The following is a 57,532-nucleotide window of genomic DNA, read 5'->3' on the forward strand; positions in this document are numbered from 1 at the left end:
ACTGAAAACTTTTTATTCATTCCTAATACTGAAAACTGCGACTGCGACTGAAAACTTTTTATTCATTCCTAATACTGAAAACCGCGACTGCGACTGAAAACTTTTTATTCATTCCTAATACTGAAAACTGCGACTGCGACTGAAAACTTTTTATTCATTCCTAATACTGAAAACCGCGACTGCGACTGAAAACTTTTTATTCATTCCTACGCTGAAAACCGCGACTGCGACTGAAAACTTTTTTATTCATTCCTAATACTGAAAACTGCGACTGCGACTGAAAACTTTTTATTCATTCCTAATACTGAAAACTGAGACTGCGACTGAAAACTTTTTATTCATTCCTAATACTGAAAACCGCGACTGCGACTGAAAACTTTTTATTCATTCCTAATACTGAAAACTGAGACTGCGACTGAAAACTTTTTTATTCATTCCTACGCTGAAAACTGAGACTGCGACTGAAAACTTTTTTATTCATTCCTACGCTGAAAACTGCGACTGCGACTGAAAACTTTTTATTCATTCCTAATACTGAAAACCGCGACTGCGACTGAAAACTTTTTATTCATTCCTACGCTGAAAACCGCGACTGCGACTGAAAACTTTTTATTCATTCCTAATACTGAAAACTGCGACTGCGACTGAAAACTTTTTATTCATTCCTAATACTGAAAACTGCGACTGCGACTGAAAACTTTTTTATTCATTCCTAATACTGAAAACTGCGACTGCGACTGAAAACTTTTTTATTCATTCCTACGCTGAAAACTGCGACTGAAAACTGAAAACTACTCCTCCAGTAAATCCGGTCTTCTATTCTTAGTATGTTCATACGCCATATCTTCTCTCCATTTATCTATTTTGGCAAAATTTCCACTGGTCAAAACATCAGGAACTTTCCATCCTTTGTAATCTGCGGGGCGCGTGTAAATAGGTCCTGACAATAATCCATCCTGAAAACTATCCGTTAATGCTGAAGTTTCATCACTTAAAACACCCGGAATCAATCGGATTAAAGCATCCGATAATACCAAAGCGCCCAGTTCACCCCCAGACAATACATAATCACCAATAGAAATTTCCTTCGTGATAAAATTGTCGCGCACGCGTTGATCCACACCTTTATAATGCCCGCACAAAATGATAATATTTTCATACATCGACATCGTGTTCGCCATTTTCTGGTTCAGGGTTTCCCCGTCCGGTGACATATAAATGATTTCGTCGTACGTTCTTTCGCTTTTCAAATGCGTAATACAAGCATCAATAGGCTGCACCGTCATCACCATTCCGGCACCACCGCCATAAGGATAATCATCTACACTTTTTTGTCTGTTGGTCGTATAATCCCGTAAATTATGAATGTGGACTTCCACCAATCCTTTGTCGATGGCACGTTTCATAATCGAAGCCTCAAACGGACTTCGCAATAATTCTGGAAGAACGGTAACAATATCAATGCGCATAATTTCTTTTCTAAGTTTCAAAGTGCAAAGGTACAAAGTTTTTCTATGCTGAACTTGTTTCAGTATCAGGAGCTATTTCCAGCTTTTCATTCTATCTTTCCTTGCTTAAAGGAAGCAAGGAAAGGATGCCGTTTCAATCTGGGCTAGGGTTTTTTGGAATTAGGAGGTTTTAAAGAAGTTATTAAGTTTGAAATATTTTCTAAATTGCATTCCTGTTTAATCCGCAAACTTTCAAATAACCAAATCAACGAATCCCCAATTCCCTTTTTAAAATTAATTTCGTAAATTTGCCTTTCAATAAAAATTAAACAAAAATGGAAAACGGAATATATGCTAAATTCAACACCACAAGAGGTGCTATTTTAGTAAAACTAACACACGATTTGACTCCAGGAACAGTTGGGAACTTCGTAGGATTGGCCGAAGGAAACTTAGAAAATAAAGTAAAACCACAAGGGGTTAAATTTTATGACGGATTAAAATTCCACAGAGTAATTCCTGACTTCATGATTCAAGGTGGTTGTCCACAAGGAACAGGAACCGGAGATCCGGGGTATAAATTTGATGATGAATTTCACCCAAGTTTGAAACACAACCGTCCGGGAGTTTTGGCAATGGCTAATTCAGGACCTGGAACAAACGGTTCTCAGTTTTATATTACACACATTCCAACTGAATGGTTGGATAACAAACATACTGTTTTTGGTCATGTTGTAGAAGGTCAGGATGTTGTCGATGCTGTACAGCAAGGTGATGTTTTGGAATCATTAGAAATTGTCAGAGTAGGAGATGAAGCTAAAAATTGGAATGCAATTGAAGCTTTTATCACTTTCAAAGGTTCACGTAACAAACGTGATGCAGCTTTAAAAGCAGAGGCTGAAGCAGCTATGGAAAAACTAGCTGCTGGTTTCGAAAAAACAGAAAGTGGTTTGCGTTACCAATTCATCCAAAGAGGTGAAGGTAAAAAAGCAGAAAACGGAAAAATTGTTTCGGTACATTACACAGGACAACTTCCTGACGGAAAAGTTTTTGACAGTTCATATCCTCGTAAAAAACCAATCGAATTTCCATTAGGAAAAGGAAACGTTATTGAAGGTTGGGATGAAGGAATTGCCTTGTTGCGCGTAGGTGACAAAGCACGTTTCGTGATTCCGGCTCATTTAGGGTACGGATCTCGTGGTGCTGGGGGAGCAATTCCACCAAACGCCACATTGATTTTTGACGTAGAATTAATGGACGTTAAATAGTCTACAGTATTCAGATAGCAGATTCCAGTTATCAGATAAAATTAAAAAATCCCAAAACTTTCGTTTTGGGATTTTTTTTATGTAATAAATGGACTTGTTGCTATTTTTGAATTCGAGTGATTTCAAATCTATGAATTTAAAAATTCAATCAAATCCTTGTTTAATTTATCTTTTTCAATATAAAATAAACCATGTGGCGCTCCTTCATAAACAATAAATTTATTGTCCGGTATTAATTTTGTCGCTATTTCAGAGGTGATTTCAATAGGAACGGTTTTGTCCTCATCTCCATGAATGATTAATGTAGGCACATTTACCGAAGCCATTTCTTTACGAAAATCGGTTGAGGAAAATGACTTGGCACACTCTAAAGTCGCTCGCGGTGACGCAAAAGAACACAGCATTCTATAATAATCCAATAAAGGCGTACTTATAGGTTTACTGATAAAACTCACTCCGAAAAATGTTTTTCCAAAACTATCCAGAAAACCAATTCGCTCTTCTTTAATTTGTTCCGCCATACCATCGTATTTTTCTTGTGGAACGCCATCTGGATTAGAATCCGTTTTTAGTTGAAATGGCGTTACAGAAGCGATAAGTACCGCTTTTGAAACTCCTTTTCCGCCATGACGACTGAAATAACGGACTACTTCACCACCTCCCATAGAAAATCCAACAAGCGTAGCTTCCTTTAAATCCAAATGGTCAATAATAGTTTTTAAATCATCGGACAAAGTATCATAATCGTATCCATTCCATGGTTGTGATGATTTTCCAAAACCACGACGGTCATAGGTAATAACTCTAAAATTATTTTGAACCAGAGCATCAATTTGGTATTCCCACATTTCATTAGATAGTGGCCAGCCATGAATAAGAATTACAGGTTTTCCTTCGCCATAATCTTTTACATACAGTTTTACCCCCGGTGCTGTCTCAATATATTTATCTAATCCTATTTTAGATCCAGAAAAATGGTCTCCACTTAGTGATTCGCTTCTGTTAATTTGATTCGTTTCCATAACATTTACTGTTTACAAGATGAATTTAGTATTCCTCTTTAGGGTAAAATTAGATGTTTTTGAAAAAAATAGTATTACAGAATTAGTATAAATAGTTGCAACTTTTTTTGTTTTCGAACATAAAAAGAAAGCATTCTGTTGAAAGTCAGAATGCTTTTTTTATAATTGGATTTATTTCCACTTTATATTGCAACCAATACTTGGTTTTTGATTGGGATTAATTATTCGATTGTAAATCACGCTGTCAATCGCACCACGTAAATCGTTGCCACTAAGCGGAATTCCATTTCCCGGTCGGCTATCGTCCAACTGACCGCGATACACTAATTCGTTTTGGTTGTCAAACAAGAAAAAATCAGGCGTACAAGCCGCATCGTATGCTTTGGCGACTTCTTGGGTTTCATCATAAAGATAAGGAAACTCAAAATTATTTTCAAAAGCGAATTCCGTCATCAATTCAGGTGCATCTTGAGGAAATTTTATCACATCATTACTTGAAATGGCAATGATTCCAATGCCTTGTACATGATAATCATTGGCAATCATCAAAATTTCTTCTAGAACATGATGCACAAAGGGACAGTGATTGCAAATAAACATCACCAAAGTTCCTTTTTCGCCTTTTAAATCCACAAAAGAAAACCATTCGTTGGAAGTGGTGTCTTTCAAATAAAATTCGGGAGCAATAGTTCCAAGCGGAACCATCTTTGAAGCAGTTTTTGACATTGAAGTTTTTCTAGTTTAAAGTTTCAGGTTTAAAGTTAAGAAAAAAGGATTGTGTTTTAGATTTAAAATACTAATTTTAGTCTGTGAAGCGTTTGATTTACAACTTTAAACTTAAATAAAAATTATGCTATCTTGGTCTGAATTCGAAAAAGTAGAAATGCGTGTGGGAACTATCCTGGAGGTTAATGATTTTCCCGAAGCCCGAAAACCGGCTTATCAGTTAACAATAGATTTTGGTTCAGAAATCGGAATCAGAAAAACATCGGCACAAATCACCCAACGCTATCAGAAAGAAGAATTGCTAAACCGACAAATTGTTGCGGTGGTCAATTTCCCTAAAAAGCAAATAGGAAAATTCATGAGTGAATGTTTGGTGTTAGGTGCAGTAGGTTCAGCAGGCGATGTGATTCTATTGGCTCCTGATTTCAAAATAGAAAATGGGTTGCAGATTGGGTAGCTGCCGTATTTTGTTCTAAAAAGCGTTCAGTTTTTTGATTTATTGTCTTGTGCCGTAGACTTGCTAAGAATGCTATAGGATATAATGCGAAGTTTTCTTCAGGTATATGTTTTGAAAATGTTTGTCTGATAGTTTTATGTCAATTTGCAATTTGATATCATTTTTTCAATAACTCAATATTCGCAATCAATGCTACTTCCTCGCTTACCATAGTGCCCCCAGCTTCTATTGTGTCATTCCAAAGCAATCCAAAGTCTTTACGATTTATTTTTCCCTTTAACTCAAAACCTGCTTTTACATTCCCCCAAGGGTCTGTAGCCATGCCTCCATATTCTACATTCAGGACAACAGGTTTTGTAACATCTTTAATGGTAAGATTACCGGTCAATTCAAATTTAGTATCGGCGGTTTTTGTGAACCTCGTTGAGGTAAATGAAAGTTTAGGAAACTTTTCCGCTTCAAAGAAATCAGCACTTTTTAGGTGCGTGTCTCTATGCTCATCATTAGTGTTGATGGAATTGACATTGGCACTAAATGAAAACTTTGCGTTTTCAAAATTGTCACTTGCCTCCACAGTGCCTGTTATTTCATCGAATCTTCCCGTTAAAGTAGCAATCATAAGATGTTTGACTTTGAACTGTACCGCTGAATGCGCTGGGTCTATTACCCAATTTATATTTTCCATGGCGTGTTTTTGTTTGGATGTTAATTTTAATTACAAATAATATATAAAGTTACGAGTTATTGAGTTTGATTGTTGTTGATTATTAAGTAAATATATTTTTTTAAGGTAGGTTTAGTCCTCCGTCAAATTGTTGCGGTGGTCAATTTTCCTAAAAAGCAAATTGGGAAATTCAGGAGCGAATGTCTGATATTAGGTGCTGTAGGTTCAGCAGGCGATGTGATTTTGCTTTCACCTGATTTCAAAATTGAAAATGGATTGCGAATTGGGTAACTTCAAAAATAGTTGTAAAATAGCTGAATTAACAATAAAAATTTCAGTTATAAAAATGTTAATAACTTGTAATACAGGATATTGAATGAAAAAATAATGTAAATTTACTTCGCACTTAATTAAGCGTCCATTCGATTCGCTTCAAATAACTTTGTCGTTTGATTAGTGCTAATCCTTTAAATGATTTAAGAGAAATCCAATTATTAGTGGAATCTTCTAAAAGTTAGGGAAACACAACACTGTAAAAAAAATTAGGGCCACTCAGCCCATTGATTTAAAACAAGATTATAAATTAAATACACATTGAAGATGGAAAAGCAAAAAATGATTGACGTATTGCATTTTTGTGCAGCACAGTGCACACATTGTTATGATGCATGCCATTTGGAAAAACAAATGGATATGTCCTGTTGTATGATGAACGATCAGGATTGTGCTGATATATGTCGTTTAACAGCACAATTATTAGAGCGAAACTCTGAAAATGCAGCTGTCTTTTTAAACTTATGTTTAGAAATGTGCGAAAGATGTGCCACCGAATGTGAAAAATATCCGCAAATGGAACATTGCAAAAAATGTGCTGAAGCATGCCGTAAATGCGCCGCAATGTGTAATGAACAACAATTGACACATTAGGAAAAAGGCTATCGTTATTTCATAATATTCACAATAACGATAGCTATTATTATGTTTCAAAACAAAACGATTAAATAGAATGTCATGCCTTGGACAAGAACAGATTATCCAAATTCTCTAAAGAATCTTCCCCAAGTGGTTCGCAATAAAGCCATTGAAATTGCCAATGCATTGTTCAAAAAAGGCAATATGGAGGAGGGGAGAATTATTGCCACAGCAATAAGTCATGCAAAAACGTGGGCAAACAATCGCGGATTAATAACTAAAATGTTTCCAAAAAAATTAAAAAACAAAAAATGACTTAAAATAATTCCATTTAATAAGCCCAATTATGAACCTTATTATACTATATATCATGTCGACAATAATAAGTACCACCTTGACAATAAAAAGTCCTGCTTTTAAGAACAATGAATTTATCCCTTCAAAATATACTTGTGATGGGTTAAATATAAACCCGGAACTCATAATAGAGGATATTCCTGTAAATACTAAAAGTCTGGCCATCATAGTAGATGATCCGGATGCTCCAAATGGAACATTTTGCCATTGGCTACTGTGGGACATTCCACCAAAAACTACTATAAAAGAAGATAGTAGACCCGGAACCCAGGGTAGAAACAGCATCCATGAGAATAAGTATTTTGGGCCATGTCCTCCAAGTGGCACGCACCATTATCATTTTAAAGTGTATGCTTTAGACGCTAAACTTAATTTACCACCAAATACTGGCGAAAAAGAACTCTTAAATACTATGAGAGGACATATTATTTCCTCGGGGGATTTAGTAGGTTTGTATAAAAGGTAGCGTATTGGATACTATTACGACCTATTAATTTTATCAATCAATTGTTGCAATATCAATTGTCCTTCTTCCCAAAATTCAAGATTTGATTCGGAGTTGACATGTCCTTTTTGACCAATATTTATAAAATCACTACCCCACATTTCAGCAAAATATTCTGCTCTTTGTGATGATATATATGGATCATTTTCACTGGTAACTACTATGGAAGGAAAGTGCAATTTTGACAACGGTATTGGCGAAAAGTTCCAAATGCTCTCTGGCGTATGCTCAGGAGAATCAACATCCGCTGGAGCAACCAGTAAAGCACCTATTATATTAGGATTGCTGTTTACAGAAGCCCAATGCATTACTAAGGAAACCGCAAGACTGTGAGCCACCAAAATTGTTGGATTATCTAATTTTAGGATCGCCTCATTCAGTCTGTCGAGCCACTTCTCTAGTTGAGGTTCGTTCCAATTGTCCTGAATTACCTTAGTGGCATTTTTATATTTTTTGAGCCAGTAGCTTTGCCAATGGTTTTCTCCGGAATCACCCAGTCCTGGGATAATTAATAATTTTATTTCCATTCTAATACATAATAATATAGGTTTATCTAAAAAAATCTAAAGTGTTTAGAGAATTTTTTGGAATAAAAATATACAATTTTATCGAAATAGAAATCCTTTTTTAGTAATAAAAATGAAGAACGATTGCCCCTAATAGTTACATTTTAGGCGGATATAAAAAAAGTCCAAAAATCAACTGATTTTTGGACTTTTCGTTTTGTAAGTAGGCAACGAAACATTAAATATCATCAAATTCTATATCGGTAAAAGTTGATGTTTGCGGTATGATTTCATCATCATCTGTTTTCTCAGCTGCATATTCTTTTTTGAAATCTTTTTGGTGTCTCTCAGAGATTACTTCTTCCCCTTTGTGGTTCAAAACATAAGAAGTCATTTCTCCTAGAATTTCTGCGAAGGCAGCAAAGTCCTCTTTGTATAAATAAATCTTGTGTTTCTTAAAATGGAACGATCCGTCTTCTTCGGTAAATTTTTTGCTCTCGGTAATCGTTATGTAATAATCATCAGCTTTAGTAGCTCTTACATCAAAGAAATAGGTTCTTCTTCCAGCACGTAAAACTTTAGAAAATATCTCTTCTTTTTCTAACATGTCATTTTCTCTCATAATCCTTTCTGTCAATTTTTTATTTAATAGCAATCAAAAATCATAAAAATTTATTTATTATACAACAATTATAGTAATTCTTTTTCTGAAAGTTGTTTTAAATACAAGGATGCATAATACCCTTCTTGATTTATCAATTGATTATGAGAACCTTGTTGGATAATTTTTCCTTCTTCAAGAATGATAATATTGTCTGCATTTTTTGCCGATGAAACCCTATGACTAACAATAATGGTCGTTTTATCCTTGCAAATCTCAAATAAGTTATTCAAAATCGCTTCTTCGGTTTCTGTATCCACGGCTGATAAACAATCATCAAAAAGTAAAATAGCCGGGTTTTTAATAATTGCTCGGGCTATAGAAACACGTTGTTTTTGTCCACCCGAAAGAGTGATTCCTCTTTCTCCCAGAATAGTATCGTACTGTTTGTTAAAGCCAATGACATTGTCATGCACTACGGCATTTTTTGCAGCAGCTTCCACTTCCTCATCAGTCGCATTTTCTTTGCCGAATTTAATGTTGTTTTTGATACTATCCGAAAACAAAAAGGCATCTTGTGGAACAATTCCGATGTTGTTTCTTAAATCATATAGATTCAAAGTGCTTATTTCGTTTCCATCAACAGTTATTCTTCCATCTGTTACTTCATACAAGCGGGAGATTAAAGAAGAAATAGTTGATTTTCCAGATCCTGTTTTTCCAAGAATCGCCAGCGTTTCTCCTTTTTTTACTTTAAAGGAAATATTTTTTAATGCTTCTATATTCGTGTCTTCATAGGTATAGCTCACATTTTCGAATGAGATAGTACCCTCAATAATAGATTTATTTGGGTTTTTATTTTTTATTTCCGGTTCGATTTTCAGGAATTCATTAAGGCGCTTTTGCGAAGCTTCGGCCTCTTGAACCATTGACGAAACCCATCCTAATGAAGCAACCGGCCAAGTAAGCATGTTGACATACAAGATAAATTCAGCGATGGTTCCAATGCTTTTTATGGTTCCATTGATATACATTAGACCACCAAAATAAATCACAACCAAGTTGCTTATTCCTATCAGCGCCAGCATTAACGGACCAAACAATGATTGTACTTTTGCCAAATTCAAACTCTTGCTTTTGCTTTCATTCGCTAAGTCCACCATATTGTTTTGATGTTGGTCTTCTAATGAATAGGCTTTTATCACTCGGATTCCAGAAAATATTTCTTGCGAAAAACTCGATACTTTGGACAAATACTGCTGGAAAATAGTGCTTCTTTTATTGATTTCAGAACTTAATTTGAAAATGCAATACGATAATACAGGTAAAGGAAGAATGGTGTACAATGTTAATCGTGGCGATACATTGTACATGTAACCGATTACAATTGCAAAACGTATAAAAGTGTTAATCGTATACATTACTGCGGGTCCCACGTACATTCTTACTTTTGAAACATCTTCACTGATACGGTTCATCAAATCACCTGTACGGTTTTGCTTATAGAAGTTTTGTGATAGGTTTTCATATTGACGAAACACTTCGTTTTTTAAATCGAACTCAATGTGTCTCGACATAACTATCAGGGTTTGTCTCATCAAAAAAGTAAGAAAACCAGCTATAATGGTAGTCGCAATAATCAGTAAAATGTTTGAAATTAATTGCTGTTGAATGACATCCGCAGTAATGGTTTTATCCTTAGAAAATGATTCAATTACCATGAATGACTTGCTAATCAATTTTGGAGTAAACAAAGAAAATATTTGTGCGATAATTGTAAATAAAATACCAAGAGAAAAACTGTATTTATATTTGATAAAATATTTATTTAAATAACGTAATTCTTTCATTTTTTTAAGATATTCTGTGTTGAAAAAGTTTTATTTATTGATTAACAATCAATTTTTGATAATGTTTAAAATTGATTTATTTTTGCAATAATTACGAAATTAATAATTTTAAACTAAAATATTAGGATATGTGTATTTTTTATGTAAATTTGATTTGTCTTTTTAACGAATTCATAATTTATCACTATAAAAATTAATACTATGAATGCAGCTTTCACAACTGGAAAGGAACTTCAAAAAATGGATCCCGTTTTTGGCCAATTATCATTTGATGATCACGAACAAATTGTATTTTGCAACGACAAAGATACAGGTTTAAAAGCAATTATTGGTATTCATAATTCGGTTATGGGTCCCGCTTTAGGTGGTACGCGTATGTATAATTATGCCAATGAATGGGAAGCGCTAAACGATGTATTGCGACTTTCTCGTGGTATGACTTATAAAGCTGCCATTACAGGATTGAACATTGGTGGAGGTAAAGCGGTTATTATTGGCGATGCCAAAACTCAAAAAACACCTGAGTTGATGCGTAAGTTTGGTGAATTTGTGCATTCTTTAAGCGGAAGATACATTACTGCCGAAGATGTAGGTATGGAGACTAAAGACATGGACATAGTAAGAGATGTAACACCTTATGTTACTGGAATTTCTGAAGAAAGAGGTGGTTCTGGAAATCCATCACCTGTAACTGCTTACGGAGTATATTTAGGTATGAAAGCAGCTGCAAAGCATCAATTTGGTTCTGATGTTTTGGGGGGTAAAAAAGTATTGGTTCAAGGAATTGGTCATGTTGGAGAAACTTTAGTTGATTATTTGACAAAAGAAGGAGCAATAGTAACGATTACTGATATTAATGAAGAAAGATTGTATGAAGTAGGAGCTAAGTACAACGCTAAAATATTCTCAGGCGAAGATTTATATAGTGCGGATGTTGATATTTATGCGCCTTGTGCCATGGGAGCAACTATAAATGATGCAACCGTGCATAAAATTAAAGCAAAAGTAATTGCTGGTGCGGCTAATAACCAATTGGCAAATGAGAATATCCACGGAGCAATTTTGCAGGAACGAGGAATTCTTTATGCGCCAGATTTCTTAATTAATGCGGGTGGTATCATCAATGTTTATGCGGAATTGGCTCATTATGACAAAGCTGAAATCATGCGTAAAACAGAGAATATTTACAATACTACGCTGGAAATAATTGATTTTGCCATTGCAAACAAGATGACTACACATCATGCGGCTTTGACGATTGCTCAAAATAGAATTGATCAAAGAAAGATAGAAAACAGTAAGAAGTAGTTTTCAGTGTTCAGTATTCAGTGTCCAATTATTGCCGTTCACTGAATACTGATCACTGAATACTTTTAAAATAAGCGATTATATATTTTATTTTAAAAAATGAAATACTTATTTTTGCAGACTAATTAATAAAAGTTCTTACAAGGTGGTAAATAGAAGACACATACGCGTTAAAGTCATGCAATCCATTTATGCGATGCATCAAAGCGGTTCAGATAATCTGGAAAAAGAAGAAAAATTCCTTTTTTACAGTATCGACAATATTCAAGATTTATACCTTATAATGCTTTCTTCCCTGATTGAAATTTGTAAAACAGAAACTGTCTTTTTGCATAAATCCAGTCTGAAACATCTTGCAACTCCTGAGGAACGTAAACCCAACGAGAAATTCATCAAAAACCGTATTTTTCAAATTCTTTCCGAAAATAATTCACTAAGTATTGCGCTGGAAAATCGTAAAATCAATAATTGGACTTTAAACGACGATTATATTTTATTATTGCTGAATGATATAAAGGCGAGCAAATTGTATGCAAAATACATGAGTGATTCGACTAATACATTTGAAGAAGACAGACAGTTTATCGTTGATTTGTTTATGGAAGTAATTGTTCCTAACGAAAAATTATATGAATATTTAGAGGATGATAAGTTAACTTGGGTTGATGATATTCCGTTAGTGAATACGCACATCATCAAGCAATTGAAAGCGATTAAATCTGGTGAAGACGACAATTTCAGAATGCCAAAATTGTATAAAGACAATGAGGATAAAGACTTTGTTAAGGATTTGTTTCGAAAAACGGTCTTAAACGAATCCGAATTAGCCAAAGAATATATTGATAAAACACCCAATTGGGATAGTGATAGAATTGCCGAAATTGATACCATTATTCTTAAAATGGCAATTTGTGAATTTTTGAAATTTCCATCTATTCCTGTAAAAGTTACCCTTAATGAATATTTAGAAGTTGCTAAAGAATATTCTACACCAAAAAGTAGTATTTTTATCAACGGAATTTTAGATAATTTAGTAAAAGAATTACAAACCAGCAAAAGAATCATTAAAGCCGGTCGTGGTTTAATGTAATAATTAACAAATAAAAAGAGAATTAAAATTATGGAACAATTAACTCAATTTGCACCGTTTTTATTAATGTTTGTGGTGATCTATTTCTTTATGATCAGACCACAACAAAAAAGAGCGAAAAACGAAAAAGAATTTGAAAGCACTTTGAAAGTAGGTGACAAAATCATTACTAAAAGTGGTCTTCACGGAAAAATTTCTGAGTTAGCTGATACCACTGTTGTTGTTGAAACGATGTCAGGAAAGCTTAAAATGGAGCGTTCAGCTATTTCTATGGAAATGAGTGCAGCATTGAACAAAAAATAATTTTCGCTTTAATGAATAAAAAAAGTCCCAACCGATTATTCGGGTTGGGACTTTTTTTTGATAAAAAATAATCCTATTATTTTTTATTCTTCTTCGCTTTCTTCGCTTTTTTAGATTTTGCTTTGGCTTTTTTAGCTTTTATCTTTGCTTTGACTTTCGCTTTTTTAGCTTTATCCTTTTTGGCTTTTTTTGCCTTTTTAGCTTTTGCTTTTGCTTTCGCATCGGCTTTTTTAGCGTTTTTTTTATCTTTTACTTTCTTTTTAGTCTTCTTTTTATTGTCTTTTTTATTTGAAACAGCGGTGTTTTGATCTAGATTAATCGCAGAAATTTCTATAGTTTCCGTTATGATTTCTTCTATTACTGGTTCTATTATTTCAACTGGTTCTTCTAAAGGTTTGGTTACTTTAGTTTTTCTAGCTCTAATCGGTTTGTCAATTTCAAGTTTTGCGGGAGATACTGGAGCAGTTTCCGCTTCTTTCTTTTGTATCATAATTTATAGTGTTAGTATTATTTTTATCCAATTAAACCAAAAGTTGTTCAGGTATTAATAAATTGTTAAGTGCCTATAAGTAAATATAGTGATTTAATACGTTGGTTTTTAGTATAGTTCGCAAAAAAAAACTTTCTAATTTGCGATAAATAGTATCTGGGATGGGAGTTTAAATTGGCATGTTTCTTTTTCAAAAGCTTTAAGGAGCGTTTTTGAAAATGAATTTCATATAGCATATTAGGAAGTGATGGCGAGAGTATACGGGAGTGTAGTCTATGGGTTGAATAAAAAAAATCCCAACCTGATGCTTCAGAAATGGGACTTGATTTTATCGGTATTTGTCATTTAAGCCAATGTTTTCAAGTATCATTGGTTTTATTTTTTCGATTCTGGACCGTTTGGTTTCTTCTCGTTTTGCGGTTTCTATATATTCCAAGAATTCCTTTTGTTTGTAAGGCGAGAATTTTAGAAATGCTTTTGCTAAATTCGGATCAGCATCTAATTCTTTTTGGAAAAGTTCAGAAACTATAATTTTTCCTTTTTCAGGTTTAAGATGTTTTCCTTGTTTTTCATTTTCAATCGCTTCATGAATATAATCTAATACTGCCGCTTCATTGACTTCTTCTTTTGATGAAAAGCGCCATTGTCGGAATGATTTAGTAACACCTTCTTGTGCATTAACCAAAACCTGTTTTTCATCTTTCAGGAAAACGCCATTAAAAAACCAAATCGTAAAATAATTTTTGAATCCTCCGACTCCAAGTACATTTTTATCATTGAGGACATAAACGTAACCGCCCCATTTCGTGGTTTCGATCAGTTCTGTTTTAGCAATAATTGATTTCAGCAATTCTAATTCTTCTGACCAACTATTGACTTTATCCCAGGTATGTGTATTGGTTTTTAGGGGCTCCAACTATTTTTTATTTTTAGCTATTTCTTCCGTTTTAGTGAAATCACCCGCTGCAGTCAATTCGGCAATTTTTACAATTACGCTAACTGCTTTTTGCATGCTTTCTACAGGAACATATTCATATTTTCCGTGGAAATTATGCCCGCCAGCAAAAATATTTGGGCAAGGTAACCCTTTATACGATAATTGAGAACCGTCAGTTCCGCCACGAATAGCTTTTATAAGTGGTTTTATATCCAATTCTCTCATAGCCTTTTCTGCAATATCCACAATATGTTTTACAGGTAAAACCTTTTCTTTCATATTGTAATATTGGTCTTTTATTTCGGTAATAACAATATCTTCGCCAAATTGTTTCGCGAATTTTTTATTGATTTTTCGGGTGATTTTCTCGATTAATTCTTTACGTTTCTCAAATTTTTTCTTGTTATGATCGCGAATGATAAGTTCCAAAACCGTTTCTTCGATACTTCCGGTTAAATGATGTACGTGAAAAAAACCTTTGTATCCTTTTGTTCTTTCGGGTGTCTCATCAATTGGTAATTCATTGATAAAATCATTAGCAATCAACATAGAATTGATCATTTTTCCTTTGGCATAACCAGGATGCACGCTTTTTCCTTTGAAAGTAATTTTGGCGCCAGCCGCATTAAAATTTTCATATTCCAATTCGCCTATTTGACTGCCATCCATGGTATACGCCCAATCCGCTCCAAATTTAGCTATATCAAAATGATGTGCGCCACGACCAATTTCTTCATCAGGTGTAAAACCAACTCTGATTTTTCCGTGCTTGATTTCGGGATTGTTGACAAGGAATTCCATTGCGGTAACAATCTCAGTAATTCCGGCTTTATCATCAGCACCCAGCAATGTTGTTCCGTCAGTGGTTATCAAAGTCTGTCCTTTATACAACAACAAATCTTTAAAATAGCTTGGTGATAATACAATGTTTTTATCGGCATTTAATACAATGTCTTTACCATCATAATTAGGAACAATTTGAGGTTTTACATTAGCACCGCTAAAATCTGGGGAAGTATCAAAGTGCGAAATAAATCCGATGGTAGGCACTTCATGAGTCACATTACTAGGCAAAGTAGCCATAATATAGGCTTTGTTATCTATTGTTACGTCTTGCAATCCAATGGCTTTTAATTCCTCAACCAGTTTGTTGGCTAAATTCCATTGTTTTTTAGTGCTTGGTGTAGTTTCTGAGTTGGGATCAGATTCTGTATCTATAGTTACATAACCAATGAAACGGTCAATAATATGTTGCATAAAGTGTTTTTTAATGAGACACAAATATACAGTTTATTTAGAAAATGATTTTACTTAGATGAGTTTGTCTTTTCTTTGTATCTATTAATAAGTAGCTGAAATTAATAAGCAAAAAGCCAAAGATATAATCAAATACTTAACATAATAAACGAAGAAATTGCATACTTTTTTAAATGAAAGTTTAAATTAAGGTTTGCACAATTAATGCTTGTTTCCAATAAATGAAAATGATTTATAAAATTATTTTCCAAATATTTAATTATCGAATAGATAGTTCTATTTTTGCACCACCAACACAATAACCATGTATAAATTACTTATTCGCCCGATACTTTTTTGTTTTGATCCAGAAAAGGTTCATTATTTTACTTTTTCATTGATTCGTTTCTTGTCTAAAATCCCAGGATTTTCATTTGTTTTTAAATCGCTTTACGAGGTAAATGACCCAAGATTAGAAACCGAAGTTTTTGGATTGAAATTTAAAAATCCCGTGGGTTTAGCCGCTGGTTTTGATAAAGATGCCAAGTTGTATAAAGAATTGTCCAATTTTGGTTTTGGTTTTATCGAAATAGGAACGCTTACGCCAAAAGGACAAGAAGGAAACCCTAAAAAGCGTTTGTTCCGTCTTAAAGAAGATAGCGCGATTATCAACAGAATGGGGTTCAATAATGGCGGAGTTCAGGAAGCCGTAGAACGATTAAAAAATAACAAAGATGTTTTAATTGGCGGAAATATTGGAAAAAACAAACTAACGCCAAACGAAGAAGCAACATCAGATTACGAAATTTGTTTTGATGCTTTGTATGACTATGTTGATTATTTTGTGGTGAATGTGAGTTCCCCAAACACGCCCAATCTTCGTGCTTTGCAAGACAAAGAACCATTGACACAATTGTTGCAAACATTGCAAAATAAGAATTTGGCAAAGCCAAAACAAAAACCAATTCTCCTGAAAATTGCCCCTGATTTAACCGATGAGCAGTTACTGGATATTATAGATATCGTAAAAGAAACCAAAATTGCAGGAGTTATTGCTACCAATACAACCATTTCACGCGAAGGATTACAATCCGAAAACAAAATAGAAATGGGAGGTTTGTCAGGAAAACCATTAGCAAAACGTTCTACTGAAGTGATCCGATTTTTATCTGAAAAAAGCAAAAAAGCCTTTCCTATTATTGGAGTAGGAGGAATCCATTCCGCTGACGATGCAATTGAAAAATTAGAAGCTGGAGCGTGTTTAGTGCAATTGTACACCGGTTTTATTTACGAAGGACCAGCTTTGGTAAAAGCAATCAACAAGAAGATTTTAGAGCGATTGTAGGCTTTTAATATTACCAAATTATGTAATATTTATAATTATTACCAAAATACGTAATAATGTTAATTTACTGAAATTTAAAATTCATAATTTAAAATTCATAATTGTTTTCCTATCTTTGGTTTTCTATGGAGCCAATAAAAATTATAGAATGTCCACGCGATGCCATGCAAGGTATTAAGCAATTTATTCCTACTGAAAGAAAGGTATCTTATATACAATCTTTATTGCGCGTAGGATTTGACACCATAGATTTTGGGAGTTTTGTCTCTCCAAAAGCGATTCCGCAAATGCAGGATACTGCCGAAGTTCTGGCGCAACTTGATTTATCTCAAACCAGAAGTAAACTTCTTGCAATAATAGCCAATACACAAGGGGCAATATTAGCTTCTGTTCACCCTGAAATACACTATTTAGGTTTTCCGTTTTCAATTTCTGAGAATTTCCAAATGCGGAATACTCACAAAACAATAGCGGAATCATTAATCACGTTACAAGAAATTCTAGAAATTGCCGATAAAAGTAATAAAGAAGTGGTGGCGTATCTTTCTATGGGTTTTGGTAATCCGTATGGAGATCCTTGGAATACAGAAATAGTAGGCGAGTGGACTCAAAAATTATCCGATATGGGAGTGAAAATCCTATCGCTTTCGGATACAGTGGGAAGTTCAACACCGGATGTAATCTCCTATTTATTTTCGAATTTAATTCCAAAATATCCCGAAATAGAATTTGGCGCTCATCTTCATACCACACCTAATAAATGGTTTGAGAAAATAGATGCAGCCTACAAAGCGGGTTGCCGTCGTTTTGATGGAGCCATTCAAGGTTTTGGCGGATGCCCAATGGCAACTGATAATTTAACAGGAAATATGCCAACAGAGAAATTATTGTCCTATTTCACTTCACAAAAAGAAAATACAAATACAAGCCCGATGAGTTTTGAAAGTGCTTATAATGAGGCTTCTAAATTATTTGGAGAATTTCATTAGAAAAAGATCTATTTTAGATTTTTACAATATTGACAAATAATAATAATAATAAGAACTTTGATGCGTTCGTAGTTTAGTAAGTATGAGATTGATTTTAACAAATAATAAAATGAGACCACTGGTTTTTCATAGGATTTTAGGAATACTAATTCCGGTACTGTTTTTCTTTTCATGTACAAGTGATCTTGACTTTAATCAGGTCAATGATTTAAAATTAGAACCTGTTTTTGTTTCAAATTTGGCTCATTTTGATGTTCCCGCAAATCAATTTGTGACTAATGGTGTAGAACAAGTTGTAACTGTTGACACCCCAACGATTGACATCTTTAATGATGCTTTTTTTAAAGACAATTTAGTAAGAGCTGATTTCTTTTTTGAAATCAATAATACTATAAATAGGGCCTATACTTTAGATCTAGTCTATCTGGACAAAAATAATCAGGCTCTTTATTCTACTAATTTTGCTATACCTGCCTATACTGGCGTTGAAAATTTGGTCACTAAAACCGATGTGTTTGCAAATGCTAAACTTGATTTGTTGAAAAGAACCACTAAAATTGCTTTCATTCTTAAGATGCTTCCTGGTCCGATATTAAGTGAGAGCAGTACCGGGAGTTTAAAATTACGTTCAGGTGTAACCGCTTATTTAGTTGTAGAATGAAAAAAATAATCTTGCTTTTTGTTCTATTTGTATCGGTTGAATGTATTTCTCAAAACAAACAAATTTTATATAATTTCACTTCAGTGCCTCAGTCTTTAATGACTAATCCAGGTTCTGATGTGAAGTACAAATGGTATTTTGGAATTCCTTTATTATCGGGTATTTCTGCTAATGTAGGTTCCAGCGGTTTTTCGGCCTATGATTTATTTGCCAATGGCGGAGTGGATTTTAATGTAAAATTGCGAAATGTTGTATTCTCCACTACCAGAAAAGATAAAGCTACAATAAACGAACAAATAGAATTATTCAACGGAGGCTTCAAAGTTGGCGATTGGCAAAGTAACTCATATATTTCCTTTGGAATGTATCAGGAATTTGATTTTCTGAGTTATATGCCTAAAGATTTAGCTATACTTGCTTTGGACGGGAATAGAGATTATTTAGGAAAAGTGTTTAATTTGGGAGATTTAAATGTAAAAGTTGAAATGCTTTCGGTTCTTCATATCGGATATCATAAAAACATAAAGAATAACTTAATTGTGGGACTTCGAGGAAAAATTTATTCCAGCGCTTTTAATGCTACTTCGACTAAAAATTCTGGATATATTTATACCATTCCTTCTACTAATGGAATTTACGAGCAAGTTATTTCTTCGAATTTAGAACTTAATACTTCTGGAATTTCAAAATATATCGATGAAGATTATTCAGGAGATGTAGTAAGAGATATTAAACAAAAAGTCTTTTTTGGAGGTGATTTAGGGCTTGGTTTTGATGCAGGACTTACCTATTATCCCAAAAAAAATATTCAGTTTACAGCAAGTCTTGTTGATGTTGGATTTATAAGGCATACTAAAGATGTAGAGACTTTTACGTTTAAAGGGTATTATAAATACGACGGGATAAATCCTAAATTCACAAATGGGAATGCGGCAGGAAATGTATATCAGGAATTTAAAGATGCTATTCCATTGGATACATTATATACTAAATACACGACCTGGCGTCCCGCCAAGTTTAATTCGTCTATTCAATATTCATTTGATGATTCAAGAAGTAAAGATTGTAATTGTGACGGCACTGATTCTGGATATAGAAATGCTGTTGGCGCTCAATTATTTATTATGTCAACCCCAAGAACGCCTTTTATGGCTTTTACAACGTATTACAGAAGGAATATTTTCAATAATTTACAAATGAAAGCGACCTATACTTTAGATTCCTATTCGTATAAAAACATTGGATTGGGATTGTCTGCACAACTTGGAAAACTCAATTTGTACGTTCTTGCGGATAATCTGTTAGAATATCATGATTTGGCAAAAGCCAATAGTCTTTCTTTTCAATTTGGACTTAACGTTATTTTTAAAGACAGTGACGAGCCTTATTAAAGCCTAATTGCGGATTGTCTGTTTTTTTGTTTGCTGAGTTTTACGGATTCTTTTTTCTCTTTAACCATTTGTAAATTTCTATCCAAAGTACCGAAACAAATCCCACTAAAATGCTCAAACCTATTTGGAAACCCGAAACCCTTTCGAACTCAAAAAAATGAGCGAACAGAGGAACAAACAGCAATAAAGCCGTGATCAGAATGGTTATTCCAATTATCATTAGAACTAAATTGTTTTTATAGCCTAAAGGGGTAAATATGGAGTAATAAAAAGAACGATTGGTGAGTGTCAGAAAAATATTGGAAGCTATCAATGTAAGGAAAACGGTAGTTCTTGTTATACTTTCCGAGCAATTATCAGCCACACAAAAACGATAGACAAATAAAAGCCCCATTGTGATTACAAGACCCTGAATAATACTAATGGCAATTTCTTTCAGGTTGAAAAAAGTATTGGTAAAAGGTCTTGGTTTGAGCAACATCAAATTGCGCTCCACAGGTTCATTTTCGTAAATTATGGAACAGGTTGGGCCCATAATTATTTCAAGGAAAATTACGTGAACCGGCGAAAAAATATTTGGATAAATCCATCCCAATGCCAAGGGAATAAACACGATCATTATGATTGGGATGTGTATGGAAATAATGTATTGTATGGCTTTTTTTAGATTGTTATATATTTTTCTCCCTATAGCAATGGCATCAATCATTTTAGAAAAATCATCATCAATAAGAATAAGATTGGCAGCTTGTTTAGCAATTTCAGTTCCCTTTTTACCCATGGCAATTCCTATGTGAGCTGATTTTAAAGCGGATCCGTCATTTACGCCATCGCCCGTCATGGCTACTATTTGATTGTTATCTTTCAGGGCTTTTATGATTTTGAGTTTGGCCTCAGGAAACATTCTCGTAAAGATGGTGGTTTCCATGACTTTTTCTTTTAGCGTGATGCCATCCATTGCCATTAATTCATCTCCAGTCAGTGTTTTTTCAGCGTTTTGAAAACCAATTTGTTTAGCGATTGTGGCAGTTGTCTCGGCATTATCACCCGTAACTATTTTTACCTGGATGCCAGCTTTATAAAATGTTTCAAATACAGTTTTTATGTTCTCTTTTAGAGGATCATAAAATGCAACTAATCCTTTAAAATGAAATGAAAAATCTTGTTGTTTTTTTGGATAATCTGACCCTGAAAATTCAGTTACGCCAACACCTAGAACGCGAAATCCTTTTTTAGCCATAGTTGTCATTGCGGCAAGGATTTGTTGTGTTTCTTTTTCGGATAAATTAGAGCATGCAATTAAAGCTTCCGGAGCATCTTTGGCAGCAATGATTCTAGTTCCATTTTGGTTTTCAAAAACATAGGTTCTTTAACCATTTCAATTAAAGAAGTTAAGAACGTATTTTTATCCTGATGTGCTAAGGAATTAGGGGCGTATTTTGCTCTTGATTGCAAAACTTCATCACCTGAAAGCCCTTTTATTTGTTGTTGAGGTTCTGTCATATCAAAAAAGCCAGGATTTTATGAGTTGCGAAGAATCAGGCTTAGTTATAGGTGTCGAAATAATCAATGAAATGCAATTTAATCATTATATTGTAAAAAGCAGTCGTTTTTTCGCTTAAGATTGTCTATATTTGCACGCAATTTAACTACAACTACAAATTGCAATGATCGCACACAATTCTAAGATTATCGGTGAAGGATTAACTTACGATGATGTACTATTAGTTCCCAACTACTCAAATGTGCTTCCACGTGAAGTGAGTATCCAATCAAAATTTTCAAGAAACATAACACTTAACGTTCCTATTGTATCTGCAGCTATGGATACCGTTACCGAAAGTGCAATGGCAATTGCTATGGCACAAGAGGGAGGGATTGGTGTTTTACATAAAAACATGACGATTGAGCAGCAAGCTGCTAAAGTACGTAAAGTAAAGCGTGCCGAGTCAGGAATGATTATAGATCCGGTTACCTTACCATTGACTTCTACAGTTGCTGATGCTAAAAACGCGATGAAAGAATTTGGAATTGGTGGTATTCCAATTGTTGATGAAAATAAAAAACTTAAGGGTATTGTTACCAATAGAGATTTACGTTTCGAAAAAAATAATGCCAGACCTATCATTGAGGTAATGACAAGTGAGAACTTGGTAACAGTTGCCGAAGGTACTTCACTGGAACAAGCCGAAGTAGTTTTGCAAGGATATAAAATCGAAAAGCTTCCAGTAGTAAATGCGGATTATAAATTAGTTGGTTTAATTACGTTTAGAGATATTACTAAACTGACTCAAAAACCAAATGCAAATAAAGACAAATACGGACGTTTACGTGTAGCGGCTGCATTAGGTGTAACTGCAGATGCTGTTGAAAGAGCTACTGCTTTGGTTAATGCTGGAGTAGATGCAGTTATAATCGATACCGCTCACGGACATACAAAAGGAGTTGTAGATGTACTAAAATTAGTTAAAGCTAAATTCCCGGAATTAGACGTTATTGTTGGTAATATTGCCACTCCTGAAGCAGCTAAATATCTTGTTGAAAATGGTGCCGATGGTGTGAAAGTAGGAATTGGACCAGGTTCTATTTGTACTACTCGTATAGTTGCGGGTGTTGGTTTTCCTCAATTTTCTGCGGTACTTGAAGTAGCAGCAGCTATAAAAGGTACTGGAGTTCCAGTAATTGCTGATGGTGGAATTCGTTACACAGGTGATATCCCTAAAGCTATAGCTGCAGGCGCGGATTGTGTGATGTTAGGTTCATTACTGGCCGGAACAATGGAATCTCCTGGGGAAACCATTATTTTCGAAGGAAGAAAATTCAAATCATACCGAGGAATGGGTTCTGTTGAAGCGATGCAAGAAGGATCTAAAGATCGTTATTTCCAAGATGTGGAAGATGATGTGAAGAAACTAGTTCCAGAAGGAATTGTAGGTCGTGTACCTTACAAAGGGGAATTGAATGAAAGCATGCAACAATTCATTGGCGGTCTTCGTGCCGGAATGGGCTATTGTGGTTCAAAAGATATTCCAACTTTACAGGAAACAGGACGTTTTGTTCGTATTACCGCAAGCGGAATCAACGAAAGTCATCCGCATAATGTTACGATAACGAAAGAAGCTCCAAATTATTCAAGATAGTTTTTTGTCCATCATAAAAAAAGGCATAATTAATTTCCGTTTTAGGGTGTTAATTATGCCTTTTTTATTGGTGTAAACTGAATTAGTCTGGCAATTCAGATAAGTCAGATAAATTGTTTTTCAAATGCTGGCTGTCCCAACTGTGATTGGTTGCTGCAACTTGAGAATAAATATCACTCTTTAATAACTGTTCCTGCAATTCAATCTCTTCTTTAATGGTAATCAGATACGCCATTTTATCGTGGCGTTTTTCGGCTAATTTACGTGTTGTGATTTCATCGTATTTTATAAATTGCTGTCCTTGTCTGGTTGCCGTATATTTTCGAAGTCCTAATTCTACCAATGCATCAACACCCATATTAACGGCACTGTATAAAGTTTCTCTGTAAATATGTTCGACTTTATGATCGATTAATTCATAGGCATCATTTCGATTTCGGGCACGGGTTAAGATTTTTAAATTTGGGAAATGTTTTTTTAAGGTTTCAATTACTTGAAGATTTACTGTTGGATTATCTATGGCAGCAATAAAAATTTTCGCATTCTCACAACCAGCAGCTTTCAATAACTCTAATCGGGTTGCATCCCCATAATAGACCTTGAAACCCATTTTTCGTAATAAATCGATTCGGTCTGAATCATAATCCAGAATAGTTGATTTTATTTGATTAGCTCTCAATAAACGGCCAACTGTACTTCCAAAATGCCCAAAACCAGCTATGATAACGGGATTATCCTCGTCAATATAATCATTGTCTTTTTTTATTTCTTTTTCCTGAATTCTGGTGTTGGGATAAATTATTCGCTCATTTATTAGTAGCAGAAAAGGAGTCGCAACCATACTCATGGCGATCACTGCCATAATTTGATTGGCTAAAATATTAGGTATAATATTTAATTGTATACAAAAACTCATAATCACAAAACCAAATTCACCAGCTTGACTCAAACTAAAAGCAAATAGTAGATTTTGATCTATTTTCTTTTTATAAAATCTACTGGTCATAAATAGAACTATAAATTTCACTAAAGTTAGAATCGCTCCAAAAACAAAAATAAATAATGGATTGTCCATAATCAATTGGAAATTTATCGATGCACCGACACCCAGAAAGAATAAACCTAAAAGTAACCCTTTAAATGGTGCAATATCACCTTCTAATTCATGACGAAATTCAGAGTTGGCAAGTACCACCCCAGCCATAAAAGCACCTAGCGCAGGACTTAATCCAATCAAATGCATTAAATAAGAAACAGCAACTACCAATAACAATGCTGAAGCGGTAAACAATTCCTGCAACCGAGTTTTTGCGATAATATGCAATAATGGAACAAATAAAAAGCGACCGGCAAAATAGATTATCGAAATAATTCCAAGTACAATTACCGTTTGCAACCAGCTGGCATAACCTGTAATTAATGATTGTGGTGCATCATTTGTTGCCTCAAGATTTACCGTTGACAAAAGAGGTAAAAAGGCTAAAATTGGGATTACCGCAATATCCTGAAAAAGTAAAACCGCAAATGAGGAACGTCCCACTGACGTATTTGATAATCCTTTTTCTTTTAAGGTTTGTAATACAATGGCAGTAGAAGATAATGCCAGTGCCAGCGAAATGGCTAATGTGGTTTCCCATTTCCAGTCCATGAAAAAAAGGCATCCAAGAAACAGAATGAGGGTTGTTCCAACCAATTGTAAAGAACCCATTCCCAGAATGAATTTCCGCATTTTCCAAAACTTACTCGGTTCCAATTCCAAGCCAATCAAAAACAACATCATTACAACACCAAATTCGGCAAAATGCATGATATCCTGTCCTTCCTGGCCAATAAAACCAAGAACATAAGGTCCAATAATTATTCCAGCTAATAAATAGCCTAAAATGGAGCTCAGCCCTAATTTTTTAGCAATAGGCACACAAATTACGGCTGCTGTCAAATAAATAATTGCCTGAAGTAGAAAATTCGTATCCATGTTATGTTTTTATTGTAGCAAACCATTCATTTAAATAATGGTATTGCAAAATTTCATCCGTATCTAAATCATTATTTTCTAAATAGTCGAGAAAATAACCATAAATCAAGCCGTTTTTTTCATAATCTTCTTTGGTCATATTATGTGTTCCATGTATTACAAAAGGGGGTAAATAGGTCATATTGCACACTTTTGCTGTTTGGTTAAAGGGTTCCAGTAATTCAAGAATACTATAGCGATCACTACCGGTTTCGCAATAATTTTCCTTGTTGCCACCTGTAGTAATTACCTGAAAAATAATTTTATCTTGCAAAGCCTTACCTTTTTTTCCATAAGCCCAGTTGTGTTCCAATACCATATCAATCCACTGTTTCATCAATGGCGGACAACTATACCAATACATAGGATGATGCCAAATGATAATGTCGTGTTGGCTTAACAAAACCTGCTCGTGTTTTACATCAATATCAAAATCCGGATATTCCTCATACAAATCATGAAAAGTAATGTTCTCTGAATCGGGAATATTTTCCACCAAGGCTTTATTCGCATGTGATTTTTCGAATAGTGGATGGGAAAATAGGATTAAGATTTTATTTTTAGGCATAAAATTTATTTTAAGCTTTTTGTTTTTATGTGTTATATAATTGATTTACACTGTTCTTTAAACAATAAAAACTTCATGAAAGATATAAAATAATGCTTAATTTTAATAATACAATGCCATTCAAAAGCCCATTTTTACAATATTAATAAATAATAAACAGAAAATCCCGTCAAAACAAAATGTGAAGTTTCATTCAGACAGGATTTAATTAAAGACTTGTTTTGCTTAGCAATAATTCAGCCAAAATGGATTTGCAAAAACAATAATTTACACTATACTTTATTTAGTGTTAATTTTTGAAAAAAGTAGTTAGTAGTTTTTTACTGCCTACCACCCAAAGAATATCATTTTTCTCCAATATCAGACTGGATTCAGGATTAAGAATCCGATTTCCTTTTCTTTCAATCCCTACAATTAGACCTTTTGTTTTTTCCCGTAATTGAGAATCCTTGATATTTTTACCTATAAACTCCTCTTCGTCGAGTTCCAATTGTTTTAAGATAATATCTGTTTCAGTAGCTTTTTCTGGAATTTCTATTTCATTTTGATGTAAATAGGATTTAAATTCCTTGACTTGGTTATCCGTTCCAATGACACAAATTTCATCTCCAGGGAACAAACGTTCATTTTTATTTGGAATATTAATCATGATCTCTCCACGTTTGATGAAAGCGATATTAATTCCCATTTTTTCCCGAATTCGTAATTCATCTAATGTTTTTCCAGCAATATTGGAGGTTGCCGCAATATCAAAAGTGGTCATGTGGCCATCCCAAGGTGTTAAATGGCTTCTGCTTCTTTTGGCTTTAATAATTTCTCTGGCATTTAAATTTTCAAGAAAGTGATTTTCAATTTTGTGGTATTGTGCATTTAACTTTTTTGGAAAGACAAAATACACAACAACAGCAGCAATCAAAGCTATAAAAGCGATTATGGGAGAGAAAAAGATATTTAATAAAAATCCGATGTAAAAAAGGGTTAGTAGCATTCGCAGTAAAATCATCATCAAGACAGGGCCACGATATTTGCGTTCCTCCCTCAAAATGGCTACTTCTTTTACTGCAACTCGTCGCAATGAAAGTGCCCATAAAAAAGGAGATATTATTATTAAAGTAATCAACGCGCCAAATGTATTTCCAAATTGAGACCCTTTAACTAATGGCAGAATAAATTTAGATGAAATTAGAATAATGGCAACAATAATTACGGAGTGGATGATTACTTGAGTCAGAAAAGCGCGTACGACTATTTGCCAGTTGCTTACTGACTTGATGGATTGGGCATTGGCACTATAACGTTCAATTTTTTTAGTCCATTTTCGAGGCAACTTCTTTTCCAGATATTCCGAAAATGGAGTGGCGAATTTCACCATAAATGGGGTCGTAAAAGTAGTCACTGCTGAAACAGCCACTACAATAGGATAGAGAAAATCACTGGTTACATTTAATGTCATTCCCAGTGTTGCGATAATAAATGAGAATTCCCCAATTTGCGACAAACTCATTCCGGTTTGCACCGATTGTTTTAAAGGCTGCCCAGAAAGTAAAGCGCCAATTGTTGAACTTATGGATTGCCCCAAAATAACAACTAACGTCAAAACAGCGACAGGCAAGGCGTATTCATACAACGTCCCGGGATTAATTAACATACCAACGGATACGAAAAAAACAGCTCCAAAAAGGTCTTTAACAGGCTTTACCAAATGTTCTATATGTTCCGCCTGAGTAGTTTCGGCAATGATCGAACCCATGATGAAAGCTCCTAATGCAGGAGAAAAACCAACATTGGCAGCAAGGATAACCATCATCAAACACAAAGCAAGTGAGATGATTAACAACATTTCATCCGTCAATAAGCTTTTTGCTTTTTTGAGTAAAGTCGGGATGAAAAAGATGCCACCCACAAACCATATTGTCAAGAAAAAGATCAGTTTGAAAACAGATTGAAGCAATTCACCTCCTGAAAATTGTTGACTCACCGCAATAGTGGAAAGCAATACCATCATTAAAATGGCGATAATATCCTGAACAATGAGCGAACCAATAACAATTCCAGCAAATTTTTGGGTTTTTACTCCCAGTTCATCAAATGTTTTTAGAATAATAGTTGTGGATGAAATCGAAAGGATAACTCCTAAAAAGATACTGTCCATTGGTTTCCAACCAATCCATTGACCGACCAAATAGCCGATGGCAACCATTGCAATAATTTGAGTGACAGCTGTAATAGAAGCAGTTCCACCCACTTTCATCAGTTTCTTAAAACTGAATTCCAAACCTAAACTAAATAATAAAAATATGACTCCAATCTCTGCCCAAACTTCTACGCTTTTAATATCTTTTACAGAAGGGAAAAAATCAAAATGATTTCCAGCCAAAAATCCAGCAATCAAATATCCTAAGACAAGCGGTTGCTTTATTTTTTTAAACAACAAAACTGCAACGGCAGCTGTCATCAGAATTAATCCTAAATCACTAATTAGAGGCTGTAAGTGGTGCGATGCATTTGCTACTGTTTCGGCTGTATTCATAGGCGTTTACTTGTGTTTTAAGGGTTTTGTGTATATTGGTAAGATATAAAAAAACTTTAATTTTTAAAGTGTATTTTTAGTTAAAATAGTCTTTTTTAAAATCTTATAAACAATAAAAATCCCGTTAAAAAGATTTTTTTTCTCTTTTCAACGGGATTTTACAAATTTGGATAATTTCTTAAAACTTATATTCCCAAGAAATTACTTGGAGTAATTTGCATCAACTCTGCTTTAATTTCATCCGAAACGTCTAAGGTTGCTATAAAACCGTGAATCGCTTTTTTATCAATCGCTTCATTCGTTCTTGTCAATCCTTTCAATGCTTCATAAGGATTAGGATATGCTTCACGACGTAAAATCGTTTGAATCGCTTCGGCAACAACAGCCCAGTTTTTCTCTAAATCTTCGTGGAATTTTGGTTCGTTCAATAACAATTTGTTTAATCCTTTCAAAGTAGCTTCAAAAGCGATTAGCGTATGCCCCATTGGTACACCAATATTTCTCAAAACCGTACTATCCGTCAAATCACGTTGTAATCTTGACAATGGTAATTTAGCTGATAAATGCTCAAAAATTGCATTGGCTATTCCTAAATTTCCTTCTGAATTTTCAAAATCAATTGGGTTTACTTTATGTGGCATTGCGGATGAACCTATTTCTCCCGCTTTGATTTTTTGTTTGAAATATTCCATCGAAACATACGTCCAAATATCTCGGTCCAAATCAATGATTATAGTATTAATTCTTTTTAATGCATCAAAAAATGCTGCGAAATGATCGTAATGTTCAATTTGGGTAGTAGGGAAGGAGTGATGTAAACCAAGGTTTTCTTCAACAAATTTCCCTCCGAATTTTCTCCAGTCAATTTGTGGGTATGCCACATGATGTGCATTGTAATTCCCTGTTGCACCGCCAAATTTAGCTGCAAAAGGAATGTTGAACAACAAACGCATTTGTTCTTCTAAACGTTCTACAAAAACACCAATTTCTTTACCCAAACGAGTTGGAGAAGCTGGTTGTCCATGTGTACGGGCAAGCATTGGAATGTCCTTCCATTCCACACTTAAATCTTTCAATTTTGAAGTTAAAGTAATCAAAGAAGGCATATAAACTTTCTCGAAAGCTTCTTTTGTAGATAATGGAATTGCCGTGTTATTAATATCTTGAGAAGTCAATCCAAAGTGGATAAACTCTTTATATTCTGATAAGCCTAATTTTTCAAAAGCATCTTTGATAAAGTATTCCACCGCTTTTACATCGTGGTTGGTTACTTTTTCAGTTTCTTTGATCCAAAGGGCATCTTCAGTAGAGAAATTTTTATAGATGTTACGTAAACTTTCGAATAAATTCGGGTTTACAGCTGCAAGTTGTGGCAGCGGCACTTCGCACAAAGCAATAAAGTATTCAATTTCAACCAATACGCGGTATTTGATTAAAGCTTCTTCAGAGAAAAATGGAGCCAGCGAAATAGTCTTGTTTCTATATCTTCCGTCGATTGGCGATATAGCATTCAATTCGTTTAAAGTAGTCATTGTTTAGTTGTTTGTTCGAAAGGCACAAATATAAACCTTTCGTGACAAATTAGAAAACGAATGGTTTTTTAAATAAACTCGGTAAGCTTCTTTTTTAGTATTTTCATTCCTTCAGATGCCACTTCAGGAATCACATCCAATGGATTTCGGAGATTCGGGATCTTTATGGGTTTTGGATCAATATAAAAAATAGGTGTTTCACGGGCTGTAAAATCGATTAATCCTGCAGCAGGATATACTTGCAAAGAAGTCCCAATGACAGCAAAATAATCTGCTTTACGGGTTATTGCAATTGCTTCTTCTAAGGCAGGTACTTCCTCACCAAACCAAACGATATGCGGGCGCAGTTGGTTTTGATTGTCATCTAAATCTCCAAAATTCAAATCGTCTTGCCAATCCAGAATATAATTTACATTTTTAGAACTTCTCACTTTCAATAATTCTCCATGTAAGTGCAACACATTGGAGCTTCCGGCACGTTCATGTAAATCATCTACATTTTGTGTGATAATATATACGTCAAAATGATTTTCTAATTCAGCTAGAATTTGATGGCCTAAATTAGGTTCTACTTCTTTGAGTTGTTTTCGTCTTTGATTATAAAAATCGAGTACTAAAGCCGGGTTTTTATGCCAACCTTCGGGAGTTGCCACATCCATGACGTTATGGCCTTCCCAAAGTCCGTCACTATCCCGAAAAGTTTTTATGCCGCTTTCGGCACTAATTCCAGCGCCAGTCAAAACCACTAATTTCTTTTTCATGGAATTTTTTTTTCATTATTTTGTCATTTCGACGAAGGAGACTCGAACGAAGTGAACAGGTGAAACAAATCATATTTGTTACTCTCGTTATGTGATTTCTCCTTCGTCGAAATGACAAAATTACTATATTTATTTTAAGCTACTCTTTTTTAGTATTTTTGCCAAAAAAATAACCCACAATGATTGATATCGATTATCTTAATTTTCTCGAAAATATCCTGACCGATAATCGAAAAGAAAAATTTCTGAAAGTATTACAAAACAGAACCAATCATTTTACCATTGCCGTAGAAGATATTTTCCAGATGCACAATACGAGTGCAGTAATGCGCAGTTGTGAGATTTTTGGAATTCAGGAATTGAACGTTATCGAGCAGCGTTACGGTAAAAGTATCGATAAAGAAATTGCGATGGGCGCTCAAAAATGGGTAGATATTAATACATTCGACAGTATTACGAACTGTGTGGATACTTTAAAAAGTAAAGGATACCAAATCATTGCTACCACACCACATGAAAATGATTGTTTGTTGGAAAATTTTGATATTTCGAAGCCTAGCGCTTTATTTTTTGGAACAGAAAGAGACGGATTATCTGAAGAAATTTTGCAACGCGCCGATGGTTTTCTAAAAATCCCCATGGTAGGTTTTACGGAGAGTTTGAATATCTCGGTTTCGGCAGCCATCATTATTCAAAATCTGACGAATCGATTGCGTAATTCAAACATTGATTGGCATTTATCTGAAAATGAAATTTTAGTAAAAAGATTGGCTTGGGCCAAAAATTCCATAAAAGACATTAAAAGAATAGAAGAAAGGTATTTTGAGGAAAACTCAAGGTAGTGCAAACGAACTCTTAAACTAGATTTTTAACGTTAGCTGAGTCATTGCGAGGAACGAAGCAATCGCATCTAGTATTTTCTTTTGATTAAGTGCTTATCGTTGTTGGAACGGATTGTTATCGCTAGTGCCTTTTATCGAGATTCAATGGAAAATCACTTTCGTTTTCTTCTAGATTTACAATTTCTACATTTTGATTTAGTAATCTTGTTAGTATTGATTGAGTTTCCCAATATTCCATTGCTTCTGGAATTTTTATAAATTCAGCTACAAGATCTAATTCTTTTATTTTTAATTCAATGTCATCCAAAGGAATTTTGAAAAATTCCCTTCTGTGATTATATAAATTTATTCGCTTTTCAGAAAATGTTTTGTGTAATTCATTTTCTAAACTTGGAGCATCTTCTGAATAAATCATTGTGTGTACATCAAATTTAAATGGAACAGAAGCATTTCCTAATTCTCTAACTCTTTCAAAGGGATCAAGTCTTCTTGTCATTCCAATTTTAAATATGTTTTCTCCAAAAGACCCAATATTTGAAATTATGTAAATGTATCCACGTTTTGTTTGTTGAGCCATTGAAATTGCTCTTGCTTTTACATCTTGTACAGCTTTTAGTTTTTCTTCTAAATCATGGATTTTTTGATTTAGAATATCATTTTCATTATTGTTTAAAGCTTCTGTTTTTGCAAGCTCAAGTTGTTTTTTTACTATTACTTCTTCAATTTCAGCTTCTTTAGTTGCTTTCTCAAAATCTTTGCGTGCTTTTTCTTCTTCTCGAAATAATTCTCTTATCCTTTTTTCTTCTTCTTTTTCTTCATACTTTTTTACTTCTTGTTCGTGATATAAAGCTAATTCTTCGAGTTTTAATTCTAAATATGGTTTAGTAATTTCTATCATTTGATTTTTATATCGCGTCCCAAAATCGTGAGTAGAATGATGCTTATTTACAATAGAGTTTTGCAATAGAATAAAAGCGCAAAATTCTCTACTTTGAGTATTAATTCTATTGAATATATCTTGAATCTTAGACTGAAAGTTATTGATATTATTCCATTTTACTTTAGTTATTAATGCGTCACATTCACTATTAAATGCAATTAAAATCAATTTTTTATAACTATTTATACTTTTTTTATAACCGCTTGTAAGGAATTTATATTCTGTTACGTAGTATATTTCATCGTCATGACTAGTTATTGCCTTATTTTCTTTGATTAATAACTTTTGTTTCTCATAATTTTGCCGAATACTTTCTTTGTAATCTTCAGAAGTTTCAAAATTGAAAATAGGATTATATAAACCAGAATCTATGATTTTAAAATCTTCATTATATAATTTTATTTGCTTCTTTAGATTGTAATAAGTTTTTGCATCTTGTTGATATTCTTTTTCTAAAACTTCAAACTTTGTTTCTAATTCCTTAATTTCTCCTTTCTTTATAAATATTAACTGATTTAAATTAGTTTCTTTTTCAAAGATTAGTTTATCAAGTTCAGTTTTTTTGCTTTGAATTTCATCTTCTAGTTTAAGGATTGGTTCAAAGTTTAATAAAGCATTATTTAAACTAGAATTTTCGGTTAAAATTTTTTCTATTTTGGTCAGTAAACCAAGTAATTCATTTTCCTTATGCTCTACTAAAATTTCTTTTTCAAGAACTAAATCCTCTAAATATTTAATTTTTTCTAATTCTTGCTTTTTTGTAAAATCTAATATTCCCATTAAAAATAAATAAATTGTTATGTTTAGTTTCTATATTTTCCGATTTTTCCACGGCATTAGCGATAACGTTATGTCGATTCACGAAGTTGCTGATGAAAGCGGACTGAGTTCTCTCTGCCAAGATAATGTTTCTTCATGAAACCAAAACGTCCGGCTACAGAAAACTCGGCAATTTCTTGAAACGGCGATTAGGCGAATTCATGATGGGTTTAGACCAGTAACAGTTGCAGCTAACTCTGCAAGCGATGTTACAGTTTTGATTCCCTTTTTAATTTGTATTTTTTGTCTCAAGCCAGAAACACTTTGGTCAACTAAACTGAACAGTTCATCAACATTATGTTTATATTCTCTGTTGACTTCTTGAAGAGCTTCTGCTGCAATTTTTATATATTGTTTTAATTCTAAAAATGATGCTTCAATTCCTTCCTGATCTAATTGAATTAAGCGACTGTCCGAAACAGCGTTTTCTTTTACTTGGAAAAATAAAACAGAAGGATATTTTATTTTGAAATCTTTGCCGAAATATTTTTGAATTAATTTGTTCGTGTCTTGAGATGGATTTTGATCTGTGGGAATCATATTGAATTCTTTTTGCGTACCTTGATTCATTCTTTGTTTCATTATATCCATCAGCTTTGATTTCATATCCTCGGCTTTGTAATGTAAACTAAAAACCGTCAGATATTCACCAGATATTGAATTAAGACTTAGCCAATAATGAGGGTCTTCTAATATTTTTCCAATATGTTCATTCTCAAAATCGTATAATATAAATGCGAATACTAACGCTCGGTTATTTTCTCTGTGTTCGTTACATATTTTAAAAAATTCTCTTTCGAATTGTTCGTAACTGCTTTTTCTATTCTCTGAATTTATTGTTACTGTAAACATAGATTTCTATTTAAAGTTTGTTGTTTATCGGGTTTACGAATTCGCCTAACTTGTTTATACTACTGACGATAGCAGCCTTATCACCCCAAAACTGAGAAGAAAGACCTCTTAAACGTCAAAATTTATTTAGCTAATATATAAATTAATTACTGAAAAATCTTATAAATTGGAATTAGTACTTAATTTTTTGTTAAAGATATATTCTTTGATTACAGGATCATTACGGGAAACCGTAAACGGAGTTGTTTATCGCAAAATCCCTAGCCCCGACAGCAGTGGAAAGCCTATGCCGGTTGAAAACCACTTTTTTCTGGTGGTGGCAGAGCGACCAAAGGAAGCTCCTGACAGCGGCTAGAAAAAGGGTTTGAAACCAAATAGCTTGCAGCGTAGGGCGGGAACTGCTCCTGAAAATGATGTGCAAAAAAATTCCCCAACTACTTTCGCAATTGAGGAATTTAATTTTAAGGAATCGAAACGGTTATTAGTTAACGATAACCCATTGACCTGAGGCGATTAAGCTTTCGGCTTTTTTGTATTTCATTTCTTGAATTTGTCCGTTAGCCACGTTTTGAATCGTTACGGTGTCATTGCGATTGATTTTTGGCATATCTCTCACGATAGTTTCGGTTACTTGTCGTTGTTGGGTTTGCTTCGCCTGTTCGCTTGCGCTCGAGTCACCAGCTTCACGATTTATATTTTCGCTATTTGGACCCGAGGTCGAAGACCGAACTGGCGAAGCAATTTCGTCTTTACTTAATTTAAAGTCTTCTTTCTGACGAACTTCTTTTGCTTCTTGAATTTGCTGATTCTCTTGAGCCGGTAAATCACCTTTAAACAAGAATGAAATAACTTCTTTATTTACGTTGTCTAACATTGCTCTGAACAAATTGAAAGCTTCCAGTTTGTAAATAAGCAAAGGATCTTTTTGTTCGTGAACTGCCAGTTGAACCGATTGTTTCAACTCATCCATTTTACGTAAGTGTTTTTTCCAAGCTTCATCTACAATAGACAAAGTGATATTTTTCTCAAAATCAGCAACGAGTTGTGCACCTTCAGTATCGTATGCTTTTTTCAAATCTGTAACCACATTTAAGGTTTTTATTCCATCAGTAAAAGGAACTACAATACGCTCAAATTGGTTGTTTTTATCTTCGTAAACACTTTTTATAATAGGAAATGCTTCTCTGGCGCTTCTTTCTGTTTTTTCTGTATAGAATTCAAGTGTAGCTTTATATACTTTACCTGTCAATTCCATTTCACTCAATTTTAAAAACTCACTTTCGGTAACCGGAGAAGTAATAGAGAAATAGCGTATCAATTCGAATTCAAAGTTTTTGAAATTATTTGTTGCTTTGTTTTCGTCAATAATCAACTCACAAGTATCATAAAGCATGTTAGCGATATCTAATTTCAATCGCTCTCCAAACAAGGCATGACGACGACGTTTGTAAATTACTTCACGTTGTGCATTCATAACATCATCATATTCCAGTAAACGTTTACGAACACCAAAATTATTTTCTTCTACTTTTTTCTGAGCGCGTTCGATAGATTTAGTCATCATAGAATGTTGAATCACTTCACCTTCCTGCAATCCCATTCTGTCCATTACTTTAGCAACTCTTTCAGAACCAAATAAACGCATTAGGTTATCTTCAAGAGAAACATAGAACTGAGAACTTCCTGGGTCACCTTGACGACCTGCACGACCACGTAACTGACGGTCAACACGACGCGAATCGTGACGTTCCGTTCCTACAATTGCTAATCCACCAGCAGCTTTTACTTCAGCAGATAATTTGATATCAGTACCACGACCAGCCATGTTAGTAGCAATTGTCACAACACCGGATTTCCCTGCTTCTTCAACAATTTGAGCTTCTTGTTTGTGCATTTTTGCATTCAATACATTGTGCGTAACACCTCTCATTTTTAACATTCGGCTTAGTAATTCCGAAATCTCAACTGAAGTTGTTCCAATTAATACCGGTCTTCCTGCTTTTGATAATTCGGTTACATCTTCGATTACGGCATTGAATTTTTCACGAGTCGTTTTATAAATAAAATCCTCTTTGTCTTTTCTTGCCATCCCTCTGTTAGTAGGAATTTCAACAACGTCTAATTTATATATTTGCCATAACTCACCTGCTTCAGTTACTGCTGTTCCAGTCATACCGCCTAATTTGCTGTACATTCTGAAATAGTTTTGTAAAGTTACCGTTGCAAAGGTTTGTGTTGCAGCTTCAATTTTTACATTTTCTTTAGCTTCAATGGCCTGGTGCAATCCATCAGAATAACGACGGCCATCCATGATTCGACCAGTCTGCTCATCAACAATCATGATTTTGTTGTCCATGATTACATATTCCACATCTTTTTCGAATAAAGCATAGGCTTTCAAAAGTTGCGTCAAAGTATGAATACGCTCACTTTTTATACCAAAATCTTGGAATAATTTTTCTTTTTCTTCTGCTTCCGCGTCTTTATCCAGTTTTTTCTTTTCGATAGCTGCAATTTCAGTTCCAATATCCGGAAGAACGAAAAAGTCTGGATCCGTATCTCCTGAAAGGAATTTGATTCCGTTATCAGTCAATTCAACTTGGTTGTTTTTTTCTTCAATTACAAAATACAAAGCTTCATCAATCTTATGCATTTCGCGATTGTTGTCCTGCATGTATTGATTTTCAGTTTTTTGAAGCAATTGTTTAATTCCTTCTTCACTTAAAAACTTAATTAAAGCTTTATTTTTAGGTAAACTTCTATAGGCTCTCAACAATAAGAATCCGCCTTCTTTAGTATTTCCTTCTTTGATTAATTTTTTTGCTTCTGATAAGAAACCGTTAGCTAATTGACGTTGTAAACTAACTAAGTTTTCAATTTTTGGTTTCAACTCATTAAATTCATGACGATCTCCTTGCGGAACTGGTCCTGAAATAATCAATGGTGTTCTGGCATCATCAATCAAAACGGAATCGACCTCATCGACAATGGCATAATTATGTTTTCTTTGAACTAAATCCTCTGGCGAATGTGCCATATTATCTCTTAAATAGTCAAAACCAAATTCGTTATTGGTTCCGTAAGTAATATCAGCATCATAGGCTTTTTTTCTTCCTTCTGAACTTGGTTGATAATTGTCAATACATTCGACAGTCAAACCATGAAATTCGAACAAAGGGGCTTTCCAGGTACTATCACGTTTTGCCAAGTAATCATTTACGGTTACCAAATGCACTCCGTTTCCAGTCAGCGCATTTAAGTAAAGCGGTAAGGTTGCTACCAATGTTTTTCCTTCACCCGTTTGCATCTCAGCAACTTTTCCTTCATGCAAAACCATTCCGCCAATTAATTGTACATCATAGTGAATCATGTCCCAAGTAATTTCTTTACCGGCAGCACTCCAAGAATTGGCCCAAATAGCATTATCGCCGTCTAAAGTGATATAGCTTTTAGTAGCCGAAAGTTCACGATCTTTAGCAGTTGCAGTTACAACGATTTGAGTGTTTTCTTTAAATCGTCTTGCTGTTTCTTTCACAACGGCAAACGCTTCAGGAAGAATTTCCATCAACGTTTTTTCCGAAATATCGTAGGCTTCTTTTTCCAATGCATCAATAGCGATATAAATATCTTCTCTTTTATCAATGTCTTGAATGCTTTCTACTTCTTGTTTTAGCGCGGTGATTTTAGCATCTTTTTCAGCGCGATCTTGTTTTATTTTATCTTTGAAAAATGCGGTACGCGCTCTAAGTTCATCATTGGATAATGACATTAGGGGATTTTCAAAAGTTTTAATTTTGTTGAGATAGGGTTGTAAAGCTTTGACATCTTTTTGAGATTTATCTCCAACAAAGACTTTAATGATACTGTTTATAAAACTCATAATATGTTTTTATTTCTGTTTGTGTAATTGTGTAAATTTAAACAAAAAAAAAGCCTCTTTTGAGACTTTTTCTTGGTTTACTTTTTAATATTCATCCTCATTCCAAAGATAATCTTCGTCTGTAGGATAATCTGGCCAAATTTCTTCCATTGATTCATATATCTCACCTTCATCCTCTATAGATTGAAGGTTTTCTACTACTTCTAATGGAGCTCCTGCTCTAATAGCGTAGTCAATAAGTTCGTCTTTGTTAGCAGGCCATGGGGCATCACTTAAATAGGATGCTAATTCTAATGTCCAATACATCTGTTGTCGATTTAGTTTTGTGCAAAAATAAATTTTTTACTGAAAAAGACAAGTAAAAAATGATTTATTTTTAATTAAAGTTAAGAACGTTTTATTTAGTGTCCAGTTTTCGGTATTTAGTGTTCCGCTTTTCACTGCAAACTGACCACTGCAAACTGCCAACTATTTCCTCGGAATCCATTGCACTTCCTCAGCGTTCAAATCATGAGACAACTTTCGTGCCAACACAAAAAGATAGTCAGAAAGTCGGTTCAGGTACTTGATTGCGATTTCAGCAACAGGTTCATTGTGGCTTAAATGGACTGCTAAACGTTCTGCTCTACGACAAACGCAGCGTGCTATATGACAATATGACACAGTGGTATGTCCGCCAGGAAGTACAAAATGAGTCATTGGCGGCAATGTTTCTTCCATTGCATCGATTTCATTTTCCAATAATTCGATATCGGACTCTATAATTCCAAGTTTTTTTAAACGAAGTTCGCCGTTTTTCATTACCTCTTTTTCAGGAGGTGTGGCCAATATAGCACCAACAGTAAACAGCCGATCTTGAATTTCTATGAGGATTTCTTTGTAGTGTATATTCATTTCCTGATCCCGAATTAAACCAATATGAGAATTCAATTCGTCAACAGTACCATAACTTTCTATGCGGGCATGGTCTTTTGGAACTCTGGTTCCGCCAAAAAGCGCTGTTGTTCCTTTATCTCCAGTCTTTGTGTATACTTTCATCTAAGGTTTATTTGTTTGTTGGTAATTTGTTTGCGTTTTAATAAAATATGCTTGCTTGCTTGTCCGTTAAGTTAACTAAATATTTTTTTGCCACGAATTGCACCAATTTTTAAACGAATTTTTAATTAGAATTTAAAGAAATTAGTGTTTTTTCGTGTAATTCGTGGCAACCATTTTTGAATAGGTGTTATAAAGGATAATCGTATAATAAAAAAACAAATTTAGGATATTAATTCCACTATTGCCGCAACAAATCGTTCCAGTGAACCTTCACTAAGATTGAAATACAAATCAGGTTCAATGCATTCAATTTCCATTAAGTACAAAACATCATTAATTACTATTCCGTCAACTCTGGCGTACAGTAAATTTTCTGGGAAAGTGTGAACAATTTTTTGTGCTTTTTCAATTAATTCTTGGCTGGGTTGTACTAAATTATATTTTCCTCCAAATAAAGATTGAACCCTAAAATCCCCATCAACAGGTTTTTTATTTACGGCATGGGAGAATTTTTTATTGAAAAAGATAAAAGAAGTTTCGCCCAATGTTTGAATTTGTGGCATGAATTCCTGCAGAAGCAACTCTTTCTCCGAAGCTATCCCTTTGTATTGTTCGTTTATTTTTGGAATATCCGATATTTCAAAAACTTCGGTGAGATAGGAACCTGCAGAAAATGCCGGTTTTATAACTGCTTTTTTCCAATGTGAGGGAATGCGTTCTCCAAGATTGAGATTGTCCGTTTTATCTATGAAAACAGTTGGAAGAATTGTGATTCCCTGCTTTTCCATTTCACGCAAATAAAACTTATGTTTATTTTGCTTGATTACTTCAATGGGGTTAAGCGTTTTAATTCCTGATTTTTCTATTTGGTCGAGCCAAATATTAAATTCGGTTTCTTTTTCGAAATAATCCCAGGTATTGCGAAAAATTAAATAGTCGAAATCAGTCCAATTGATGGTTTTGTCACTCCAAATTACCGCTTTGGCTTCAATGTTATATTTTGCTAATGCAGGAATTATTTTTTGATCTTCGGGATTTAAATCAGGAAGTTTTTTGCAGGTTAGTATAGCGATTTTCATTTGTTTAATTTAGAAAAAGAATTATATTTTATTTAACACGAATTACACTAATTCCCACGAATTTAAAAAAGTAAATAAATTTCACAAACTTTAAATTGTAAAATTCATGCTATTTCTTGAAATTAGTGTTGTATTTTATCTGACCACTGGTGACTGAATACTGACCACTTGTTTTGTGGTGTCACTTTCAATAAGTCCATCTCTTAAACGAATGATTCGGTGCGCATAAGCCGCGATTTCCTCTTCGTGCGTTACCAGAATAACGGTGTTTCCATTGGCATGGATGTCTCCAAAAAGTTTCATGATTTCTAATGATGTTTTACTGTCTAAATTTCCCGTAGGTTCATCGGCTAGGATAATAGACGGTTTGTTGACTAAAGCGCGCGCAATTGCCACACGCTGGCGCTGTCCACCTGAAAGTTGGTTGGGTTGGTGATCCATTCTATCGGCAAGATTTACCTGTTCCAAAACTTCAGTGGCTCGCTTATTTCTATCCGATTTAGAAAATCCTGCGTAAATCATGGGTAAAGCCACGTTGTCTAACGCGGTTGTTCTCGGTAAAAGATTGAAAGTCTGGAAAACAAATCCTATTTCTTTATTGCGAATTTCAGCTAATTCATCATCTTTCATCTGACTTACATCTTTTCCGTTCAGAATGTAACTTCCTGAAGTTGGCGTGTCCAAACAGCCTAATAAATTCATTAAAGTAGATTTTCCGGATCCCGAAGGTCCCATTAGTGCCACATATTCGCCTTTATTTATTTTTAAATCAATGCCTTTTAGGACGTAAACAATTTCATTTCCAAGTACGAAATCTCGTTTGATATTGGTTATTTTTATTAGCGGGTTTGCCATTGGGATTTTTGATTGCTGATTAACGATTTTTGATTTTAAAAGTACAAAAGACTTTCGAATTATTAATAAGTAGTCCTTTTTTTAAATTTGTTACACGTTTTCTCTTCAATTTAAAATAGGAACTAACTTTTCCAAAATCAAATAATTGTAATTTTTGCTTATTTCTTTTAAAATGCAATTTTTTATACATAGAATCGGTCCGTAATTATTTATACTATTTAAAGGTTAATTTATATAATTCACACTTTATTTCTTTTAAAATGCAATTTTTTATACATAGAATCGGTCCGTAATTATTTATACTATTTAAAGGTTAATTTATATAATTCACACTTTATTTCTTTTTATTTCATAATTATATGTAATATTTATAAGATTTTTGGATTATAATTATGAATCGAATAATGTTACTTAGATTTACATCATAATATTTAATCAAATCAAGAAATTATGGAAAGTAAAAAGTTATTATTAGGTGTAGCGGTAATCGCTTTAGGATTTACCTCTTGTAAGGATGAAAAAGCGGAGCAAGCTGAGAAATCAGTTGATAGCTACGTTATGTATGTAGATTCAGTAGGTAATGTTGCAGCAGAAGATGCTAAGGGTAACTGGCAGGGGATTGAAGCAACTTATGAATTGAAAAGCGGAGAAGCTGAAGCTGCTATTGCAAACATGAAAGATAATGCAGCGGCGCAAGAACGTCTTGATGCAAGTAGAGCCAAATATGAAGCTTTAAAAGCTAAATATGACGCTGAAAAAGCGGAACAAGAAATTGTTGCTGCGCCAGTAAATCCAAAACAACAATTAAGAAATGCTTTGTTTGGTCAAGGAAAAATTGGGGATGATATGAACTTTAGTTGGGTAAACGCAGCTAATATACATAGCGTTTACCAACAATTCATCCATACTGCTGAAGATAATAAAGACAGTTATTCACGTGAAGACTGGGATGAAATTAAATTAATGTACGAAGCACTTGACAGCAGAAAAAACACTGTTGAAAAAGAAGGACTTTCGTCTGATGATAACAGAAAAATTGCTGGTTTAAAATTCAAATTTGCTCCAATGTTGAAAGTGAATAGAATGGGAGCAAAATCAGGAGAAATGAAAAGAGCTAAAGAATAAAAGACTTACTAATTCAAGGTTATAAATGACAGTCAGTAATGGCTGTCATTTTTTTTACGTTAAACGCGAATCACAAAATGCTCTTTTTCCTGTTCTCTTCTAAAGAATACCAATCCCCATTGAAACGTATCAATGGTTACAGTCACTTTTGGATGTTTTTTGATGATTTCCCAAGCTTCCTCCATTTCTGGTGACCAATGAATGTCATCGAATATCCAAACGGTTTCGTTAATTGTCGTTGGAAGTAATAATTCGAAATATTCTAAGGTTGCTTTCTTGGAGTGATTGCCGTCAAAATAAATTAAGGAAAAGTGTTCAGTGACAGTATTCAGTGATGAATTCCCGTTCTCTAAATAAGAATTAAACGCTGTTATAATAGATTCTACATTGTTGCAATTGAATTTTTGAAATTGCAATTGAGCAATTTTTGCAGTTTCCGGACAACCTTCTAAAGTGATTATTTTTGCTTTTAAATTACCTAATGAAAGCGCGGAAGTCGCTAATCCTAATGAAGTACCAATTTCTAAAATAGATTGCTTCGCCTGTTCGCTATCGCTCGGGTCTGGCTGTAAATAATTTGTGATTCTAAATAATAATTGGGCTCGCTTCGGAGAAATTCCCGCAGTTTTTGCAATCTTGGAGATTGCTCTTTTATTCGATTTGAAAACTTTCGAACCTGCGCCAAAATCGGTTACTTCAATGGTATTGTTGTTTTCTAAAAGCGAATTTCTGTAATTCTTTAAAACAGCATATTCCGGTTTTGATTTTTTGTCATAAAAGCATTTGGTCAATAAAGTAAATACAAACGGTGAATGTACTGCATGCTCATTTTTAGAGTGCCAAAGGAATTGTAAGTACGATTTTATTTGGAAAAACATAGATTATTAGGGCTTTTATAAAGAAGGCGCGAAGATACGAAAAAGGAATAAGTAGTGCGGAGTGAATAATCTGCGTAAATCTGTAAAATCTGCGTGAAAAATATAGGCACGCAGATTTGGCAGATTTACGCAGATTCTAAAGTGAAAACGTCTTAAAAGTTAATTCCGATAGGTTAAACGCTATTAACTCTAAAAGCGTATGCATTGGTATTAGTAATAATTCAGGTATTACACGAATCACTTCTCGCTAAATACTATTCACTTTAAATAGTATATTTGCACCCTTGGTATTTTTGCTAATAAAAATGCCTGTTTTATATAATGATAACATCAGCAATAGAGAATAAGACTGCCATAAGCTCGGAAGAAATAGACCGATGCATCGCTATTTTGGCACAATTGAATACGGATACAGATCAAATATTTGATATCCCAAAAGAACAACGAACGGCCTTAATCAAAGCGGCAGGAATGTTTTCCAGACCGGATCGAGACGAGCTTTCCCGAAGAAAAAAGGATGGAAAACTGGCAATCAAACGAAAAATGGAAAAGCGGGACAGAACCGCCCGTAAAGAAACTGGAATCCGTCATGCCCGTGAAGCGAGTGTTTTTGTGGCGCCAAAATTGTTGGCTATAAACCATCTCGCTCTTAAAGAACAATTAGAACTGGAAACTCCCAGAAATTGTTACGTTTGTAAAACCGAGTTTACTAAAATGCACCACTTTTATGATACGATGTGTACGGATTGTGGTGATTTTAATTATGCTAAACGTTTTCAAACCGCAGACGTAAAAGGACAAGTAGCTGTTATTACTGGCTCTCGCTTAAAAATAGGCTATCACATTACGTTGATGTTGCTGCGTGGTGGAGCGACTGTTATTGCTACGACTCGTTTTCCGGTGGATTCAGCATTGCGTTTTTCTAAGGAAGATGATTTTATGGAATGGGGACATCGTTTGAAAATTCACGGATTGGATTTACGACACATTCCCAGTGTGGAAATTTTTTGCAATTTCATAGAGCAAAAATACGAACGTTTGGATATCTTAATCAATAATGCGGCACAAACGGTAAGACGTCCCGCCGGATTCTATACGCATTTAATGGAAAACGAAGAACTTCCTATAGCATCTTTACCCCAACAAGCGCAAGAATTATTACTGGATCATACCAATTGTCTGGATGAATTAAAAGTATTGACATCAGGAGTTTCTTCGAATCAAAATATGCCGGTAACTTGGCACGGACCAGAACCTGGAATTGGATTGCGGGCTTCCGCCAAATTATCCCAGATTCCGTATTCTTTTGATAATGCGCTCGTGGCGAATGAAGTTTTTCCGGAAGGGGAACTCGATGCCGATTTGCAGCAAGTAGATTTGAGAAAAACCAACAGCTGGCGTTTGCGATTGGGACAAATAGAAACGACTGAAATGATTGAAGTGCAGCTGGTGAATTCAGTAGCGCCTTTTGTGTTGTGTAATCGCCTTTCGGAAGTGATGAAGAAAGACAACACCGGACAAAAGCACATCATAAATGTTTCGGCAATGGAAGGGAAATTTCATCGCTTTTTTAAAGAAGACCGCCATCCGCATACCAATATGGCCAAAGCCGCTTTGAATATGTTGACTCATACTTCCTCAGGAACATTGGCAAAAGACGGAATTTTTATGAATGCGGTAGATACGGGTTGGGTAACCGACGAAGATCCCGCAGAATTAGCCAAAAGAAAACAGGAAGAAGAAGATTTTCAACCGCCATTAGATATTGTTGATGGTGCCGCACGGGTTATGGATCCGTTATTTGATGGTATTAATACTGGAAAACATTGGTGTGGGAAGTTTTTGAAAGATTACAATCCTATTCCTTGGTAGTAGTTATAAAATGAAATAATTGTTTATAAAGTGGACTAAGACAAATAAATCAAAAAACAAAATCCAGATTTTAAACCATTTAAGAAATAGAAGTTCATTTAAGTTAGCTTATCTGTACTTCTATTTCTTATAGGATTGTTTTTTTATAAAAAGACATTTAATTTGTTGTTGATATATGTTTGAAATTCTTAATTTTAAATAAAAACCACAACCGAAATCTGATTGGGTTGTGGTTTTTTGTTGTGGGTGTAAAGGAAGTATTTATTACTCTCCTAGCATTTTTTCGACTTCTTTTTGCAGAATGGGTAAATGTCGTATTACAATTCCCCAAATCACCTCGTCAGAAACCGAATCATAACCATGAATTATTCGATTTCTAACATCCACTATTTTTCTGGAGTTCGAAATAATGATTTCGCTATCTTCTTTTAAAATTCGATTCATTGCTTCACCAATTATTTCAATATTCCTTTCAACAGCTCTTTTAGTCCTTAAATCATTTTCATAAACTTTAAATTCTTTTGGTAGATCAATAAAATAACTTTCGATTTCATTAATTGAACTTAAAATATCATAAAGCCAAGTTTTAATGTTATTGTCCATAAATCAGTTGTTTGTTTTGATTTATAGTTTTTCTGAAATAAGGATTTTTAATTGCTTTTTCTTCAAGCAAATCAATTTGTCTTTTTAATATGGTTTCTAATGAGAATTTTAAATCATAATAATTATCGGCATAATCTAAAACATCTAATGGTTGAAATTCAACGATTAGGTCAATGTCACTTTCGTTATTGAATTTTTCAGTCAAAACGGAACCAAAGGCATACAATGACTTAACATTATGCATTTTGCATAATTTTGTTATATCCTCGGTATGGCTTTCTATTGCATTCATGTTTTTAAATAGTATAATTCAAAAATACGCAAAATAATTCATACTCTCAAGTAATTCATGGTACCATGATTTTTGATTTGAAGATTTCCAACCGCCATTAGATATTGTGGATGGTGCCGCACGGGTTATGGATCCATTGTTTGACGGCATTAATACAGGAAAACATTGGTGCGGGAAGTTTTTGAAGGATTACAATCCTATTCCTTGGTAGTAGTTATAAAATGAAATAATTGTTTATAAAGTGGACTAAGACAAATAAATCAAAAAACAAAATCCAGATTTTAAACCATTTAAGAAATAGAAGTTCATTTAAGTTAGCTTATCTGTACTTCTATTTCTTATAGGATTGTTTTTTTATAAAAAGACATTTAATTTGTTGTTGATATATGTTTGAAATTCTTAATTTTAAATAAAAACCACAACCGAAATCTGATTGGGTTGTGGTTTTTTGTTGTCCAAATTTACCGACACGGATTGTAAATCAGGACTACCCAATAATTTATGAAATTTTTAGAGTTTTAAAATGAGGTTCAAAACCATTTTATTAATTAGTTTTGTTGTAAATTAATAATTTAAGGGCTGTTATTATGCAGTTTTCTTTTTATTGTTATCTTTAATACAGAATTCAATAAATATAAAAGTTGAACATTAATTTAATCACATTTTAATTTTAAATACTATGGTAATAGAGTATCAAGGGGAACAAAACGGAATTCCGACAAAATTTACTATAAGAATCATCGGAAATAATATATCGAAAACGAGTTCGAATTACCAAATTGATTTATTGGTAGGAGACAAAAAATTGCCAACTTTTAAGACATTAATCCATAAGAGTTTGTCTAATTGTTTGAAAGAGATTTACTTGTTCCGCAAATACAACGGTATCAAGTTTGATGCTTCTTCCGAAAAAGTTGCGCCTAAAGTAACCCTTTACGATTCGATTTTATATAATTATCACAAGAAGACCTTGTTTTTGGCGTAAACCATTTATACGAGTTTATAAAATGAAAACCACAACAGAATTAGATTTTGTTGTGGTTTTTTGCTTTATTATTTTGTTGCTCACTGTTGCGGGCACAAAGTCAGAGACATTTGTGCAGCCTAACCAAAGAACTATTGTATACTTCGAAGAGCGGGGGACTAAGCTAGCATTTATTTTTTAGTTTAACCCAATTCTTACAAGTATAAGACCATTTTTAAATTAAGCATAAAACCCAAATCTTGCTAAACTCTTAGCCACAGTTATTGTTTTTTCTTGCTTGATTAAGCATGTCTACCCAAGGCATATTTCCTAATCTTATCCAATTTAGTGATGCCATTAAATGACAAAGAAATATCCCAAACGCTAAATCTTTTTTTATTAAACTCTCATAACCAACTTTAAATCCGTTGTCTGGATAAAATAATGTTCCTATAGGCTCTTTTTTATCGTTTACATAACCAATAGCTAAAATATTATCTTTTCCTGAAATTATTAATTCTGGAGCTGAACAATCGGAAGGAAATATATTGTGGTATGTTTTTAAAAATTCTTTAATTTCTTCTTCATTTTCAGCTTTTTTATTGTCAATATTTGATGAATACCTGCTTAGAATTATTGTCAAAATTGGATTTCTATATTTTGGCTGATGTTCAAGTACATTTCCTCGGTCTACATATTTACCAACACAAGGATCAGTTTGGTATAAATCTGTTTTTCCTCTTGTTTGGCATAGCGTTTTGACTTTTCCGATTTGTAATACACTTTTCTCAAAGCTCTCTTTATTTAAAGTATGTTTTGCTTCAATATATGCGTATACAGCTTCAATTGGAATATTTTCTTTTCGTGAATAATCATCTTTTGTGTTAGTTCTAATTGTTGGAAAATTTAATTGATCATATATAATTATATCATCACCTTCTTTATTTCCTTCTCGATCAACTACAAAACCTCTGCAAATTCCGTATTTTGTTGGTAGAAAAGTCCGTAAGGTAAGACAGATTGCAATTTCAAATTCATCACCAAGGTCAAAATTATAATCAGCTTTAATATCTTCTAATCTTGCAGAAAATTTTCTGGATAATTCAATAACATAATCATCATAAAAATAGGTCATAATTCATAATTTTATTTTCAATTTTCGGGCTAATTTGTTTATATCAGACAAAAATAAGTATATATCCGAATAAGGATTGCGTTATGTTGTAAAATAGCCGTTTTTTTCTTTTGCTTAAATAGGTATAAGCTATTACAAATCATTAAAATGACATTTTATCTGTCGCAAACTTAGGAATCGCTTTTGCTTTTTACCTAAAAAAATAAAAACCATAACAGAATTTAATTTTGCTGTGGTTTTTATTTTCTTATTTTGTATCTCATGGTTGAGGGCAAAGATTATAAATTTGCGCGAAATCGTTATGAATAGTTCTAGTTAGTTATTACCTAGTAAAATAGGTTTTAATTCGGAAATTTTAGAATCATATTCTTCTTTAGTAATTACTCCTAAATCTAAGTATTTTTTTAAATCTTCAATTTTTGATAAAGCTTGCTCTTTTGTGAAAATATAATTTGAAATCAATGGCTTTAAAATTTCTGCATGACTCAAATTTTTAGATGTAGATTCATAAATTAATTTGCCTTCTGAATTTTTAACTGAAAGTTGCGTAATTCTATTAACATCACCTTGAGCGTCTCTTAGCCAATTAAGAAAAAGAACTTCTTTATTATTAATTAGATTGCTAGGGTTTTTTTTATGAGTATTGTAGTATTTGCTAATGTTGATTATAGTATATTTTTTTGCTCCTGAAAGAATATTTATTAAGTCCTCCGTGTTTTCCTTAGGCGCCCAGCCACCTACATTTTCAATAACTATATACTCATAGTTATTTGTGTTATTAATAAGATTATCAATGGTTACTTTAGAATAATTATTTTTTATAGTTTCGTTGAAAACAGCATTGTTAGATGCTTGTGCCTCAGCTTCATTTGCTCTTGCAGTTATATTAGCTACGTTAGCTTGCATAACTTTATCCATTGCATCTCCAATTGGGTTTGGTCTTTGCACCGTAACATTTATATTATTAGATTGGGCATAGTTCATTTGGGTTGACAATCCCATTATTAGTAATAATGTTATTTTTTTCATAATTTCTTTTTTGCAGTTATATTAATAGAAACGTTGATACATTGGAGCTATCGGTAACAAGTAAATTAAAATGTTAGGATTTTCATTATTATGTTTTTTAAAAGCATAATAATCTCCATACAGGCCTATTCCAATCAATGAAATTGGAATTACTTTAAAAAAATGTAATTTTTTTAAAGTTGATTTTCTACAATTTAATAATTCGGAATTAATGAAATTTCGATGAACTTATATTCAATGTCTACAAAGCAATCTAAACGTCCAATAATTAAATTGTTTTTTGAGATTTGATAACTTATAAGCCCACCTTCGTAATTAAGCCCATTTATTATATAATTTATATTTGTTGTATGTCTAATTTTATTAAATGCGTCTTCACTTAATTCTTCTCTTTGAGTAATTATAGTTTTTACTTTGTTAATTTCTTCATTAAATCTATTTCCATAGAATTCTCCATTTAGTCTAACAATATGATTTACCATTTTATTTTTATTAGTTTTCGTAATTTCTCTTTTCAGCGATTATGCGTTAAAATGTCTGCAAATTAATATCGAGATCTGATAAAACTATCTCGCTTCACCCAAATATAGCTGAATTTGTCTGACAAATGCTATCCTTTATTTTTCAAAGATATGAATATGTAGGTTACGAATCATCAAAATAAATTTTTATTTATATAATTTTTCTTACTAATTTAAAATCGCTTTTTTTCTAAAAAATAACAACCCCAACATTTTCAGCGCTACTGCTAAAAATGTTGGGGTTGTAAATAATATAAAATGATTCGTAGTGCTTTGTCATTTCGACGAAGGAGAAATCACATTAGTTGCTCTCGTTATGTGATTTCTCCTTCGTCGAAATGACAAACTAGTCTTTTGTCGAAATGACACTTTATCCTTCTATCTTCGCGCTCAGCTCAAACCATCTTTCTTCTTTCTCCTCAATTTTATTGATGATATTTTTCAATTCGTTGGCTTTCTTCTCGATAGCTGCTTCTTCGATTTTTCCGTCTGAGAACAATTGCTCGATAGTTGCTTTTTGAATCTCTAAATCTTTTATTTCTCGTTCCGTTTTTTGGAATTCTTTTTGCTCGTTGAACGTCAGATTCCCGGTTGGATTGTTTTGTTTCCAGTCTTTCTTATCGGCTTTGTTTTCCTCTTTTTGAGCGACATCAGCACTGTCTTCATACGCTCTGAAATCAGAATAGTTCCCAGGGAAATCTTCCACCACACCATCACCTCTAAAAATGAATAAGTGATCCACAATTTTATCCATGAAATACCTGTCGTGAGAAACTACAACTAAGCATCCCGGATAATCCAAAAGGAAGCTTTCCAATACATTCAGCGTTACAATATCCAAATCATTGGTAGGCTCATCCAGAATCAAGAAGTTAGGATTCTGAATCAAAACCGTACACAAGTACAAACGTTTCAACTCACCACCGCTCAATCGATCCACAAAATCATATTGTTTTTTAGAATCAAACAAGAAACGCTCCAATAATTGCGAAGCCGAAATCAATTTCCCTTTCATCAACGGAATGAATTCTCCGTATTCCTTAATCACATCAATAACGCGCTGACCCGGTTTTGGGTTAATCCCGCTTTGGGTATAGTATCCTATTTTTATAGTATCGCCAACCACCACTTTTCCACCATCAAGGGGTAACGTTCCGGTCAATAAATTCAAGAAAGTCGATTTTCCGGTTCCGTTTTTTCCAATGATTCCAATGCGTTCGCCACGCTGAAAATCAAAACTGAAATTGTCCATGATCACATGATCCTTGAATTTCTTGGAAATTTTGTGAAGCTCAATAATCTTGCTTCCCATACGCTCCATATTAATTTCCAGTTCTACTTTATTTTCACGACGACGACTTTGTGCTTTTTCCTTAATGTCATAAAAATCATCCTGACGCGATTTCGATTTGGTCGTTCTCGCTTTTGGCTGACGGCGCATCCATTGCAATTCTTTCACAAAAAGATTCTGCGCTTTATCCACACTCGAATTCTCGGATGCGATGCGTTCCTCTTTTTTCTCTAAATAATAAGAGTAATTTCCTTTGTATTGGTATAATTTTCCGTTGTCTAATTCGATGATTTCGTTACAAACACGTTCCAAAAAGAAACGGTCGTGCGTCACCATAAACAACGTAATGTTTTCTTTGGCAAAATAACTTTCCAGCCATTCGATCATCTCTAAATCCAAGTGATTCGTAGGTTCATCCAGAATCAATAAATCAGGACGATTAATCAAAATGATAGCCAGTGACAAACGTTTTTTCTGTCCACCGGAAAGATTCTTCACTTTCAGTTTGAAATCTTCCAACTTCAGTTTGAACAAAATTTGTTTGTATTGGGTTTCAAAATCCCACGCATTGTGCTGATCCATTCCGTCAAAAGCTTTTTGGTATGCTTCTTCGTCTTCAGGATTTTCTAATGCTTTTTCATACGCCTCAATCACTTTCAAAGTCTCATTATCTGATGCAAAAATGCTTTCTTCAATGGTCAATTCGTCTTGCAAGTTGTTATTTTGCGAAAGGAAAGCCATTTTTATACCTTTTCTTAGTACTACTTGTCCGGTATCAGATTCTTCTAAACCATTAATAATACTCATAATGGTCGTTTTTCCAGAGCCATTTTTGGCTATGAAGGCAATTTTTTGGTCTTTATTGATTCCAAAAGAAATATTTTCAAAAAGTGTTCTTTCTCCAAAAGATTTAGAGATATTTTCAACAGATAAGTAATTCACTTTGTAGGGTATGAGTTATAAATTATAAGATATGAATTCGTTACGAAACATAACTTTTTTGCAAAAGTAATTCATTTACACCAAGTTTCAAGTTTTTGTGGTTCAAGTAATGTTAAAACTAAAAACTTTAGGCTAATTTTTAGGAGCGAAAGATTTGGTTTTATCTGGAAATATCGTTCCCGCTGTCATTCTAATCTTTCTAGTCCTGAACTTGTTTCAGGATCCTGAAACAAGTTCAGGACTAGAAAGGATTTTCCCTTCCATCGGGGCTAAGGAGAAACATGTTTTTTAATTTTCAATAAAATAACGTAAATTTGAGTAGTTAAAAATTTGTATCATGAAAACGGAGACTTTAAAAATCAACATCACGCAAAGAATCTTAAATATTAACGACAATAAGGTCCTTAGTAAAATAGCAAAACTTCTTGATGAAGAAAATATTGTTGGTTATGACGCAGATGGAAACCCAATTTCCGAAAAAGAATATACAAAGGACATTCACGAGGCTTTACATCAATTGAGTCAAGGGAAGTTAGAAACTTATTCGAGTGAAGAAGTTAGAAAAAAAATTTTAGGTTAATTTTCTAATTTTCTAATTGGCAAATTTTCTAATTATATTTGTCCAATGCAACTATCCGTCATCATCCTCAATTACAACGTTTGCTATTTTCTGGAACAATGTGTTTTAAGCGTTCAAAATGCGTTAGAAACCATTGACGGCGAAATTATTGTAATCGATAATAATTCTTCCGATGATAGTTGTGCAATGATGAAGCAACGTTTCCCAAACGTAAAGCTCATTCGAAACAATGAAAATTTAGGTTTTCCAAAAGGCAATAATATTGGAGTTGCTCAAGCTCATGGCGAATACATTTGCATTCTCAATCCGGATACTGTTGTTGCCAAAGATACGTTTGTGAAAGTATTGGCTTTCGCAAGATTGCTTCATTCTTCGCAATTAAACGATTCAATGGGAATTATTGGGTGTAAACTCATTGATGGCACCGGAAATTTTCTGCCCGAAAGTAAACGTGGCGTTCCAAAGCCTTTTGTCGCATTTACAAAGGTTACCGGTTTGTATAAATTATTTCCTAAATCAAGAACATTCGGGAAATATTATGCACAGCATTTAAACGAAAACCAAACGGGAAAAGTAGACATTCTCGTGGGGGCTTTTATGTTCCTAAAAAGGGATTTATATCTTGAGGTAGGCGGGTTTGATGAAGATTGTTTCATGTATTCAGACGATATTGATTTGTCGTATATGATGTTGCAAAAAGGAAAATCCAATTATTATTTCCATGAAACCACTGTTATACATTATAAAGGGGAAAGCACTATTAAGGACGAAACCTACATGAAACGTTTTCAGGAGGCGATGCATTTTTTTTATAAAAAGCATTTTAATCCTCGATCCCGAAGCCTCGGGACGGGATCCGTATTATTCTCTCTTTTTATGAAAACAGGAATTGTCTTTTTTTCTTTTGTTAAAATGTTTCAAGGGAAATCTACAATAAAAAGGACTCCAAAATCATATCTATTGTATTCGGCTAACCAAAAATTAGCGGATAAACTCAGTTTAGTTTTGCAAAAAAAAGTGTCATTTCACGATTTAAAAACAGAAAAAATGGTAATTTCGTCTTCGCTAAGAAACGGGGATGGAACCGAAATTATTTTGGATAACGAATTCGTTTCTTTCAAAGAAAGTATCGCAATTCTCGAATCTTCAAGAAATAAGTCCCGAAGCGTCGGGATTACCTTTAAGATCATACCAAAAAACGCTAATTTTTTAATTGGAAGTAACAATAGTAACGAGAGAGGTGAGATTATAGAAATAGAGTAAAAAATTACATTAAATGTAATTTATATTTAAAATATTTAGTAATTTCGCAAACTGAAAATCAAAATCACCTTTTAGGTTAACAATATGGCAAGATTTGAATTAAAGCTTCCAAAAATGGGAGAAAGCGTTGCAGAAGCGACCATTACAAATTGGTTGAAACAAGTTGGAGACAAAATTGAAGCCGATGAAGCGGTACTTGAGATTGCTACTGATAAAGTCGATAGCGAAGTGCCAAGTGAGGTTTCGGGTGTTTTAGTGGAACAATTGTTTGGTAAAGATGATTTGGTTCAAGTAGGGCAAACCATCGCCATTATTGAAACGGATAGCACTACCGTTACTGAAACAGTAAGAGAAGTTGAAGCTCCGGTTGCCGTTGCGGCAATTGAAAAAACAGTTGATCCCGAAGCTTCGGGAGCCAAAGAAGCGGTTGCGGTTCCAACAGATTTCTCTCCCGACTATTCGGGATCTGAAAAATTCTTGTCGCCTTTGGTTAAAAATATAGCCAAAGAAGAAGGTGTTTCTGTTGCCGAATTAGAATCGATTTCAGGAACTGGAAAAGAAGGAAGAGTTACTAAAAATGATATTTTAGAGTACCTAAAAGATAGAACAAGCCAACCTGTTGTTTCAGCTCCGGTTGCAGCTGTTCAAAAAACAGTTTCAGCTCCAGTTGCTCAAAAAGCAGCCCCGGTATCGGTAAGTGGTGGCGATGAAATCATAGAAATGGACAGAATGCGCAAGCTAATTGCGGGTTATATGGTCGCTTCGGTACAAACATCGGCTCACGTACAATCGTTTATTGAAGTGGATGTGACCAATATTGTAAAATGGAGAGAAAAAAATAAAATTGCTTTCGAAAAGAGAGAGGGGGAGAAGTTGACTTATACTCCAATTTTCATGGAAGCAGTAGCAAAAGCTTTAAAGGATTTTCCTGGAATGAATATTTCTGTAGATGGTGATTTTATCATTAAGAAGAAAAACATCAACCTTGGAATGGCAGCGTCATTGCCAAACGGAAACTTGATTGTTCCAGTAATTAAAAATGCGGATCAACTGAATTTAGTTGGAATGGCAAAAGCAGTAAACGATTTAGGAGGTCGTGCAAAAGCTGGAAAACTAAAACCAGACGATACGCAAGGCGGAACATATACGGTTACGAATGTGGGGACTTTTGGAAGTGTTTTTGGTACGCCAATTATCAATCAACCGCAAGTGGGGATTTTAGCATTGGGAGCCATTCGTAAAATGCCGGCAGTAATCGAAACACCTGAAGGGGATTTCATCGGTATTCGCCAGAAAATGTTTTTATCGCACAGTTACGATCATAGAGTGGTAGATGGAGCATTAGGAGGAAGTTTTGTGAAACGAGTAGCGGAATATCTTGAAGCTTTTGATATCGACAGAGATTTTTAAACTTACATACATACAATTCAAACCCGACTAGTTTTTTTGAAAATTAGTCGGGTTTTCTTTTTTTGATATTTTCTGGAACTTTAAACTAAATTAAACCCAAATATCTATATTTGTACTTATACAAAATTTAAAAATGGAACTTAAACTCAATAAACCAATTTGCTTTTTCGATCTTGAAACCACAGGAATTGATATCGGAAAAGATAGAATTGTAGAAATCTCAATATTCAAAGTTTTTCCAAACGGAAATAAGGAAAGTAAAACTTGGTTGGTGAATCCAACCATTCCAATTCCGCCACAAACAACGGCTGTTCATGGAATCACGGATGAAAAAGTGGCGAATGAACCTACTTTTAATGAATTAGCCGTGCAAGTTTATAATATGATTAAAGACAGCGATTTGGCTGGATTTAATTCAGATCGATTTGATATTCCGTTATTGGCAGAAGAAATGTTACGTGCCGGAGTAGATTTTGATATGAAAAACAGAGTTTCAGTAGATGTGCAAACCGTTTTTCATAAAATGGAAGAACGTACATTAGGCGCAGCACACAAATTTTATTGTGGGAAAACGCTTGAAAATGCGCATTCTGCCGAAGCGGATACCATGGCGACTTACGAAATATTAAAAGCGCAACTGGACCGTTATCCTGAATTGGAAAACGATATGAAATCATTATCGGAATTCACTACAAGAAAGAAAATTGCTGATTTTGCCGGAATGATTGCTTTTGATAAAGATAATGAAGAAATTTTTGCTTTTGGAAAACATAAAGGAGTGAAAGTCGATAAAATTCTGGAAACTGAACCAGGTTATTTCAGTTGGATACAAAATGCTGATTTTCCTTTGTATACCAAAAAAGTTTTAACGGCAATAAAATTAAGAAAACTGAATACGAAGTAAGAGTTGTCAGTGTTCAGTTTTTTAGTGTTCAGTTGAAAAACTGCTCTGAAAAACGGATCACTGATGATTTTTTTAAACTGATTACTAATAATATGAAAATAATCTGCATCGGTAGAAATTATACCAATCATATAGAGGAATTGCACAACGAAAGACCAACAGAACCGGTGGTTTTTATGAAACCGGATTCAGCTGTTTTATTAAAGCAACATCCGTTTGTAATACCGGAATTTTCGGAAGATGTTCACCATGAAATTGAAATTATTGTCAAAATAAATAAGGTTGGTAAATACATCGAGCCTAAGTTTGCCCATAAATATTATGACGAAATTAGTGTGGGAATTGATTTTACCGCACGTGATTTGCAAGATAAATTAAAAGCTAAAGGTTTACCTTGGGAAAAAGCCAAAGCATTTGATGGCTCGGCGGTTATAGGAGAATTTTTACCGAAAAATCAATTTAGTTCATTAGAAAATATTACTTTTGAATTAACCAACAATAATAAAACGGTACAAATAGGTAATTCTAGTCTTATGTTGTGGAAAATTGATGAACTGATTTCGTATGTTTCTCAGTTTTTTACCTTAAAGATTGGTGATGTTATTTTTACGGGAACTCCAGAAGGAGTAGCTGCCGTAAAGCCAGATGACGTTTTAGAAGGGTTTTTAGAAGGACAACAACTATTTAGAATACAAGTAAAATAATGGCTATAAATTACAACCTTTCAAAAGTGTACGCACTTTCAGACAACGATGCGGAATTTGTAAATGAAATTTTGACTTTGTTTGTTACCGAAGTTCCGGATGATTTATTGCAAATCAAAGAAGGAATAAAAAAGAAAGACCATAAGCATGCTTATGCTTATGCGCACAAGATAAAACCAACGCTGGATTTAATGGGTCTAAATGTGGCTTTCGAAGAAATTCTTCAAATCGAAGCCTGGACTAAAGCCGAAGGCAAAAAGAAAGATATCAAAGAGACTTTTAAGAGCGTAAAGAATCAAGTCAACGATGCTATCAAAGAGATCAAAAAAGACTTTGATTTGTAATACTGAAAATTTAATCTCAAAATTTATCGATGTCTAATGTTATTAAAGTAAAATTCCAAAATCACTTTAAGTTATATATTCTTTTTCAAGATAAAATTGTTTTTGAAAGTGAATTAATTAACAAAGAAATTGATTTTTATGAAGATTACGACAATCAACCTGTAAACGGAGATAATATAAGATATTTTTTATTAGATAGTGATAAAGAAAAAATCGATTTACTACTCAAAGAAGCTAAAATAGTTGGGAGTACAGAAACTATAGCAATTTCGGATTTTCGTCAGCAAAGAAAAATCCAATATTTATATTTAAAAGCAATATTTTTGGTTGTGCTCATTATGGTTTTGATCATTTTATGGGATAAATATTTTTAAAATCTAAGTTTGAATGTTGAATGATGATTAACGAATGTTGATTTCAGAACGAAATCCCAAATCTCCAACCTAAATCAAAAAATGAAAGCAACCATAGTTACTATAGGTGACGAAATTTTAATAGGCCAAATTGTCGATACGAATTCTGGATTTATTGCAAAATCGTTAGACAAAATTGGTGTTGAAATCAATGAAATGATTTCGATAAGCGACGATAAAAAACACATTTTAGATACGTTTTTGACCCTTCAAAACACAGTTGATTTGGTTATTATTACCGGTGGTTTAGGGCCCACAAAAGATGATGTTACCAAAAAAACATTTTGTGATTATTTTGAAGATGAATTGATTGTTGATCAGGAAGTCCTAGCTCATGTTACGCAGC

At 33.8% G+C, this 57,532-nt stretch carries 56 protein-coding genes and 1 pseudogene (1 of these 57 cut by a window edge); 26 read left to right on the forward strand and 31 right to left on the reverse strand.

Annotated elements, in window-relative coordinates; translation table 11 throughout:
- Positions 1-791: 791 nt before the first annotated feature.
- Positions 792-1,469, reverse strand: coding sequence for a tRNA (guanosine(37)-N1)-methyltransferase TrmD (trmD, locus tag ACNO7W_RS12385; RefSeq protein ID WP_143388762.1), 678 nt, complete (start codon positions 1,467-1,469; stop codon positions 792-794).
- Positions 1,470-1,783: 314 nt separating this feature from the next.
- On the opposite strand from trmD, the gene ACNO7W_RS12390 reads away from it, so the two are divergent.
- Positions 1,784-2,716 (forward strand): peptidylprolyl isomerase, encoded by a 933-nt coding sequence (locus ACNO7W_RS12390; RefSeq protein ID WP_417938379.1) that lies wholly within the window; start codon positions 1,784-1,786, stop codon positions 2,714-2,716.
- 128 nt (positions 2,717-2,844) lie between these two features.
- Here the strand turns inward: ACNO7W_RS12390 and ACNO7W_RS12395 are convergent, their stop codons facing one another.
- Positions 2,845-3,738 carry an alpha/beta fold hydrolase gene (locus tag ACNO7W_RS12395; protein ID WP_417938380.1) on the reverse strand — a complete coding sequence of 298 codons (894 nt, stop codon included), beginning with the start codon at positions 3,736-3,738 and terminating at the stop codon, positions 2,845-2,847.
- Positions 3,739-3,909: 171 nt separating this feature from the next.
- Positions 3,910-4,464: a thioredoxin family protein gene (locus tag ACNO7W_RS12400; RefSeq protein WP_143388759.1), complete on the reverse strand. Its 555-nt coding sequence runs from the start codon at positions 4,462-4,464 to the stop codon at positions 3,910-3,912.
- Positions 4,465-4,585: 121 nt separating this feature from the next.
- On the opposite strand from ACNO7W_RS12400, the gene ACNO7W_RS12405 reads away from it, so the two are divergent.
- The gene (locus tag ACNO7W_RS12405; RefSeq protein ID WP_417938452.1) at positions 4,586-4,921 is read left to right on the forward strand and encodes a tRNA-binding protein; all 336 of its coding nucleotides are present in this window, start codon (positions 4,586-4,588) and stop codon (positions 4,919-4,921) included.
- 157 nt (positions 4,922-5,078) lie between these two features.
- Here ACNO7W_RS12405 and ACNO7W_RS12410 read toward each other — a convergent pair whose 3' ends face one another.
- The gene (locus ACNO7W_RS12410) at positions 5,079-5,606 is read right to left on the reverse strand and encodes a YceI family protein (RefSeq protein WP_143388757.1); all 528 of its coding nucleotides are present in this window, start codon (positions 5,604-5,606) and stop codon (positions 5,079-5,081) included.
- A gap of 111 nt (positions 5,607-5,717) precedes the next feature.
- Here ACNO7W_RS12410 and ACNO7W_RS12415 point away from each other — a divergent pair.
- The 4 genes and pseudogenes from ACNO7W_RS12415 to ACNO7W_RS12430 form a co-directional block, all read left to right on the forward strand.
- A pseudogene (locus ACNO7W_RS12415) lies at positions 5,718-5,876 on the forward strand (tRNA-binding protein); the annotation flags it as partial.
- Between the two features lie 309 nt (positions 5,877-6,185).
- A complete protein-coding gene (locus ACNO7W_RS12420; RefSeq protein ID WP_143388756.1) occupies positions 6,186-6,512 on the forward strand; it encodes a four-helix bundle copper-binding protein in 327 nt (108 codons plus the stop codon).
- 84 nt (positions 6,513-6,596) lie between these two features.
- On the forward strand, positions 6,597-6,812 hold the full coding sequence (locus tag ACNO7W_RS12425) for a DUF2188 domain-containing protein (protein WP_143388755.1): 216 nt from the start codon (positions 6,597-6,599) through the stop codon (positions 6,810-6,812).
- A 55-nt stretch (positions 6,813-6,867) separates the two neighbouring features.
- Positions 6,868-7,320 carry a YbhB/YbcL family Raf kinase inhibitor-like protein gene (locus tag ACNO7W_RS12430; protein ID WP_417938381.1) on the forward strand — a complete coding sequence of 151 codons (453 nt, stop codon included), beginning with the start codon at positions 6,868-6,870 and terminating at the stop codon, positions 7,318-7,320.
- Between the two features lie 14 nt (positions 7,321-7,334).
- Here the strand turns inward: ACNO7W_RS12430 and ACNO7W_RS12435 are convergent, their stop codons facing one another.
- The 3 genes from ACNO7W_RS12435 to ACNO7W_RS12445 all read right to left on the reverse strand — a co-directional run bounded on the left by ACNO7W_RS12435 (position 7,335) and on the right by ACNO7W_RS12445 (position 10,316).
- Positions 7,335-7,886 (reverse strand): RBBP9/YdeN family alpha/beta hydrolase, encoded by a 552-nt coding sequence (locus ACNO7W_RS12435; RefSeq protein ID WP_417938382.1) that lies wholly within the window; start codon positions 7,884-7,886, stop codon positions 7,335-7,337.
- A 217-nt stretch (positions 7,887-8,103) separates the two neighbouring features.
- Complete coding sequence (locus ACNO7W_RS12440; RefSeq protein WP_314896855.1) at positions 8,104-8,487, reverse strand: PUR family DNA/RNA-binding protein; 384 nt, start codon at positions 8,485-8,487, stop codon at positions 8,104-8,106.
- 68 nt (positions 8,488-8,555) lie between these two features.
- Entirely contained in the window at positions 8,556-10,316 is a 1,761-nt protein-coding gene (locus ACNO7W_RS12445; RefSeq protein ID WP_417938383.1) for an ABC transporter ATP-binding protein, read from the reverse strand.
- A 201-nt stretch (positions 10,317-10,517) separates the two neighbouring features.
- On the opposite strand from ACNO7W_RS12445, the gene ACNO7W_RS12450 reads away from it, so the two are divergent.
- From ACNO7W_RS12450 to yajC, 3 genes are all read left to right on the forward strand, one after another.
- Positions 10,518-11,624, forward strand: coding sequence for a Glu/Leu/Phe/Val family dehydrogenase (locus ACNO7W_RS12450; protein ID WP_417938384.1), 1,107 nt, complete (start codon positions 10,518-10,520; stop codon positions 11,622-11,624).
- A 178-nt stretch (positions 11,625-11,802) separates the two neighbouring features.
- The gene (gene nusB / locus ACNO7W_RS12455; protein WP_143388749.1) at positions 11,803-12,714 is read left to right on the forward strand and encodes a transcription antitermination factor NusB; all 912 of its coding nucleotides are present in this window, start codon (positions 11,803-11,805) and stop codon (positions 12,712-12,714) included.
- Positions 12,715-12,744: 30 nt separating this feature from the next.
- Positions 12,745-13,017, forward strand: a complete 273-nt coding sequence (yajC, locus tag ACNO7W_RS12460) for a preprotein translocase subunit YajC (RefSeq protein ID WP_143388748.1) — start codon at positions 12,745-12,747, stop codon at positions 13,015-13,017.
- Between the two features lie 76 nt (positions 13,018-13,093).
- On the opposite strand, the gene ACNO7W_RS12465 is transcribed toward yajC, so the two are convergent.
- The 3 genes from ACNO7W_RS12465 to pepT form a co-directional block, all read right to left on the reverse strand.
- Entirely contained in the window at positions 13,094-13,507 is a 414-nt protein-coding gene (locus tag ACNO7W_RS12465; RefSeq protein WP_417938385.1) for a hypothetical protein, read from the reverse strand.
- 328 nt (positions 13,508-13,835) lie between these two features.
- Positions 13,836-14,423, reverse strand: coding sequence for a YdeI/OmpD-associated family protein (locus tag ACNO7W_RS12470; RefSeq protein ID WP_417938386.1), 588 nt, complete (start codon positions 14,421-14,423; stop codon positions 13,836-13,838).
- Positions 14,424-15,701 carry a peptidase T gene (gene pepT, locus ACNO7W_RS12475; protein WP_417938387.1) on the reverse strand — a complete coding sequence of 426 codons (1,278 nt, stop codon included), beginning with the start codon at positions 15,699-15,701 and terminating at the stop codon, positions 14,424-14,426. It lies immediately after the preceding gene.
- Between the two features lie 304 nt (positions 15,702-16,005).
- Between pepT and ACNO7W_RS12480 the strand changes: the two genes are divergently transcribed.
- The 4 genes from ACNO7W_RS12480 (at position 16,006) to ACNO7W_RS12495 (ending at position 20,066) form a co-directional block, all read left to right on the forward strand.
- Positions 16,006-17,025, forward strand: a complete 1,020-nt coding sequence (locus ACNO7W_RS12480; RefSeq protein ID WP_417938388.1) for a quinone-dependent dihydroorotate dehydrogenase — start codon at positions 16,006-16,008, stop codon at positions 17,023-17,025.
- A gap of 125 nt (positions 17,026-17,150) precedes the next feature.
- Entirely contained in the window at positions 17,151-18,014 is an 864-nt protein-coding gene (locus tag ACNO7W_RS12485) for a hydroxymethylglutaryl-CoA lyase (RefSeq protein WP_417938389.1), read from the forward strand.
- A gap of 109 nt (positions 18,015-18,123) precedes the next feature.
- Positions 18,124-18,675, forward strand: a complete 552-nt coding sequence (locus ACNO7W_RS12490) for a hypothetical protein (protein WP_143388740.1) — start codon at positions 18,124-18,126, stop codon at positions 18,673-18,675.
- The gene (locus tag ACNO7W_RS12495) at positions 18,672-20,066 is read left to right on the forward strand and encodes a DUF5723 family protein (RefSeq protein ID WP_417938390.1); all 1,395 of its coding nucleotides are present in this window, start codon (positions 18,672-18,674) and stop codon (positions 20,064-20,066) included. The genes ACNO7W_RS12490 and ACNO7W_RS12495 overlap by 4 nt, the downstream gene beginning before the upstream one ends.
- A gap of 40 nt (positions 20,067-20,106) precedes the next feature.
- On the opposite strand, the gene ACNO7W_RS12500 is transcribed toward ACNO7W_RS12495, so the two are convergent.
- Both ACNO7W_RS12500 and ACNO7W_RS12505 read right to left on the reverse strand, forming a co-directional pair.
- Entirely contained in the window at positions 20,107-21,315 is a 1,209-nt protein-coding gene (locus tag ACNO7W_RS12500) for an HAD-IC family P-type ATPase (RefSeq protein WP_417938391.1), read from the reverse strand.
- 50 nt (positions 21,316-21,365) lie between these two features.
- Entirely contained in the window at positions 21,366-21,569 is a 204-nt protein-coding gene (locus ACNO7W_RS12505) for a cation-transporting P-type ATPase (RefSeq protein WP_417938392.1), read from the reverse strand.
- Between the two features lie 164 nt (positions 21,570-21,733).
- Between ACNO7W_RS12505 and guaB the strand changes: the two genes are divergently transcribed.
- Complete coding sequence (gene guaB / locus ACNO7W_RS12510; protein ID WP_143388737.1) at positions 21,734-23,206, forward strand: IMP dehydrogenase; 1,473 nt, start codon at positions 21,734-21,736, stop codon at positions 23,204-23,206.
- Positions 23,207-23,288: 82 nt separating this feature from the next.
- Here the strand turns inward: guaB and ACNO7W_RS12515 are convergent, their stop codons facing one another.
- The 5 genes from ACNO7W_RS12515 to ACNO7W_RS12535 form a co-directional block, all read right to left on the reverse strand.
- Complete coding sequence (locus ACNO7W_RS12515) at positions 23,289-25,181, reverse strand: monovalent cation:proton antiporter-2 (CPA2) family protein (RefSeq protein WP_417938393.1); 1,893 nt, start codon at positions 25,179-25,181, stop codon at positions 23,289-23,291.
- Position 25,182: 1 nt separating this feature from the next.
- Positions 25,183-25,788 carry an NAD(P)H-dependent oxidoreductase gene (locus ACNO7W_RS12520; RefSeq protein WP_143388735.1) on the reverse strand — a complete coding sequence of 202 codons (606 nt, stop codon included), beginning with the start codon at positions 25,786-25,788 and terminating at the stop codon, positions 25,183-25,185.
- 289 nt (positions 25,789-26,077) lie between these two features.
- The gene (locus ACNO7W_RS12525) at positions 26,078-28,318 is read right to left on the reverse strand and encodes a cation:proton antiporter (protein WP_417938394.1); all 2,241 of its coding nucleotides are present in this window, start codon (positions 28,316-28,318) and stop codon (positions 26,078-26,080) included.
- 185 nt (positions 28,319-28,503) lie between these two features.
- Entirely contained in the window at positions 28,504-29,850 is a 1,347-nt protein-coding gene (gene purB, locus ACNO7W_RS12530; protein ID WP_143388193.1) for an adenylosuccinate lyase, read from the reverse strand.
- A gap of 68 nt (positions 29,851-29,918) precedes the next feature.
- On the reverse strand, positions 29,919-30,611 hold the full coding sequence (locus tag ACNO7W_RS12535; RefSeq protein ID WP_417938395.1) for an SIR2 family NAD-dependent protein deacylase: 693 nt from the start codon (positions 30,609-30,611) through the stop codon (positions 29,919-29,921).
- A 179-nt stretch (positions 30,612-30,790) separates the two neighbouring features.
- Here ACNO7W_RS12535 and ACNO7W_RS12540 point away from each other — a divergent pair, with 179 nt between their 5' ends.
- Positions 30,791-31,453 carry a TrmH family RNA methyltransferase gene (locus ACNO7W_RS12540; RefSeq protein WP_417938396.1) on the forward strand — a complete coding sequence of 221 codons (663 nt, stop codon included), beginning with the start codon at positions 30,791-30,793 and terminating at the stop codon, positions 31,451-31,453.
- A gap of 121 nt (positions 31,454-31,574) precedes the next feature.
- On the opposite strand, the gene ACNO7W_RS12545 is transcribed toward ACNO7W_RS12540, so the two are convergent.
- The 7 genes from ACNO7W_RS12545 to ACNO7W_RS12575 all read right to left on the reverse strand — a co-directional run bounded on the left by ACNO7W_RS12545 (position 31,575) and on the right by ACNO7W_RS12575 (position 40,916).
- Positions 31,575-33,173, reverse strand: coding sequence for a DUF4041 domain-containing protein (locus tag ACNO7W_RS12545; protein WP_417938397.1), 1,599 nt, complete (start codon positions 33,171-33,173; stop codon positions 31,575-31,577).
- Between the two features lie 198 nt (positions 33,174-33,371).
- Entirely contained in the window at positions 33,372-34,064 is a 693-nt protein-coding gene (locus ACNO7W_RS12550) for a hypothetical protein (protein ID WP_417938398.1), read from the reverse strand.
- Between the two features lie 481 nt (positions 34,065-34,545).
- Positions 34,546-37,944 carry a preprotein translocase subunit SecA gene (secA, locus tag ACNO7W_RS12555; RefSeq protein ID WP_417938399.1) on the reverse strand — a complete coding sequence of 1,133 codons (3,399 nt, stop codon included), beginning with the start codon at positions 37,942-37,944 and terminating at the stop codon, positions 34,546-34,548.
- A gap of 84 nt (positions 37,945-38,028) precedes the next feature.
- Positions 38,029-38,250, reverse strand: coding sequence for a DUF2795 domain-containing protein (locus ACNO7W_RS12560; protein ID WP_007138072.1), 222 nt, complete (start codon positions 38,248-38,250; stop codon positions 38,029-38,031).
- A 162-nt stretch (positions 38,251-38,412) separates the two neighbouring features.
- On the reverse strand, positions 38,413-38,982 hold the full coding sequence (locus ACNO7W_RS12565; RefSeq protein ID WP_417938401.1) for a cob(I)yrinic acid a,c-diamide adenosyltransferase: 570 nt from the start codon (positions 38,980-38,982) through the stop codon (positions 38,413-38,415).
- Positions 38,983-39,203: 221 nt separating this feature from the next.
- A complete protein-coding gene (locus ACNO7W_RS12570) occupies positions 39,204-40,061 on the reverse strand; it encodes an ATP-grasp domain-containing protein (RefSeq protein WP_417938402.1) in 858 nt (285 codons plus the stop codon).
- Between the two features lie 135 nt (positions 40,062-40,196).
- Positions 40,197-40,916: an ABC transporter ATP-binding protein gene (locus ACNO7W_RS12575; protein WP_417938403.1), complete on the reverse strand. Its 720-nt coding sequence runs from the start codon at positions 40,914-40,916 to the stop codon at positions 40,197-40,199.
- A gap of 450 nt (positions 40,917-41,366) precedes the next feature.
- Between ACNO7W_RS12575 and ACNO7W_RS12580 the strand changes: the two genes are divergently transcribed.
- The gene (locus tag ACNO7W_RS12580) at positions 41,367-42,041 is read left to right on the forward strand and encodes a hypothetical protein (RefSeq protein ID WP_417938404.1); all 675 of its coding nucleotides are present in this window, start codon (positions 41,367-41,369) and stop codon (positions 42,039-42,041) included.
- 59 nt (positions 42,042-42,100) lie between these two features.
- Here ACNO7W_RS12580 and ACNO7W_RS12585 read toward each other — a convergent pair whose 3' ends face one another.
- Positions 42,101-42,919, reverse strand: a complete 819-nt coding sequence (locus ACNO7W_RS12585; protein WP_417938405.1) for an O-methyltransferase — start codon at positions 42,917-42,919, stop codon at positions 42,101-42,103.
- A gap of 321 nt (positions 42,920-43,240) precedes the next feature.
- Here ACNO7W_RS12585 and ACNO7W_RS12590 point away from each other — a divergent pair, with 321 nt between their 5' ends.
- On the forward strand, positions 43,241-44,791 hold the full coding sequence (locus ACNO7W_RS12590) for an SDR family NAD(P)-dependent oxidoreductase (protein ID WP_417938406.1): 1,551 nt from the start codon (positions 43,241-43,243) through the stop codon (positions 44,789-44,791).
- 264 nt (positions 44,792-45,055) lie between these two features.
- Here the strand turns inward: ACNO7W_RS12590 and ACNO7W_RS12595 are convergent, their stop codons facing one another.
- The gene (locus tag ACNO7W_RS12595; RefSeq protein WP_143388176.1) at positions 45,056-45,394 is read right to left on the reverse strand and encodes a DUF86 domain-containing protein; all 339 of its coding nucleotides are present in this window, start codon (positions 45,392-45,394) and stop codon (positions 45,056-45,058) included.
- Positions 45,384-45,686, reverse strand: coding sequence for a nucleotidyltransferase family protein (locus ACNO7W_RS12600; RefSeq protein WP_143388175.1), 303 nt, complete (start codon positions 45,684-45,686; stop codon positions 45,384-45,386). Before ACNO7W_RS12600 ends, ACNO7W_RS12595 begins: the two co-directional genes overlap by 11 nt.
- A gap of 679 nt (positions 45,687-46,365) precedes the next feature.
- Between ACNO7W_RS12600 and ACNO7W_RS12605 the strand changes: the two genes are divergently transcribed.
- Entirely contained in the window at positions 46,366-46,671 is a 306-nt protein-coding gene (locus ACNO7W_RS12605; protein ID WP_143388174.1) for a hypothetical protein, read from the forward strand.
- A gap of 250 nt (positions 46,672-46,921) precedes the next feature.
- Here the strand turns inward: ACNO7W_RS12605 and ACNO7W_RS12610 are convergent, their stop codons facing one another.
- From ACNO7W_RS12610 to ACNO7W_RS12625, 4 genes are all read right to left on the reverse strand, one after another.
- Positions 46,922-47,785 (reverse strand): DUF6602 domain-containing protein, encoded by an 864-nt coding sequence (locus ACNO7W_RS12610; RefSeq protein WP_417938407.1) that lies wholly within the window; start codon positions 47,783-47,785, stop codon positions 46,922-46,924.
- A gap of 315 nt (positions 47,786-48,100) precedes the next feature.
- Positions 48,101-48,814, reverse strand: a complete 714-nt coding sequence (locus ACNO7W_RS12615; protein ID WP_417938408.1) for a hypothetical protein — start codon at positions 48,812-48,814, stop codon at positions 48,101-48,103.
- A gap of 194 nt (positions 48,815-49,008) precedes the next feature.
- Entirely contained in the window at positions 49,009-49,296 is a 288-nt protein-coding gene (locus ACNO7W_RS12620) for a hypothetical protein (protein WP_417938409.1), read from the reverse strand.
- A 409-nt stretch (positions 49,297-49,705) separates the two neighbouring features.
- On the reverse strand, positions 49,706-51,568 hold the full coding sequence (locus ACNO7W_RS12625) for an ABC-F family ATP-binding cassette domain-containing protein (RefSeq protein ID WP_417938410.1): 1,863 nt from the start codon (positions 51,566-51,568) through the stop codon (positions 49,706-49,708).
- A gap of 337 nt (positions 51,569-51,905) precedes the next feature.
- Between ACNO7W_RS12625 and ACNO7W_RS12630 the strand changes: the two genes are divergently transcribed.
- From ACNO7W_RS12630 to ACNO7W_RS12665, 8 genes are all read left to right on the forward strand, one after another.
- Positions 51,906-52,148, forward strand: a complete 243-nt coding sequence (locus tag ACNO7W_RS12630; RefSeq protein ID WP_417938411.1) for a hypothetical protein — start codon at positions 51,906-51,908, stop codon at positions 52,146-52,148.
- Between the two features lie 45 nt (positions 52,149-52,193).
- Complete coding sequence (locus ACNO7W_RS12635) at positions 52,194-53,411, forward strand: glycosyltransferase family 2 protein (protein WP_417938412.1); 1,218 nt, start codon at positions 52,194-52,196, stop codon at positions 53,409-53,411.
- Positions 53,412-53,495: 84 nt separating this feature from the next.
- A complete protein-coding gene (locus ACNO7W_RS12640) occupies positions 53,496-54,821 on the forward strand; it encodes a dihydrolipoamide acetyltransferase family protein (protein WP_417938413.1) in 1,326 nt (441 codons plus the stop codon).
- 133 nt (positions 54,822-54,954) lie between these two features.
- Positions 54,955-55,725, forward strand: coding sequence for a 3'-5' exonuclease (locus ACNO7W_RS12645; protein WP_143386773.1), 771 nt, complete (start codon positions 54,955-54,957; stop codon positions 55,723-55,725).
- Positions 55,726-55,817: 92 nt separating this feature from the next.
- On the forward strand, positions 55,818-56,429 hold the full coding sequence (locus ACNO7W_RS12650; RefSeq protein ID WP_417938414.1) for a fumarylacetoacetate hydrolase family protein: 612 nt from the start codon (positions 55,818-55,820) through the stop codon (positions 56,427-56,429).
- Entirely contained in the window at positions 56,429-56,773 is a 345-nt protein-coding gene (locus ACNO7W_RS12655) for an Hpt domain-containing protein (protein ID WP_143386771.1), read from the forward strand. The genes ACNO7W_RS12650 and ACNO7W_RS12655 overlap by 1 nt, the downstream gene beginning before the upstream one ends.
- 29 nt (positions 56,774-56,802) lie before the next feature.
- On the forward strand, positions 56,803-57,147 hold the full coding sequence (locus tag ACNO7W_RS12660) for a hypothetical protein (RefSeq protein WP_143386770.1): 345 nt from the start codon (positions 56,803-56,805) through the stop codon (positions 57,145-57,147).
- Positions 57,148-57,228: 81 nt separating this feature from the next.
- Positions 57,229-57,532, forward strand: the start of a protein-coding gene (locus ACNO7W_RS12665) for a CinA family nicotinamide mononucleotide deamidase-related protein (protein ID WP_417938415.1). The gene runs 947 nt beyond the window's last position; 304 of the gene's 1,251 nt are visible here — the first part of the coding sequence; the start codon lies at positions 57,229-57,231; its stop codon lies off the right edge, out of view.

This window comes from Flavobacterium sp. ZB4R12 (genome assembly GCF_048276375.1).
In the GTDB taxonomy this organism is placed as follows: Bacteria; Bacteroidota; Bacteroidia; order Flavobacteriales; family Flavobacteriaceae; genus Flavobacterium; species Flavobacterium gawalongense.

Excerpts from the sequence above, each read along its gene's own strand:
- ACNO7W_RS12520 (WP_143388735.1), bottom strand. The coding sequence starts at position 25,788 with ATGCCTAAAAATAAAATCTTAATCCTATTTTCCCATCCACTATTCGAA.
- ACNO7W_RS12410 (WP_143388757.1), bottom strand. The coding sequence starts at position 5,606 with ATGGAAAATATAAATTGGGTAATAGACCCAGCGCATTCAGCGGTACAG.
- ACNO7W_RS12650 (WP_417938414.1), top strand. The coding sequence starts at position 55,818 with ATGAAAATAATCTGCATCGGTAGAAATTATACCAATCATATAGAGGAA.
- ACNO7W_RS12445 (WP_417938383.1), bottom strand. The coding sequence starts at position 10,316 with ATGAAAGAATTACGTTATTTAAATAAATATTTTATCAAATATAAATAC.
- ACNO7W_RS12595 (WP_143388176.1), bottom strand. The coding sequence starts at position 45,394 with ATGGACAATAACATTAAAACTTGGCTTTATGATATTTTAAGTTCAATT.
- yajC (WP_143388748.1), top strand. The coding sequence starts at position 12,745 with ATGGAACAATTAACTCAATTTGCACCGTTTTTATTAATGTTTGTGGTG.
- ACNO7W_RS12610 (WP_417938407.1), bottom strand. The coding sequence starts at position 47,785 with ATGACCTATTTTTATGATGATTATGTTATTGAATTATCCAGAAAATTT.
- secA (WP_417938399.1), bottom strand. The coding sequence starts at position 37,944 with ATGAGTTTTATAAACAGTATCATTAAAGTCTTTGTTGGAGATAAATCT.
- ACNO7W_RS12655 (WP_143386771.1), top strand. The coding sequence starts at position 56,429 with ATGGCTATAAATTACAACCTTTCAAAAGTGTACGCACTTTCAGACAAC.
- ACNO7W_RS12395 (WP_417938380.1), bottom strand. The coding sequence starts at position 3,738 with ATGGAAACGAATCAAATTAACAGAAGCGAATCACTAAGTGGAGACCAT.
- ACNO7W_RS12485 (WP_417938389.1), top strand. The coding sequence starts at position 17,151 with ATGGAGCCAATAAAAATTATAGAATGTCCACGCGATGCCATGCAAGGT.
- ACNO7W_RS12480 (WP_417938388.1), top strand. The coding sequence starts at position 16,006 with ATGTATAAATTACTTATTCGCCCGATACTTTTTTGTTTTGATCCAGAA.
- ACNO7W_RS12605 (WP_143388174.1), top strand. The coding sequence starts at position 46,366 with ATGGTAATAGAGTATCAAGGGGAACAAAACGGAATTCCGACAAAATTT.
- ACNO7W_RS12420 (WP_143388756.1), top strand. The coding sequence starts at position 6,186 with ATGGAAAAGCAAAAAATGATTGACGTATTGCATTTTTGTGCAGCACAG.
- ACNO7W_RS12400 (WP_143388759.1), bottom strand. The coding sequence starts at position 4,464 with ATGTCAAAAACTGCTTCAAAGATGGTTCCGCTTGGAACTATTGCTCCC.
- ACNO7W_RS12440 (WP_314896855.1), bottom strand. The coding sequence starts at position 8,487 with ATGAGAGAAAATGACATGTTAGAAAAAGAAGAGATATTTTCTAAAGTT.
- pepT (WP_417938387.1), bottom strand. The coding sequence starts at position 15,701 with ATGCAACATATTATTGACCGTTTCATTGGTTATGTAACTATAGATACA.
- ACNO7W_RS12585 (WP_417938405.1), bottom strand. The coding sequence starts at position 42,919 with ATGTTTTTCCAAATAAAATCGTACTTACAATTCCTTTGGCACTCTAAA.
- ACNO7W_RS12435 (WP_417938382.1), bottom strand. The coding sequence starts at position 7,886 with ATGGAAATAAAATTATTAATTATCCCAGGACTGGGTGATTCCGGAGAA.
- ACNO7W_RS12430 (WP_417938381.1), top strand. The coding sequence starts at position 6,868 with ATGTCGACAATAATAAGTACCACCTTGACAATAAAAAGTCCTGCTTTT.
- ACNO7W_RS12615 (WP_417938408.1), bottom strand. The coding sequence starts at position 48,814 with ATGAAAAAAATAACATTATTACTAATAATGGGATTGTCAACCCAAATG.
- ACNO7W_RS12525 (WP_417938394.1), bottom strand. The coding sequence starts at position 28,318 with ATGAATACAGCCGAAACAGTAGCAAATGCATCGCACCACTTACAGCCT.
- ACNO7W_RS12640 (WP_417938413.1), top strand. The coding sequence starts at position 53,496 with ATGGCAAGATTTGAATTAAAGCTTCCAAAAATGGGAGAAAGCGTTGCA.
- ACNO7W_RS12590 (WP_417938406.1), top strand. The coding sequence starts at position 43,241 with ATGATAACATCAGCAATAGAGAATAAGACTGCCATAAGCTCGGAAGAA.
- ACNO7W_RS12565 (WP_417938401.1), bottom strand. The coding sequence starts at position 38,982 with ATGAAAGTATACACAAAGACTGGAGATAAAGGAACAACAGCGCTTTTT.
- ACNO7W_RS12495 (WP_417938390.1), top strand. The coding sequence starts at position 18,672 with ATGAAAAAAATAATCTTGCTTTTTGTTCTATTTGTATCGGTTGAATGT.
- ACNO7W_RS12660 (WP_143386770.1), top strand. The coding sequence starts at position 56,803 with ATGTCTAATGTTATTAAAGTAAAATTCCAAAATCACTTTAAGTTATAT.
- ACNO7W_RS12630 (WP_417938411.1), top strand. The coding sequence starts at position 51,906 with ATGAAAACGGAGACTTTAAAAATCAACATCACGCAAAGAATCTTAAAT.
- ACNO7W_RS12500 (WP_417938391.1), bottom strand. The coding sequence starts at position 21,315 with ATGACAACTATGGCTAAAAAAGGATTTCGCGTTCTAGGTGTTGGCGTA.
- ACNO7W_RS12635 (WP_417938412.1), top strand. The coding sequence starts at position 52,194 with ATGCAACTATCCGTCATCATCCTCAATTACAACGTTTGCTATTTTCTG.
- ACNO7W_RS12545 (WP_417938397.1), bottom strand. The coding sequence starts at position 33,173 with ATGGGAATATTAGATTTTACAAAAAAGCAAGAATTAGAAAAAATTAAA.
- ACNO7W_RS12580 (WP_417938404.1), top strand. The coding sequence starts at position 41,367 with ATGGAAAGTAAAAAGTTATTATTAGGTGTAGCGGTAATCGCTTTAGGA.
- ACNO7W_RS12570 (WP_417938402.1), bottom strand. The coding sequence starts at position 40,061 with ATGAAAATCGCTATACTAACCTGCAAAAAACTTCCTGATTTAAATCCC.
- ACNO7W_RS12575 (WP_417938403.1), bottom strand. The coding sequence starts at position 40,916 with ATGGCAAACCCGCTAATAAAAATAACCAATATCAAACGAGATTTCGTA.
- ACNO7W_RS12490 (WP_143388740.1), top strand. The coding sequence starts at position 18,124 with ATGAGACCACTGGTTTTTCATAGGATTTTAGGAATACTAATTCCGGTA.
- purB (WP_143388193.1), bottom strand. The coding sequence starts at position 29,850 with ATGACTACTTTAAACGAATTGAATGCTATATCGCCAATCGACGGAAGA.
- ACNO7W_RS12425 (WP_143388755.1), top strand. The coding sequence starts at position 6,597 with ATGCCTTGGACAAGAACAGATTATCCAAATTCTCTAAAGAATCTTCCC.
- ACNO7W_RS12465 (WP_417938385.1), bottom strand. The coding sequence starts at position 13,507 with ATGATACAAAAGAAAGAAGCGGAAACTGCTCCAGTATCTCCCGCAAAA.
- ACNO7W_RS12540 (WP_417938396.1), top strand. The coding sequence starts at position 30,791 with ATGATTGATATCGATTATCTTAATTTTCTCGAAAATATCCTGACCGAT.
- ACNO7W_RS12505 (WP_417938392.1), bottom strand. The coding sequence starts at position 21,569 with ATGACAGAACCTCAACAACAAATAAAAGGGCTTTCAGGTGATGAAGTT.
- ACNO7W_RS12620 (WP_417938409.1), bottom strand. The coding sequence starts at position 49,296 with ATGGTAAATCATATTGTTAGACTAAATGGAGAATTCTATGGAAATAGA.
- trmD (WP_143388762.1), bottom strand. The coding sequence starts at position 1,469 with ATGCGCATTGATATTGTTACCGTTCTTCCAGAATTATTGCGAAGTCCG.
- guaB (WP_143388737.1), top strand. The coding sequence starts at position 21,734 with ATGATCGCACACAATTCTAAGATTATCGGTGAAGGATTAACTTACGAT.
- ACNO7W_RS12645 (WP_143386773.1), top strand. The coding sequence starts at position 54,955 with ATGGAACTTAAACTCAATAAACCAATTTGCTTTTTCGATCTTGAAACC.
- ACNO7W_RS12550 (WP_417938398.1), bottom strand. The coding sequence starts at position 34,064 with ATGTTTACAGTAACAATAAATTCAGAGAATAGAAAAAGCAGTTACGAA.
- nusB (WP_143388749.1), top strand. The coding sequence starts at position 11,803 with ATGCAATCCATTTATGCGATGCATCAAAGCGGTTCAGATAATCTGGAA.
- ACNO7W_RS12600 (WP_143388175.1), bottom strand. The coding sequence starts at position 45,686 with ATGAATGCAATAGAAAGCCATACCGAGGATATAACAAAATTATGCAAA.
- ACNO7W_RS12515 (WP_417938393.1), bottom strand. The coding sequence starts at position 25,181 with ATGGATACGAATTTTCTACTTCAGGCAATTATTTATTTGACAGCAGCC.
- ACNO7W_RS12390 (WP_417938379.1), top strand. The coding sequence starts at position 1,784 with ATGGAAAACGGAATATATGCTAAATTCAACACCACAAGAGGTGCTATT.
- ACNO7W_RS12450 (WP_417938384.1), top strand. The coding sequence starts at position 10,518 with ATGAATGCAGCTTTCACAACTGGAAAGGAACTTCAAAAAATGGATCCC.
- ACNO7W_RS12535 (WP_417938395.1), bottom strand. The coding sequence starts at position 30,611 with ATGAAAAAGAAATTAGTGGTTTTGACTGGCGCTGGAATTAGTGCCGAA.
- ACNO7W_RS12560 (WP_007138072.1), bottom strand. The coding sequence starts at position 38,250 with ATGTATTGGACATTAGAATTAGCATCCTATTTAAGTGATGCCCCATGG.